Genomic DNA, 57,671 nt, shown 5'->3' on the forward strand with positions numbered 1-57,671 from the left:
CCCGCAATGCGAAACGTTCGCCCGGCGCCAACGAGCGCGTCGAATCGCCTTCCCAGCGCATCGCCACCTGCGCAGGCCCCGCTACAGGCGCGGCGGCGTCGACCTGCAGGCCGATGCATTCCTGCACCTTGGGCAGGGCGCTGGCGATGGCCATCACCATCTGCCCGGCGGCGGGCAGGCGCACGATCGCGGTGTATTCGCCCACACCGGTCTGGCGCAGACCGCGACGCGCCAGCAGTGCGGCCATCGGCGTATGTCCGTAGGTGCGCACGCCCGCATCCGGCGCGTTCATGCCTTCCATGTAGTGATACAGGGTGCGCTCGGCAGGAGTAGCGATGAAGGCGCCGTTACCCTCGTAGCTTTCGGCCATGCTGGAGGCGCGCGGCAACTCCGCACTGGCCGAGGGCGCGGCGGCACCGGCGGGGACGAATTTCAAAAACGGCGCGGCGGTGTCCAGGCTGGCCAGCGACAACAATGCGATCTGCTCGCTGTCCAGCGCGCGCACGTAGGCGTATTGCGCGGAGAAGGCGATGTCGTATGGCCGCCCGGAAATGGTGATGGCATGCCGCAGCGCGCCGCTGCCTGCATCGTGGGCGAGCAGGCGATGCTGCGCGGGGTTGGCCAGCAGCACGTGGCGGGCATCCGGGCTGAGCCGGGCCGGGCCGCTACCCCGCTCCACCACGCGCGTGTCCACCGCTTCGCCATCGCGGCTATAGCGCCAGATGCGCCCGGCGCGGGCGCTCACCACCCATAGCAAGCCATTGCCGGGGGCGAACAGCACCGCGGATGGTTCGTCGTCCAAAGACAGCCGGCGCACGATCGCCAGGCTCTCGGTGTCGACGATCGCCAGCGCGCGTCCTTCGCGACTGCTGACATAGGCCAGGCGGCCATCATCGGAGAACGCGATTTCGTGATGCCCGGCCGGCAGTGGCAACTGCGCCACGATGCGTGCCTCCACGGTGTCGAATACATCCACCCCGCTATCGCCGGCCTCGCCGACACGGCCGATCCACAACAGGCGTTCGCCAGGCTGCAACGCCAACCGGGTCGGGCGGCCCTGCAACGCGACATGCGCCAGCGTTTTCAGGCCTTGGACATCGAGCACGGCAAGTTTGCGCGCCTCCGGCAAGGCCACGTACAGCCGCGCATCGTCGCTGGTCTTGACCCAATCGAAGCCGCGCCCGTCCAACCGCATTGCGGCCAGCAGGCTGGTACGTCCGCTGAAACTGACCGCCGGGTCCAGCACCGAGACACTGGGTTCGGCGTCCAGACTGAGCAGGTAGTAGCCGGTCAGATCGAGCAAGGGGCGCTGCAGCAGATTGGCGCTGAGAAAACCGGCGATGCGCTGGTGGCAGACCGGCACCGCGCCGGACAGCGGATCGGTGGCCCGATCCAGCCAGGCACCCGGCGCCCAGTTGTTCAATGGCTGCCCATCGGCCAACCGCCTGGCATCGATACGCAGCCGCAGTTGCTGCCCGGCGACCGGCTGCCCCGGTGCGCCCGGCTCCAGCGCTTCCAGGCGCAGACGCAAGCCCACGCCTTCCGCTTCCAGCGCCCGATCCAAATAGACCGGCGGCGGCGGTTTGGGCGGCGGCGCGGCCAACGCCAGCGCGCACAGCAGCAGCCCGGCGAGTGCACTGCCTGTTCGCAGACTCCGGCGCGGGCGCGGCGGTGCCATCAGCGGCAATCGCGGCGTAACGGTGCGGCCGGATACGTCGCTGCCGCCGCCTGCACCCGCACGATCGCCCACAGCCCGTTGGTGATGCCGAAGCCGCCGTGGTCGCGCCACAGGTAATCGCCGGTGACGCCGGCTTGCCCACCGGCCTTGGGCAGCACGATGTCGAAGTGCGACAGCGGGGTGACGCTCTCCTGCCCGCCCATCGCCATCTGGATCGGGTTGTCGCCGATGCACTGCGATGGCACGCCCCAGTCGGCCGGCTTGCCGCCTTGCGGGAACCCCGCTGCGGTGACGCGCTCGGCCAGGTATGGGTCGCGCGGCCAGCTGTGACCATGCAGTTCCACCACCGAGGCGCGGCCCACACCGGTCGGCATCACACTGCGCAAGCGGGTTTCTTCACCTGCGTAGGCCAGCAGCACGGGCACGAACGGTTCGCCGACGTTGGCTTGCGCCGTCGTGGCAGTGCCACCGTTGCCGCAGCACTGATTATCGAATGCCTGCCAGGCCTCTGAGATACCGCCCAGTCCATCGCCGCCGAACGGCGCATCCGGTGCGATGCCGAAGCGGAACCACATCGGTTCGCTGCCGTAGTTGATCGCCATATGCCCGGAGTCGTGTGCATCCTCCGGTGCGGTGCGCAGTGGATCTTCGTTGGCGTCCACGCGTTCTGCAGCGATGTTCTGTACCGCTTTGCCATCGGCGTAGCGCAGGTTCAACCCTTTCTGATGGACCAGGGCCAGATCGCGGAAGCTGCGATTCTGGGTGGCCCCCGCCACATCGACGATGCGGTAGCTGACATCGGCGGTGGCACGGCTGCGGGTCTGCGGAAAGCTGGCCGATGCCGGGTCCTGGCGATTGCGCATGCGGTCGTCGCTGTACTCGCGCCAGCGCGCGCCCTTGGGCTCGATCACCAGCGCGCCCACTGCCGCCTTCTGGCCCTGCTTGATCCGGTCCGGCGGGGTCAGGTTGCTGCCGCCGAACTCCACGCCGACATAGCGGCAGGCCTTGGCCGACAACGCGACCAGCTCGGTGCTGTCCAGGGTCAGATCCGGGTAGCGCAGCTCGCGCCAGGCGTAGGCGCGCCTGGCGCCGGAAGGATCGTTGGCGGCGCTGTCCACGCCTTCGACTTCGTAGCGGAAACTGGCGGTGATGCGCGCGGTCAAGACGTCGGCTTCTTCGCGGGTTTTTTCCTGCAGCAAACGCTCCAACACCACCTGGCGCAGCGCAGGATCGGCGACGCATTTGCCACGCGTGTCGGCCAGGCGTTCGCGATACAGGTAGGCGTCGCCGTCGAGCAGTGCGGCTTCGTCGAGCTGCGCATCGGCGCCTTCCTTGGGGTCGCGCAACGCCGGTGGCGCGGCATAGGCGCGCAGTGCCTCGCCGGCCAGCGGTTTGCCGTCCGGCACGCTCTCCAGGCAGGCCTGCACGGGCGCCTGGCGCAGCAGATCGCTGGCAAGGGCACGCGAGCGCTCGTTGGCACTGCCCTCCAGTGCGTACCCGGGTTCGAGCGCGCTGAGCACCACGTCCTCGAATGCGGCGGCGGTCATCAGCTCGGTCAACGGGCGCAGGTTCGGCTCGCGTGCGAACTGGCTGAGCAGGTCCAGAAACGGCGCCTTGTCGCCTGCGTAGATCGGGCATAGCCCGGCCGAGGGCAGCGTGTCGATCACCCCGGCATACCACTGATAGACCTTGCTCCAGTTCGGCGAAATGGTGCTGATCTTGTTGGTGCCGACATTGTTGCCGTCGTAGGACTGCACGTCGTAATGCACCAGTTGCGGATGCAGACCGACACGGTTGGAGGCGTGCACAAGGTTGTTGTTGAACGACTGCATGCTCGAGCTACCGCTGCCGGCCGAGCGCCGCACCGTGCCGGACATCGAGGTATAGCCCTCCAGATCCGGCATGCCGGCACGCGCGCGCGGCAGGCGGTTGTGCAGCACCACCTGCAGGCACTCGCCGGCGGATGCGCGCAACACCAATGGCTCGACGGGGCGATCCGGCCGCAGCATGCCCTTGGCATCGAGATCCTCGTTGCGCACGAACAGGATGGCGGAGGGATCGTGCAGTGGGCCGCTGCCGTAGTGCTGGGTGGTGATGACCCCCTTCTCGTCGGTGGTTTGCAAGGTGATCTCGGTGGCGCGCGGGTTGTAGACCAGCGTGCCGCCGCGCGGGTTGAGCCGGCTGCCGGCCAGGCCTGCCGGAATCGTCACGCCCAATGCGTTGCCGAGCGCGGTATTGGCCAGCACTGCGGCCACGTGATACCGCCGCACCGGCGCATTGACCGGGCAATCGTTGAACAGCCCGCGCCCCTGTTGCGGGGCCAGCAAGGCCGGGCGCAATTGGCTGGGCAAGGCGACCAGCCGGTCGCTACGCACATCGCGGCGGTTGTGGCTGCGCAACACGCCCCACACCCCGCTCCACAGGCCGTCCTGGCTGCTGTCGATGGTGTACATGCGGTCGTTGAGATGGGTGGCGCTTTCGTAATCGGTGATCCGCGCCGAGAAGGTGAACTGCTCGGACAATCCGGCGTTCTGGCTGTTGCGCCAGCCCGAGTGCGGCGCCTGGCCGAAACCGGAGCCGCCCTGCATCCACGCCATGCCGTTGATGGACGCGTTGTGTTCGTGCTCGTGCGCGCCGGCCTGGATCTTCACCCGCACCAGATCGCCGGAATAGGCACGCAGGATCGGCGTATACGGATCGCCGGCCAGGCGACGCGCGTTGATGTCGGCGGGATAGTGCGGGCTGCTGCCGGCCAGCGACGGATCTTCACCACCGATGCCGTTGAGCACGCTGATCGCGCGATCGGTGCGGGTCTGCAGCGCGAACGCCAGATCGCCACGGTAGCTGTCGGCCTGCGCGCCGGACTTGCCATCGGCTGCGGTGGCGCTAGGGTTGTAGACGCGTAAGCCGAGCGGCTCGTTGCGATAATTCACCACCATCATGCCCACGTCGTCGGCCGAGATCGCCTCCGGACACGGCCGCGGCGGTGCGGTGCCGGGCACATACACCGCGCCCGGCAAGCCCGTTTCGCCACCGGGGCAGCGCGGCTCGTAGGCGACGATATCCGGCAACACGGGCGAAGCGGGTTTGCGCACCGATGGATGAATCGCCTGGCGGAAACTGTTGGCCGTGGGCAGCGCCGAGGCATCGATGGTGGATGGCACGCCCTTGCTGGTAACGCCGTAGAAATAGCCCTTTTGATAGGCGTGCTGGAAATCGCCGAATTGCAGGAAGAACTCGCGGTGCGCGTCGTCGCGGCCATCGCCATCGCTGTCCAGCGGCTTGCCGCCCTTGTCGGTGATCACCGCCTGCCAGGAGGTCGGGCCACCGTCCATGCGCGTGGCCGCGTCGTACAACACCTTGCCGGTTTCGTTGTGCCGCCATAGCGCACCGGGCGGCTCGGTGAGCATGGTGGCGTAGAGCCCGAGCTGTTGATGCGTGGAGGGGCCAAGATGGTCGTGGGTGAAGGTGATGCCCAGGCCGCGATGCACGCCCTGCGCATTGACCAGCGGGTCGGAGAACCAGCGTTGCAACGTGGTACGTGCACCCAGCCAGTCGCAGGCGCCGGGGAATCCATAGCTGTGTTCGAATTTTTCGAAATCGCCACCGAGCGCGCGCCAACGCGCTTCGCAATCGGCATATTGATGCCCGGTCAATGTGCCGAAATACGGATGCGAACTCGGCACCAGGGGCGCCTGCGTGCCGTCGTAGGGGTTGACCACGTCCGGCCGCCCCGCCGCGCGTTGCGCCTCGTTCCAGGCGTTGACCGCGTGGATGCGCTCGCGCACCGCACCGGGCGAAAACGTGCCGTCTTCGTAGTTCCAGCCATTGGCGCTGCCATCGGCCGAGGTCAGGTCCCACTTGGGCAGGTGGATATGCTGGCCGATGACATCGGTTGGCGTGGTGATCTGGTAATCGTCGGCATAGAAATCCTTCGGCACCAGATTGGTGTGCGCGTACATCGCGCAATCGAAGGTGTTCATGCGCAGCACCAGCGGCTCGGGCGGGCGGGTCTTGTCGAGCAGCGACGACACGTCTTCCCACAGGGTGAGGATGCGCTGCTGCGGATAGTGATAACCGACCTTGTTGAACACCACGTCCAGTTGCAGATTGGCGCCGCGATACACGCGTGGGCTGTCGGCGCCGAATTCGATACCGCCAGGCAATGCGGCCGTGGCAGTGATCCAGGCACCGTTGCTGCCACCGAAAAAACGCCCATCGCCGCCGCGCTTTAGCAAGCTGCCCTGATCGTCGATGCAGGGTTCGTTGTACGGCGCGCCCGGCACCGATGGCGCACCGTTGGTGATGAAACGCGAGGCGCTGACTGTGCCCGCCATATCCACCGCGTGGGTAGGATGCTCGCGCACCGCATGGAACTTCATCGCGACCTGTTCCAGATCGGTGCCAGCCTCGGGGTAATACACCGGCTTGGCCAGCTTGATGTGCTTTTCTGCGGTCATGCGATCGAGCTTGGCGTCGGTCACGCCGCCGGCCGAATAGCCGGCCAGCGCATGCCGTGGAATGCCGCCGTCGTGGCCTGCCACCACACCGGGAATGCTGGACATATCCAGCGGCGGGGTGGTCGGGCGCGAGCCCATCGTGGTTTCCGCACCGGCCACCCAGAACGGATAGCCCGGATTGCGATCGCGCTGCTGCACGCGCGCCACCGAGCCGTATTGCACGCCATCGACGATGCGCGGTTCCACCTGCACCGCCGCCGGCATCACCGCCATGCCCTTGCCCGGTAACGGCACGACTGCGGGAATCGGCGTGCCGGCGACAATCTCGCCATCGGGCAAGGCGCGCGACTGGCTGGCCGGGCGCCCGTTCTGCAAGCCGAACGGCGTTTCATGGAAGCCCGAACGGGTCTGGCTGACCTGCAGCCGCGTGCCCGCTTCGAACACATCGTGATTACGCCACATGTACCACATGCCTTGCGCGAAATGCGGGTAGAAATGGCAGTGGAAAATCGCATCGCCCACGGTCTTGTTGCGATTGCCCGAGCCGCCGTACGCGATCTCGTAGGTATAGCCCGACCCCGGCCCCAAGCCCTGGGCATCGATGTAGTTGGCGTTGTCGTCGTTGGGATTGAACAACCACTGATGGTTGTGCAGGTGGAAGATGTGCTGTTCCTTGCCGGCATGCAGGTTGCGGAACTTGACGAAGTCGCCGATGTAGCTGTGGTGCACGTTGGCCGGATCGTGCGGGTAGTACGCCTGGGTGGCGCGTTGCTCCTTGGGCTGCACGCAGTATTTGGCGCGCTGCGCCGCATAGCGCCGGTCGGTGAGATATTCCGGCTGGCACTGGCTGATCACCAGGTTGGCCGGGTTATCGACCAGCGTGGCGGCATCGCCAACCGCAAACGAAGAGAGAAAGAATTCTTCGTAGGCGCAATCCAGGCAATCCTGCATCGGGCCCGACTTGAGCCGGTTGGCGATGATTTCCGCACCAACGCCGCCGGAGCCGTAATTGATCATGAAGCCATCGCGCACGCCATGCAGCGTGTGCGAGAGCTCGGGGTGTTCGAAGAAATACGGAAATGCCTGGGTGGCAGCATTTTCGTCATGAAAGACCGAGACGAATTCGCGGAACGGCTCCAGCCGATTCGGTAGCGCGGGATTGCGCTTGCCCTGCCCTTCCAGCGGATAGGTCCGCGCAGGAAAACTGCCGTCTTTTTCCGGTCCCACCACAATCGCATTGACCTCACCGTGCACCAGGCGTTGCCCTTGCAGCATGTTGAGGATCGGCAGGCCCGCCTTGCCTTCGCGACACCACACCCCGGCGCTGGCGCAATCGTTGGGGTAGGTCGCTTCGTAGTTGAGGATCGGCTGCCCGGAGGGCGTGGCACCCACCGTGGCCAGGCGCAGTTCTTCTTCGGTCAATTGCGCGCGGTAGAAACGCGCATTGAGCGGCTGCACGGTGACCGCAGCAAACAAGCCGACGCCACTGTTGCCGGCACTGCCTTCGCCGCCGAACACTGCTCCATCGTTGCCGACCAGATAGGCGCCTTCGTGCGGCGCATGAAAGCAGTAGTCGCGGGTCTGTCCGGGCCTGGCCAGGCTGTCTGCATTTGCACCGGTGTTGGAACTGTCGCTGTCGATCGAGCCGACCAGTTCCAACCCTTGTGGATGGAAGCCGACGACGCGGCTGTCGACTTGGTCGTCGATGCGATAGAGCGTTTTGCTCGGGTCGGTGCCCACTGCATCCTTGACCGCATGTTCCATTGGATGGTCCACGCCCGGCAGCGGATCCGGGAAGGAATTGAACGGATTCCCCGGACCCGTTTCTGGCGGGACTGGCGTTACTTCGAGCAGATTGGTCAAGCGCACATGCAGATAGCCACCGGCGGCCACTCGCACTACCAACGGACGCGGACGCAGGTCAGGACGCAGCGCGATATCGCGGCTTCGATTGTTGGCAACTACGCGTGCAAACAAGGCCTGGCCCTGCGTGGAATAGTCGAGCACCTGGCTGTTGCTGCGGTGAATCAGATCGTGGCGCAACGCGTACATCGCCCAATTGACGTTCTGCGCGCCCAGGCGGTTGAACACCATCGGGTGGTCGATGGCCACGACATCGGCGAACACGGCCGATTGCGGGCAACTGAACGCGGCGCGCTGGGTCAGCTGCCCGCGTATGCGCTGCAGCGCGCTGTCTGACACGCGCAGGCCTTGATCAAGGCGCGGATCCACACGCTCAAGTGGCCGCGCCGGCTGCGCCATTGCCATTGCGGCAAGCACACACAGAGCCACGCAAAACAGACAGCGAGACATCGAGGAACGAACATCCATCACGTTCTTCTCCCACGCAAGACTGCACGAGTTGTCGCGGAGCAAGTCGCTCCGTCAGAGTGATGCACACAGGCAACAACAGCCGCACGAACGTACAGGCATGCACGTCGTCCGGCCGCGCCAGACGACGGATTGGTCTAATGCAGAAAGCGTGGTGAGAGGCATCCGACTGCCTCGAAGTGAACATCCACTGTCGTGCCGATATAGCACAGCCAATCTGAGGTGCAAACAAGTTTCGGAGCAACGGTCAGCACACTGCAACAGGCCCAAGCGTGTTGCAGCGCACTGTTTGCGATTTTGCACAAACCCGCAGAGATCACTGATAAGCGTCTCGGCTAGTCGGGTTCGTTACGTCGCATCGCCACGCATCGGCGATGCAATCGACGCTCAGGCCAGACGGCGCGAGTCCGCGTAGGGCGGCGTATCCGGGTAATCGTCTTCGCGCAGTCGCGCTTGCAGATCGCGCCACCATTGCGGCTCGAACAGTTCCGGATGCGTGTGCTTGACCGCTTCCAGCTGCGACGCCGGCAAGCCCATAAACAGCGCAAAACGCTCGGGAAACACATCGCGCGGGCCGACATGAAACCAGGGCTCGGCGGACATTTGTTCTTCGTAACTGGTGGGCATGGGCCAATCGCGGAACGTGCATTCGGTGATCAGGCACAGCTCGTCGTAGTCGTAGAACACCGCACGCTGATGCCGGGTGATGCCGAAGTTTTTCAGCAGCATGTCGCCGGGAAAGATGTTGTTGCGCGCCATGTCCTTGATCGCCTGCCCGTAGTCCAGCGCTGCGGCATGCGCGGCCTCGGGCAGTTGTTCGCGCAGGTACAGATTGAGCGGGCGCAGCCGGCGCTGCACGTAGCACAGCGCGATCAACACATCGGCGCCATCTTCGCTCAGGCTCATCGCGCAGCTGGTCTGCAGTTCTTCCAGCAACGCCGGTGAAAAACGCGCCTTGGGAAAGCGCAGAAAGCGGTACGGCTGCGCGTCGAGCAGGCGGCCGATGCGGTCGAGCTGGAACACTAGTTCGTATTTGCCTTCCACCTGCGCGCGACTCATGGTTTTTGGATACGCAAAGCGGTCGCGGATCAGCTTGAACACCAGCGGATAACTGGGCAGCGTAAACACCACCATGACCATGCCGGGCGTGCCATCGGCATGCACCAACTGCTCGGCAGGATGCGCCTGAAAATGGCTGAAAAACGTGCGATAGCGTTCGGTCTTGCCCTGCTTGGCACGCCCCAGCATCGTGTACAACTCATCGATGGGCTTGTGCGTCAGCAGGCTGCGCAGAAACACCACCGCATCACCGACGGTGGCTAGATCGGCCTGGAAATAACTGCGCGAGTTACTGAACAATTGCGCGACATCACTGCGCCGGGTCAGCACCGCTTCGGCACGCAGGCCGGCGCCATCGTTGACCAGTGCGATCACGCAGGGAGAAAAGCGATGTTCGCCGAACACGCGCCCGATCAGATAGGCGCGACGTTCGCGGTAGAACACGGTCTCCAGCAGTTCCACACTGCGCACAGGATGCTCGCCCCAATGCGCAAGATCGTCCTGCAGCCGCACTGCAATTGCCGCCGCGCAACGGGTGCGGTGCAGGTACGGTACATCGAAGGCATAATCGCCCAGCACGCGCACCAGCATGTCGGTCAGCCGGCCGGGCGAGACCGCGTAGGTATGCCGCGCAACCGGCAGCGTGATCGCATCGGTCGGCTCGATATCCAGCGCGATGAATTCGATCTCCGCATCCACACCATGGGTGCCGAAGTAACGCCGGGTCAGGGTGTTGTAAAAGGTCTTGTACAGCTCCTGATCGATCAACCCGGTCAGCAGCGCGGCGTAATGCTCGCGTGCGCGCATCCACAGCGCGCGATCGTGCGCCTGCCCCAGCAACACCGCACGCAGCCGCAGCATGCATTCGCTGATGTATTGATCGTAGAGCGCAATACGCGCCACCGCATCCTCGCGCGCGCCGTTCCAGTCACGTGTCTCGAAGCGCTGCTTAGCGCGTGCGGTAATCTGCGCAAAGCGCGCGTGGTAATCCTCGAAGGCTTCATACACGGCGCGGCCGATCGCCAGCGCGCGACGCTCGGACTGCGGCGGTAACGGAACAGGGCTCATGGTGGCAGTGTACTCAGCACTTGCGACGGCGCGCAGCCAGTGCGGGCGATCGAGCACGTAATAAGCGGGCAAACACCTGCATCACGCGTCAACCTGCCGCAGCACGCGGTGCACGCGCCGGCCCTGCTGATCCTGGCAAGGCAGCGCACGTTGCCAATAACTCTCGCCAGCCAAGGCCACACCGGGCAACACCCAGCCGCGGGCAATCCACTGCAAAGCGGCGGCAAGGCCGGATGCATGACGGTTGCGCTGTCTCCATTGCGCTGAAACGACAAGGCCCGCCTCTGAACGAGGCGGGCCCTGGATGTCGCACTTGCGAGCGCACCGAGACGCGGTGCGCTGGATCAGGCCTTCAGCGTCGCCAAGACGTCGTTGAAGGTCTTGCTCGGGCGCATCGCTTCGCTGACCTTGGCCAGATCGGGGTGGTAGTAGCCGCCGATATCCACCGGCTTGCCCTGCGCGCCGTTGAGCTCGGCCACGATGGTGGCTTCGTTCTCGGTCAAGGCCTTGGCAAGCGGCGCGAACTTGGCTTGCAGCGCGGTGTCTTCGGTCTGTGCGGCCAGGGCCTGCGCCCAGTACATCGCCAGATAGAAGTGGCTGCCGCGGTTGTCCAGTTCACCGACCTTGCGTGCCGGCGACTTGTTGTTGTCCAGGAACTGGCCGTTGGCCACGTCCAGCGCCTTGGCCAGCACCGTGGCCGACGGGTTGTCGTAGCGGTTGCCCAGATGCTCCAGCGAGGCGGCCAGGGCCAGGAACTCGCCCAGCGAATCCCAGCGCAGGCTGTTCTGTTCGACGAACTGCTGCACATGCTTGGGCGCCGAGCCACCGGCGCCGGTTTCGAACAGGCCGCCACCGGCCATCAACGGCACGATCGAGAGCATCTTGGCGCTGGTGCCCAGCTCCAGGATCGGGAACAGGTCGGTGAGGTAATCGCGCAGCACGTTGCCGGTGACCGAGATGGTGTCCTGGCCCTTGCGGATGCGCTCCAGCGAGAAGGTGGTCGCTTCCACCGGCGGCAGGATGCGGATATCCAGCCCGCTGGTGTCGTGATCCTTCAGATAGGTTTCGACCTTGGCGATCACCTGCGCGTCGTGCGCGCGCGCCTTGTCCAGCCAGAACACTGCCGGGGTATCGCTCAGACGTGCGCGCTCGACCGCCAGCTTCACCCAGTCCTGGATCGGTGCGTCCTTGACCTGGCACATGCGCCACAAATCGCCGGCTTCCACCGCGTGTTCGAACACGGTGGTGCCGGTGTCGTCGGTGACCTTGACGGTGCCGGCGGTGGGAAGCTGGAAGGTCTTGTCATGCGAGCCGTATTCCTCGGCTTTCTGCGCCATCAGGCCGACGTTGGGCACCGAGCCCATGGTGGACGGATCGAACGCGCCGTGCGCTTTGCAATTGTCGATCACCGCCTGGTAGACATGGGCGTAGCAGCGATCCGGGATCACCGCCTTGGTGTCCTGCAGCTTGCCTTCGGCGTTCCACATCTGACCCGAATCGCGAATCATCGCCGGCATCGATGCATCGACGATCACATCACTGGGCACATGCAGGTTGGTGATGCCCTTGTCGGAATTGACCATCGCCAGGGCCGGACGCTGCGCGTATTCGGCCTGGATATCGGCCTTGATCTGCGCCTGCTGCGCTTCCGGCAGCGTGGCGATGCGTGCGTACAGATCGCCGATGCCGTTGTTGGGATCGAAGCCGACCGATGCAAGCGCATCGGCATGCTTGCTCAGCGTGTCCTTGTAAAACTCGCCGACCACCACACCGAACAGCACCGGGTCGGAGACCTTCATCATGGTGGCTTTCAGATGCACCGAGAACAGCACATCCTTCGCCTTGGCATCGGCGATCTGGGCATCGATGAAGCTGGCCAGTGCGCGCTTGCTCAACACGGCGGCATCGACGATTTCGCCAGTCTTGACCGCCACTTTTTCCTTCAGCACGCTGCTGCTGCCATCATTGCCGACGAATTCGATCTTCAGCGTGCCCGCCGCTGCCAGCGTGGTGGACTGCTCACTGCCGAAGAAGTCGCCATCGTCCATGTGCGAGACATGCGACCTGGAGTCGCTGCTCCACTTGCCCATGCGGTGCGGATGCTTGCGTGCGTAATTCTTCACCGACAGCGGTGCGCGGCGATCGGAGTTGCCTTCGCGCAGCACCGGGTTGACCGCGCTGCCCTTGACCTTGTCGTAGCGCGCCTTGATGTCTTTTTCGGCGTCGTCCTTGGGCGTGTCCGGATACGCCGGCAGCGCATAACCCTGGCCCTGCAGTTCGGCGATCGCGGCCTTGAGCTGCGGCACCGAGGCGCTGATGTTGGGCAGCTTGATGATGTTGGCTTCCGGCGTGGTGGCCAGCGCGCCCAGCTCACCGAGGTCGTCGGCGATCTTCTGCGCGTCGGTCAGGTGCTCGGGGAACAGCGACAGAATGCGGCCGGCCAGCGAGATATCGCGGGTTTCGACCACGATGCCGGCGGTATCGGTGTAGGCAGCGATGATCGGCAGCAGCGACTGCGTGGCCAGATACGGTGCTTCGTCGGTGAGCGTGTAGAGGATCTTCGGTGTCTTCGACATGAGGTGCGATGGCTCTTGTGGTCGGGAGGAGCGCCGGTGTCCATGGCAATGGCGTTGGCGTGCGCGACGGGGGTCGCTGGTGGCACGCCGATCGGCCAGCGCGTGGAACGCGGCGATGGATCAGCACGGCATTGTCGCGTCTGAGCCGCGCCCGGGTAAAGCGACCACAGGCGGATGCTCCATCCCGTGACCCGGCCAATCGACATGGATGCAGCTGTAACGAATGTGTCGCGTCACAACGTGGCGCAGCAAAAAGGGCGCGATCGTGTGATCGCGCCCTGATGGCTTACCGCTAAATGGCTTGCTGGAAGAACAGCGACGAAGTGCTCGCCCTGTTGGCGAAATGTTGGCGGGCCAGCGTGTTACCGCCCTGCTCCGCCAACATGCGCGTCTACATGCAGCATGCTTCCTAGCGCTTGTCTTATTTGACCGTAATGGTCTGCGGATTACCCGCCGGCTTGCCATCCACCATCACCTGCGCGGTGTAGGTGCCAGCCGGCCAGCCATCGGGCTTGCTGAAGCTGAGGTTGGTGGTTTCTGCGCCGGTGGTGGTCAAGGTGGCGTTCTGCTCACCAGCGACCTGGCCGTCCTGGTAGGTGAGCTTGGCCGAAACCGCCACGTTGCTCGCGCTGCCATCGGTTTTCACCGAGACGATGATGGTGTCTTTGCTGCCGATATTGGCCGACGGGGTCACCGTCTTGTCTGCGGCAGCAGTGGTGCCGACCGCGACGCTGGACACCGTCACTGCCGCACCGGTTGCGGCGGCACTGTCGGTACTGGCAGCACCGGTAGCAGTGCTCTGACCAGCCTGATCGCTCGCAGGCGGCGTGCCCGCCGGGCCGGGCATTGCTTCAGTGGCGGCACCGGAGGTGGGATCCTTCGACACACTGGCATCTTCTTCTTTCTTACAACCTGATAGTGCGAGCACGCCGACAAGCGCAATGGCGAGCGTGCTTGAAACGGATTTGGTGCGCATGGATGAATCTCCGGCTAAACGAATGGGGTTTCTTGAGGAAAGCATTGAGTGGAACAGATCACCAAGCCAGCGACTGGCTAAATCAGGCGTTTATGCCTTTGGTGGTAAGTGCAACACCTGTCCCGGAAAAATCTTGTCCGGATCCTTGAGCGTCTCGCGATTGGCCTCGAAAATGCGCGGCCACAGATTGCCGTCGCCATAATGGCGTTTGGCAATACTGGAAAGGCTGTCGCCTGCCTGCACGGTCACCGTTTCTTCGACGATCTGCGCCGTGCTTTGCACGCTGCTGCGGACGTTGGAAAAATCCGGCGCTGGCGTGACATCGGCGGTACTGTCGACCGAGGAGGTTACGTTGGAAAAATCTGCTTTCTTGTCGACACTCATTGCTGCCATCCTTCGTGCATCACGATGACTGCAGCGTGCGCGGAGCGCCGTTAAGTGTGGATCGCGCTGCCGTGAAGCTGGCGCGATCCTCCAACACGGCCGGCTACTGGCGCAGATCGCGGAAAATCGACAGCGGTGTCGGTACGCTGGGCGAACTGCGCAATGGGTTGATGTCCAGTCCGCCACGACGGGTATAACGTGCCTCCACCACCAACCACTCGGGCGCGCAGCGGATCAGCACGTCATGGAAGATGCGCTCCACGCATTGCTCATGAAACTCGGCGTGGTCGCGGAAACTCACCAGATAGCGCAACAGACCTTCGCGGTCGATCGGCGCGCCGCGATAGCGCAGCGTGACGCTGGCCCAATCCGGTTGACCGGTAACCGGGCAATTGGATTTGAGCAAGGCCGAGGTCAGCACTTCTTCCACGATTGGTTGTGCGTGCGCTGAGAGATACGCGGCATTGGGCGGGCCGTAGTCGTCGATGCTGACATCCAGCGCATCGATCGATTCGCCCTCGCCCACCGCATCGATCGGCGGCAGACCGAATTCCACCGCCACATCGGCACCGGCGCGCGTAGATAGGTCGGAGGCGATGCGCGTGCGCACCGCTTCGGCACTGTTGAAGCGGGTGGCGTTGAGCGAATTGAGATACAGCTTGAGCGACTTGGATTCGATCAACGACGGCGAATCGCTGGGCACATGCAAGGTTGCAGTGGCCACGCAGGGTTTGCCCTGTGCATCAAGCCAGCCGAGTTCGTAGGCATGCCAGCGATCACGGCCGATAAAGGGCAGCGCACCGGTCAGGCCGATCGCCTCGCGCCCGGCCGCGCGCGGAATCGGAAACAACAGCGACGGATCGTAGCCGCTGGGGTAAGCGACCTCACGACCGAGGGAGGAATCTTCTGGGGTATTCATATCGCCATTTTAGGGCGAGCGGGCTGGCCGTGAGGTGTATGGCGGCCACGGACTAGCGCGATTGGCGGACAGGAACATCGGAGCGCGCATGGCAGGCCCAGATCCACCACTCCGCTGGCGGGATGAGGGAATCGTGCAGTTGCACACGAATCCCTAATCCCCAATCACAAATCCCGGTTTCAGCCAGCCTCGCCCTGATGCAGATAATCCAGCGACACCTGCAACAGCGCGCGCAAACCCACATCCAGCGAGGATTCGTCGAGCAGGAACTGCGGAGAATGGTTGCTGGGCGCGGTCGCCGGGTCGATTCCCTTGGCGGTGGAGCCGACGAAGAAGAACATCGACGGTACCTGCTGCGCGTAGAACGAGAAGTCTTCCGCGCCCATCTGCAGCGGCGGCTCGTAGACGTTGTCGGCGCCCACCACAGCCTGCAGGCTGGGCAGCATTTTGGCAGTCAGGGCCGGGTCGTTGATCGTGGCCGGGTTGCCGGGCTGGTCCGGCACCTGTGCCTCGACGGTGGCACCGTGGGCGGCGGCTGTGTGCTCGGCCACGGTCTTGAGGTCGGCGAAGATCTGCTGGCGCATGGCTTCGTCGAAGGTGCGGATGGTGCCGACCATTTCCACGTCGTCAGGGATGATGTTGTAGCGGATGCCGCCCTTGATCGCGCCGAAGCTCAGCACCGCCGGCTGCTTGGACAGGTTGGCGCGGCGGCTGATCACGGTCTGCGCGGCGCCGATCATGTCGGCGCTGGCCACGATCGGGTCGATGCCGTTCCATGGCGCCGAGCCATGCGTCTGGCGGCCGATCATCTTGATCGCGAACCGATCCGAGGCGGCCATCACCGGGCCGCTACGCACCGCGATCTTGCCGGCCTGCACACTGGAGAACACATGCAGGCCGAACACCGCCTGCGGCTTGAAGTCGGCAAACAGGCCTTCCTTGAGCATCAGCGAGGCGCCGCCCTCTTCGTTGCCGGGTGCGCCCTCTTCGGAGGGCTGGAAGATCAGCATCACTTCGCCGGGCAACTGGTCGCGCATGCCGACCAGCGCTTCGGCCACGCCGAGCAGGATCGCGGTGTGCGCGTCGTGGCCGCAGGCGTGCATCACCCCGACCTGCTCGCCGCGGTACTCGGCAGTGGCTTTGGAAGCGAACGGCAGCCCGGTCTGCTCTTTCACCGGTAGGGCGTCCATATCCGCACGCAAGGCGATCTTGGGACCTGGCTTGCCGCCCTTGATGATGGCCACCACGCCGTGATGGGCGATGCCGGTGCGCGGCTTGAGGCCGAGCTTGCGCAGCTGCGCAGCCACCGTGGCGGCGGTGCGCTCCTCGCGGTTGGACAGTTCGGGGTGCTGATGGAAGTCGCGACGCCACTGCACCAGCTTGGTCTGCAACGGCGCGGCGGCGGCCTGCACTTCGGGCCGGGGCGCGGCCTGGGCGGCGGCGAGCGTGGGCAGGGCGAGCAATAGCGCGCTGGTCAGCAGGCGGGAGTGGCGCATCGAGAATCCTCTAAAGATGGTTGCTTAATGTAGTGCACCCGCGCAGCTGGCGGGCTGCGGTGGTGCCCGATTCAGCCCGCCGGTCAACCGTGGCGACCGTGGTGCGTTGCCGCTGTACTGCATCTGTGAACGTCGTGGCCGTTTCGCTTGGCGAGCCGTTACTTCAGTAACGCTCAATTGCTTGGGCGCAACGATATGCTTCGCACAGCTGCCCCACGGTCGCATCAGCGCCCGGCCCGCCCTCAGGAGTTGTCGCATGTCGCGTTTTTGGAAGATCACACTGCTGGTCGTAGCGGTGCTTGTCGTGGTGTTCGTTGCAATGCGCATGTTCGGCGGGGGCAATCACGGCAAGCGCGCAGGCGCGCCGGACGGCAGCGGCACCGAAGACCACGGCCCGGTGCCGGTCACGGTGGTGGCCGCCACCACCCAGGACGTGCCGGTCTATGCCAGCGCGTTGGGCACGGTCACCGCGCTCAACACGGTCACGGTCAGCCCGCAGGTCGGCGGCCAGCTGATGAGCCTGAATTTCCAGGAGGGCCAGGAAGTGAAGAAGGGCCAGCTGCTGGCGCAGATCGATCCACGCAGCCTGCAGGCCAGCTATGACCAGTCGCTGGCGGCCAAGCGCCAGAACCAGGCGCTGCTGGCCACCGCACGGGTCAACTACCAGCGCTCCAACGATCCGGCCTACAAGCAGTACGTCTCGCGCACCGATCTGGATACCCAGCGCAACCAGGTGGCGCAGTACGAGGCGGCGGTGTCGGCCAACGATGCGCAGATGCGCGCGGCCCAGGTGCAATTGCAGTTCACCCGCATCCTGGCGCCGATCGACGGCATTGCCGGCATCCGCGGTGTGGACGTGGGCAATATCGTCAGCAGCACCTCCACCATCGTCACCCTGACCCAGATCCGCCCGATCTACGTGTCCTTCAACCTGCCCGAGCGCGAGCTGCAGGCGGTGCGCAGCGGTCAGGCGGCCGCCGCGCTGGGCGTGGCGGCGCTGGATCGCGGCGATGCGCACATCATCAGCGGCGACGGCAAGCTGGACGTCATCGACAACCGCATCGCCGCCGACAGCGGCACCTTCGGCGCACGCGCGATCTTCGACAACGCCGACAACGCGTTGTGGCCGGGCCAGTTCGTCAACGTGCGCCTGCAGTTGCGCACCATCTCCGGCGGCACCGTGGTGCCGACCCAGGCGGTGCAGCGCGGCCCGGACGGCGATTACGTGTATGTAGTGGGCAGCGACAACACCGCGCAGATGCGCACCGTGGTGCAGGGCGTGGAGGTGGACGACAGCCACGTGCAGATCACCAAGGGGCTCAAGCAGGGCGAGCGGGTGGTGACCGAAGGCCAGTTCCGCTTGAAGCCGGGCAGCAAGGTCAGCGCGCTCAAGCCGGGCGAAACCCCACCCGAGCCGACCGAGGCCGAGCTCAAGGCCGTGCAGGACAAGCAGGAACGCGGCGGCGCCGGCGGCCGACGCGGCGGCGGCGGCCCGCGCTAACTCGCGACCACCGGCGACGGGAGTTCCGTCGCCGGTGCGCGTCGGCGCATTGCGCGCCGGCACCGATTGACGTCTTCAGCAAGGATTCCCCCCGTGGGCTTTTCGACCATCTTCATCCGCCGTCCCATCGCCACCTCGTTGTTGATGGCGGGCATCCTGCTGCTGGGCATCCTGGGCTACCGGCAACTGCCGGTCTCCGCACTGCCGGAAATCGATGCCCCCAGCCTGGTCGTCTCCACCCAGTACCCCGGCGCCAACGCGACCACCATGGCCTCGCTGGTCACCACACCGCTGGAGCGCCAGCTCGGGCAGATCTCCGGGCTGCAGATGATGACCTCCGATTCGTCGGCAGGCCTGTCCACGATCATTTTGCAGTTCTCGATGGACCGCGACATCGACATCGCCGCGCAGGACGTGCAGGCGGCGATCCGCCAGGCCACCCTGCCCTCGTCGCTGCCGTACCAGCCGGTCTACAACCGGGTCAATCCGGCCGACGCGGCCATCCTCACGCTCAAGCTCACCTCCGACTCGCTGCCGCTGCGCGAGGTCAACCGCTACGCCGACGCGATCCTGGCCCAGCGCCTGTCGCAGGTGCCGGGCGTGGGCCTGGTCTCGATCGCCGGCAACGTGCGGCCAGCGGTGCGCATCCAGGTCAACCCGGCGCAGCTGTCGAACATGGGCCTGACCATGGAGTCGCTGCGCAGTGCGCTGACCCAGACCAATGTCAGCGCGCCCAAGGGCTCGCTCAACGGCAAGACCCAGTCCTACAGCATCGGCACCAACGACCAACTCACCGATGCGGCGCAGTACCGCGAAACCATCATCAGCTACAGCAATGGCCGCCCGGTGCGGCTGGCCGATGTGGCCAACGTGGTCGACGGGGTGGAAAACGATCAGCTCGCCGCCTGGGCCGATGGCAAGCCGGCGGTGCTGCTGGAAATCCGCCGCCAGCCCGGTGCCAACATCGTGCAGACGGTGGAGCAGATCCGCAGCATCCTGCCGCAGCTGCAGTCGGTATTGCCGGCCGATGTGCACCTGGAAGTGTTCGCCGACCGCACCGAAACCATCCGCGCCTCCGTGCATGAAGTGAAGTTCACCCTGGTGCTGACCATCTTCCTGGTGGTGGCGGTGATCTTCGTGTTCCTGCGCCGGCTGTGGGCCACCATCATTCCCTCGGTGGCGGTGCCGCTGTCGCTGGCCGGCACCTTCGGGGTGATGGCGTTTGCGGGCATGTCGCTGGACAACCTGTCGCTGATGGCGCTGGTGGTGGCGACCGGTTTCGTGGTCGACGATGCGATCGTGATGATCGAAAACATCGTGCGCTACATCGAACAAGGCAAAAGCGGGCCGGAAGCGGCCGAAATCGGCGCCAAGCAGATCGGCTTCACCGTGTTGTCGCTGACCGTGTCGCTGGTGGCGGTGTTCCTGCCGCTGCTGCTGATGCCGGGCGTCACCGGGCGCCTGTTCCATGAGTTTGCGTGGGTGCTGTCGATTGCGGTGACGATCTCGATGCTGGTCTCGCTGACGCTGACGCCGATGATGTGCGCCTACCTGCTCAAGCCAGATGCCTTGCCCGAGGGCGAAGATGCGCACGAGCGTGCCGCCGCCGCCGGCAAGACCAACTTGTGGACGCGCACGGTGGGCACCTACGAGCGCAGCCTGGACTGGGTCCTGGCGCATCAGCCGCTGACTTTGGCGGTGGCGATCGGCGCGGTGGCGCTGACCGTGGTGCTGTACATCGCGATCCCCAAGGGCCTGCTGCCGGAGCAGGACACCGGCCTGATCACCGGCGTGGTGCAGGCCGATCAGAACGTGGCCTTCCCGCAGATGCAGCAGCGCACCCAGGCGGTGGCCGCGGCGCTGCAGAAAGACCCGGCAGTGACCGGTGTGGCGGCTTTCATCGGCGCCGGCTCGATGAATCCCACCATCAACCAGGGCCAGCTCTCGATCGTGCTGAAGACGCGCGGCGACCGCGACAGCCTGGACGAGGTGCTGCCGCGCCTGCAGAAAGCGGTGTCCGGCATTCCGGGCGTGGCGCTGTTCCTCAAGCCGGTGCAGGACGTCACCCTCGACACCCGCGTGGCCGCAACCGAATACCAGTACTCGATGTCGGATGTGGACAGCGCCGAGCTGGCCACCTGGGCCGCACGCATGACCGAGGCGATGCGCAAGCTGCCCGAGCTGGCCGACGTGGACAACAACCTGGCCAACCAGGGGCGCGCGCTGGAACTGACCATCGACCGCGACAAGGCCAGCATGCTCGGCGTGCCGATGCAGACCATCGACGACACGCTGTACGACGCCTTCGGCCAGCGCCAGATCTCCACCATCTTCACCGAGCTCAATCAGTACCGCGTGGTGCTGGAAGTGGCGCCGGAATTCCGCAGCAGCACCGCGTTGATGAATCAGCTAGCGGTGGCCAGCAACGGCAGCGGCGCGTTGACCGGCACCAATGCGACCAGCTTCGGCCAGGTGAGTTCGTCCAACTCGTCCACCGCCACCGGTGTGGGCGCGCAGAACACCGGCATCGTGGTCGGCGCCGGCAGCATCATTCCGCTGGCTGCACTGGCCGAGGCCAAGGTCACCAACACGCCGTTGGTGGTGAGCCACCAGCAACAGCTGCCGGCGGTCACGGTCTCGTTCAATCTGGCGCCGGGCCACTCGCTGTCGCAGGCGGTGGAAGCGATCGAACAGGCGCGCGAAGACCTCAAGATCCCGACCCAGGTACATGCCGAGTTCGTCGGCAAGGCGGCCGAATTCACCGGCAGCCAGACCGATATCGTGTGGCTGCTGCTGGCCTCGATCGTGGTGATCTACATCGTGCTGGGCGTGCTCTACGAGAGCTACATCCACCCGCTGACGATCATCTCCACGCTGCCGCCGGCCGGTGTTGGCGCGCTGCTGGCGTTGATGATGTGCGGGCTGAGCCTGTCGGTGGACGGCATCGTCGGCATCGTGCTGCTGATCGGCATCGTCAAGAAGAACGCGATCATGATGATCGACTTCGCCATCGACGCGCGCCGCGAAGGCGCCAATGCGCATGAAGCGATCCGGCGCGCCTGCCTGCTGCGTTTCCGCCCGATCATGATGACCACCGCTGCCGCGATGCTGGGCGCATTGCCGTTGGCCCTGGGCACCGGCATCGGCTCGGAGCTGCGGCGTCCGCTGGGCATCGCCATCGTCGGCGGCCTGCTGTTGTCGCAATTGGTGACGCTGTACACCACGCCGGTGATCTATCTCTACATGGAACGCGCCGGCGAGCGCGTGCGCGATTGGCGTGCACGGCGTGCCGCACGCCGCGACGGCGCGAACCCGGCCTCCACCTCGGAGCGCCCGGCATGACGAGCGGTGGAGCGATTGCTGATCGGGTTACCGGCCTGCGGCGGCGCATGCCCGCACGCGCATTCGGGCGTGGCTTTGGCCCTGCTTGCCGAATCCCGAATCCCGAATCCCGAATCCCGGCGCCACAGGCATGAACATCTCCGCCCCCTTCATCAAGCGCCCGATCGGCACCTCGTTGCTGGCGATCGGTTTGTTCGTGATCGGATTGATGTGCTACCTGCGGCTGGGCGTGGCGGCATTGCCGAACATCCAGATTCCGGTGATCTTCGTGCACGCCACGCAGTCCGGCGCCGATGCCAGCACCATGGCGTCCACCGTCACTGCGCCGCTGGAACGGCATCTGGGCCAGCTGCCCGGCATCGACCGCATGCGCTCCTCCAGTTCGGAGAGCAGCAGCCTGGTGGTCCTGGTATTTCAGAGCAATCGCAACATCGATTCGGCAGCGCAGGACGTGCAGACGGCGATCAACTCGTCGCAATCGGATCTGCCTTCCGGGCTTGGCACGCCGATCTATTCGAAAGCCAATCCGAACGACGACCCGGTCATCGCCATCGCGTTGACCTCCGACACCCAATCGGCCGATGAGCTCTACAACGTTGCCGACTCGCTGCTGGCGCAACGGCTGCGCCAGATCACCGGCATCAGTTCGGTGGATATTGCCGGCGCCTCCACACCGGCGGTACGCGTGGATGTGGATCTGCGCGCGCTCAACGCGCTGGGCCTGACCCCGGACGATCTGCGCAACGCCGTGCGCGCGGCCAACGTCACCTCGCCGACCGGATTCCTGTCCGACGGCAACACCACCATGGCGATCGTCGCCAACGATTCGGTCGCCAAGGCCGCCGATTTCGCGCAGCTGGCGATCTCCACCCAGTCCAACGGGCGCATCGTGCGGCTGGGCGATGTGGCCACCGTCTACGACGGCCAGCAGGATGCCTATCAGGCGGCCTGGTTCGACGGCAAACCGGCGGTGGTGATGTATGCCTTCACCCGCGCCGGCGCCAACATCGTCGAAACCGTGGACCAGGTGAAGGCGCAGATTCCCGGGCTGCGCGCCTACCTGCAGCCCGGCACCAAACTCACGCCTTATTTCGACCGCACACCCACCATTCGCGCCTCGCTGCACGAGGTGCAGGCCACGCTGATGATCAGCCTGGTGATGGTGATCCTGACCATGGCGCTGTTCCTGCGCCGCCTGGCACCGACCTTGATTGCCGCAGTCACCGTGCCGCTGTCGTTGGCCGGCTCGGCGCTGGTGATGTACATGCTGGGCTTCACCTTGAACAACCTCAGCCTGCTGGCGCTGGTGATCGCGATTGGCTTTGTGGTCGACGATGCGATCGTGGTGATCGAAAACATCATGCGCCATCTCGACGAAGGCATGCCGCGCCTGGATGCCGCACTGGCCGGTGCGCGCGAGATCGGTTTCACCATCGTCTCGATCACGGCATCGCTGGTGGCGGTGTTCATTCCGATGCTGTTTGCCAGCGGCATGGTCGGCGCGTTCTTCCGCGAATTTACCGTGACCCTGGTGGCGGCGATCGTGGTGTCGATGCTGGTGTCGCTGACCTTGACACCGGCCTTGTGCAGCCGCTTTCTGTCGGCGCATACCGAGCCGGAAAAGCCCGGCCGTTTCGGTGCCTGGCTGGACCGCATGCACGAGCGCATGCTGGCGATGTACACGGTGGTGCTGGATTTCTCGTTACGCCACGCGCTGCTGCTGTCGCTGACGCCCTTGCTGTTGATTGCTGCCACCATTTTTCTCGGCAGCGCAGTCAAAAAGGGCTCGTTCCCCGCGCAGGACACCGGTCTGATCTGGGGCCGCGCCAATTCCAGCGCCACGGTCTCGTTCGCCGACATGGTCAGCCGCCAGCGCCGCATCACCGACATGCTGATGGCCGACCCGGCGGTGAAGACCGTCGGCGCGCGGCTGGGCTCCGGCCGCCAGGGCTCCAGCGCCTCGTTCAATATCGAACTGAAAAAACGCAATGAAGGCCGTCGCGATACCACCGCGCAGGTGGTCGCACGGCTCAGCGCCAAAGCCGACCGTTACCCGGATCTGGATCTGCGCCTGCGCGCGATCCAGGACTTGCCCAGCGACGGTGGTGGGGGCACCAGCCAGGGCGCGCAATACCGCGTGTCACTGCAGGGCAACGACCTGGCGCAGCTGCAGGAATGGTTGCCCAAGCTGCAGGCCGCGTTGAAGAAGAATCCGCGCCTGCGCGATGTCGGCACCGACGTGGACACCTCGGGCTTGCGCCAGAACATCGTGATCGACCGCGCCAAGGCCGCGCGTCTGGGCATCTCGGTCGGTGCGATCGATGGCGCGCTGTATGGCGCGTTCGGCCAGCGCTCCATTTCCACCATCTATTCGGATCTCAACCAGTACAGCGTGGTGGTCAATGCGCTTCCTTCGCAGACCGCTACGCCCAAGGCGTTGGATCAGGTGTTCGTGCCCAACCGTGCCGGCCTGATGGTGCCGATTACGTCGGTCGCCACGCAGGTGCCGGGCCTGGCGCCGCCGCAGATCATCCACGAAAACCAGTACACCACGATGGATCTGAGCTACAACCTCGCACCGGGCGTGAGCACCGGCGAGGCGGATCTGATCATCAAGTCCACCGTGGACGGGCTGCGCATGCCCGACGGCATTCGCCTCAGCGGCGACGACAGTTTCAACGTGCAGCTCAGCCCCAATTCGATGGGCGTGCTGCTGCTGGCTGCGGTGCTCACGGTCTACATCGTGCTGGGCATGCTGTACGAGAGCCTGATCCATCCGGTGACCATCCTGTCCACGTTGCCGGCCGCCGGCGTGGGCGCGCTACTGGCACTGTTCCTCACCAACACCGAGTTGTCGGTGATCTCGATGATCGCGCTGGTGCTGCTGATCGGCATCGTCAAAAAGAACGCGATCATGATGATCGACTTCGCGTTGGTGGCGCAGCGCGTGCACGGCATGGATGCGCGCGCGGCCGCACGCGAGGCCTCGATCGTGCGCTTCCGGCCGATCATGATGACCACCATGGTGGCGATCCTGGCCGCAGTGCCGCTGGCGGTGGGCCTGGGCGAAGGCTCGGAACTGCGCCGCCCGCTCGGTATCGCGATGATCGGTGGGCTGATCTTCTCGCAGAGCCTGACCCTGCTCAGCACCCCGGCGCTGTACGTGATCTTCTCCTGCCTGAGCGAACGCTGGAAGGCGCGTCGCGCACGTGCGCGCGCACGCCGTGCAGAACGCGCGGCAGCACGGCGCCCGGCAGCCTCGGCGCACTGAGGCTGGGCTGACAAAAACCGAAGAGAAGTGATTGAACGGTGTGGATGCGTTGCGGTTGTGGAGCGGCTGATCTGCGGCTTGGCTGCAAGGCCCTTGCCCGCCCACCATCGCAGGACACGCTGCAAGTACGGCCTTGTAAGCTCTTACGCGGCATCCATGCCGCGTAAGGTCCCGCGACGGTGAGCGGGCAAGGACCAGTCGAGAGTGTCGGTGTGCAGGGTTTTAAACAAAGCTACCTATCCACTCTCTGGTGCGGTGTCCTCGCCGATTGCGGGACCGTGTGGCGGCATGGATGCCGCCACCGAGCCTCCAGGGATGGATTCACGGCGTGTCCCGCGAGCGGTGAGGGCATCGCGGCCTCGACCCGCTAGGCTTCGGAACATTCAAGCAATGCTGAAGCTCAAGATCCCGGTCGCCTTGAGAGGTAATCGAACGGTGTGGAGATGCCGTCGGGTGCAGAGCGGCTGATTTGCGGGTTGGCTGCAGGGCCCTTGCCCGCCTACCATCGCGGGACACGCCGCAAGTACGTCCGTGTAGGCGCTTACGCGGCATCCATGCCGCGTAAGGTCCCGCGACGGTAGGCGGGCAAGGGCCAGTGGAGATGGTCGGTGTGCGTGGTTGCGCGCAGTGCACGCCGTGCGGGAGTTCGATTAGGTGCAGTCTGATCAGCTTAGTTCTATCCGATCGATGTCACTTCCATCCAACACCAACTCATTCGTCAAACCAGGGGCGTGTGGCCAATACGCTGCCACTATCGAGACAGCGTTGAGAACTTTATCAGTCGCCCTTCGTAGTGCGTGCAGTTGGGCGATATCGCATGCAGCACCTGGAACTGCGGGATACCGCTACCGCACACACCCACCTGATACTGTCGCCTGGTTGCTGCCTTACACCACCAACGCCTGCAGCGACTCCCGCTCCAGCTGTGCGTACAGCGCAAATTCGTCGTGCACCTGCGCGCCCAATGCCTGCTCGAAACTGCGCTTGCTCGAATGTGCGGCGTAGGCGCGTTGTTCGGCGCCGCCGAGATTCGACCGGAAGATACCCGCCGCACTCACCGGCAAAAAATCTTCATAGATGATCGGATCGGCGCTGACCAGGCCAAGCGCGATCGCAGTTTCTGCTGGCATCGCGGCCACCTGTGCGGGATCGGCGCGGCCTGCCTCGGTGAACGCATAACGGAAATAGCCCAGGCCTTCCTGACGCAGCAGCGCTTCGTCATCGGGAAACGCCACAAACGCGGTCTGCAGGCGCGTGGCGTAATCGGCGCCGGTGCTGCCGGCGCCATCGCTGTCGCGTGCCTGCGCCAGCAACGCGTCGTACAGCGCGCGACCCTTGGGCGTGAGCGCAAGCCCGCGCTGCTCGATCTCGCCAAAGCGCGCGGTGTGCGTGCCATGTTCGGCCAGCCCGCTGTCGCCGACAAAGCGCACCGGCTCTTCCAGGGCCTTGAAGCTGGTCTGCCGCAGCAGGATCGGAATGCGCCGCTGCGGCGGGCCTTCGATCACCGCCTTGGCATCGATGCCGGCGCGCTGCATCTGCGCCTGCGCCGCATCGATATCCAGCGTACGCGGGGTGAGATGGTTGATGTGCGGGCCGTGGAAGCTCACCACGTCGGCAATCAACTTGTGCGCCTCGCTCAGCGCGCGGTAGGTCGGCAGCGACACCGTGGCATCGCCATGCCAGCGGAAGGTTTCCAGCGCTTGCGCCACGAATTCCTGCGCCTGCGCCGCCTCCAACCCGCCGTGACGCTCGTGCTGTTCGATCAAGTCCAGCGCGCCGGCGGTGAAGATCTGCCGCTGCTGCAGGATCTGCTCGGCCTGCGCACGCAGCGCGGCATCTTCGATCAACTCCAGCCGCAGCAACGAGGTGAACACGCGGAACGGATTGGCCGACAGCGCCGCATCGTCGATCGGGCGGAACGCGGTGGAATGCACCGGCACCCCGGCCACCGACAGGTCGTAATAGCCCACCGGATGCATGCCCATCACCGCAAACAGCCGGCGCAAGGTGGCCAGTTCCTGCGCCGTGCCGACCCGGATCGCACCGTGTCGTTCCAGATCCAGCCGCGCGCGCTCGTCGTTGCGCTGCAGGCGCGCGGCCAGCGCGGGATCGGCGCTCAGGGTGTCGGCGTTGACCTGCGCCACCAGCATCATCAGCTCGCCGTACAACGGCACCTCGGCGCGATACATGTCCGACATCGCCTGGGCGAACAGGCTGCGGATCTGATCGGGAGAGACAAACACGGTATCGCGCATGGGCTGGTCTTGGCTGAGCCGGCCAACGCCAGCGTTACCGCATTCTCGCCGACCGTGCCCTGCGGCGACCAGCTGCATGGCAGCATGCGGGCGAGCGCGTTGGCGTGCAGACAGTCGCGCGACATGGAGACTGCGGACGCCTTGCCGCGCCAGAGCCGATGATGCCTTTAGGATCAGAGGCGGTGGTCGTTAGCGATGCGGCGCCGGCGCTGCGTGGTGCCGGCTCGGCTGGCCGGCTAAGGCAAGCCGCGCGACGCACGCTCCATGCCGCTAAACCCCGTGCCGCTCAAGGCCAACCCATTCGGGAAGCCCGGAGGGAATCACACGGTCTAAAGCCCGGCCTGCGCCGCGGCCTCGTCCGCTTCGCTGGCCTGGCGCGCGGCTTCCAGCCGTTGCGTATGGTCGCCAAGTTGTCGACGCAGCAGCGTATCCAGCGTGATCGGCCGCTCCCAGCGGTCGTAGCTGGCGACGATGGCATGCCGCAGCGCACGCATGTGCGCGCTGTCCGGGCTGGCCGACAGCCGTGTGACCACGCCTTGCCAGCCATCGTGATGGTCGCGGCTGTACGCACGCACCGCGTCGCGACAGGACAACTGCAGCGTCTGCGCCCAGAAACAGGCGAAATAGATATCGCCCGCATGCCAGCCATGCACCTGCAGCAACGCCTGCACGTAACCGCGGGGGGTGCCGGTGTAGCGCGCCACTTCGGCGATAAAGCTGTCCGGATAGCGCTGCGCGTAGCTGCCCATATCGGCCAGATGCTGGTCCACCCACGCATCGCCAGTGCCGGGGATCACCGCCGGCGCCACCGGCTCTGCCGCAGCGCCAGCCGCTGGCGTTGCGGCAGGCGAGGTCTGCGCTGCCGCCAATATCGGCAACAGCAACGCCATCAGCAATGGCAGAGATCGCAACAGGGCGGTGGGCAGTAAACGCATGTGCCGATGATGCCGCATGCCCGCGCCGGTGTCAGGCCGATCGCAGCGCTGCGCCATGTCACACGTGGCCAACAGTCGTCAGGCAGGTGGCGCGCCCAGACTTCAGCGTAGGCGCGTGGTACAGGTCGCACCGCGCGTCGGCAACGCACCTGCGCCGGTTGGCGCAGCAGGAGTGATCTGCGCTCAGTGCAGCTCGTAAAAACCGATGTGATGCACTTCGCGGCAACCGGTCAGGTCGCAAGACCCAACATAGCCCGGACCGATGTAACGCTGCCGCGCATCGCGGTTGTGCGGGCTGCTGTAAGGGTCCGGGCCGTACAGCCCGTTGCCGTAATAAATCTGCCCGTAGGGACGGTTACGCGATGCACCCAGCCGCAGTCTGGCGCCATATCCCGGATACCCGCTGCCATCGCCGACGTATCCACCGTAGCGATCGTCCGAATACCGGTCGGCCGCGAATGCAGCATTGCCATCGCGCCCATTCGGCCGGGTCTGCAAGGTCGCGATACTCTGACCGTGGGCATCCACATAGCCTTGCTCACGGTCGAAGCGCACCGTGCGGAAATACACCAACTCCCCACCCTCCCGACGCGTGCGCAGGCGAACATAGTCGCCGCCATCGTCGTAGTACGGCTGGCCGTCGCGAAAGATCACTTCGCTGGGGTTGATGACTTCTTCTTCGAGCTCGGCAGCAGCCAGCGGCAGCGTGCCCACCAGCAGACCCAACAACACGGCCAGGCTGGTGCGATAGGTAAACGACAACATGTGCATTGGTGATCCCCAAGGTCGGCCATGCCTGCGCCCGGCCGGAAACGTCCTGTTGCTAGGGCACCTCAGCGTGCCCGCCTGTTGCATCCGCAGTGGTTTTGTTCGCCGCTTTTAGCTTAGCGCGTGCTGCCGGGCCAATGCATCCAGCGCCTGCACCGCCGCCGGCCAGCCGGCCGCATCGGGCACTTCGTGCATCCGTGGCTCGTCGGCAGCCACGCCGTGCTCCTGCTCGTGCGCCCAGGTCACCGCGTACGGGGTGTAGATGCCCCAGCCGCCTATGGCAAGCACGGGTTCCACGTCCGAGCGCAGTGAGTTGCCGATCATTACAAACTGCTGCGCCGGCAGGTCGAACTCGGCCAGCACGCGCGCATAAGTCTTGGGGTCCTTTTCGGACACCACCTCGACGCGCGGAAACAGATCGGCCAGACCGGATTGCTCGATCTTCTGCTCCTGATGGAACAGATCGCCCTTGGTGATCAGCACCACCGCATAGTCGGCCGCAATCGCGCTGACCGCCTCGCGTACGCCGGCAATCACCTCCACCGGGTGCTGTAGCGTGGCGCGGCCGATCTCGACGATGCGCTGGATGTCGCGCGCGGCAATGCGCGCCTGCGTCAGCTCGATCGCGGTTTCGATCATCGACAACGTCATGCCCTTGGCGCCGTAACCGAACACCTTGAGATTGCGCCGCTCCACCGCCAGCAGATGCTGCTGCATGCGGCTGTCGCCCAGGTCCAGATAATCGGCCAGAATCGCTTCGAAATCCGCTTCGGCGCTGCGGTAATAGTCCTCGCTCTTCCAGAGGGTATCGTCGCCATCGAAGCCGACCAGTTGGATCGCCTGGCCGTCGCGCTGTGCAAAAGAGGTCATCGCACAAGTCTAGCAGCGCACTGGAGCGTTGCCATGCTCAGTCGCCTGCGGCATCGCCCGGGCCGGGCTGGTAGCTGGCGAACTCGTCGCGCGACAAACGCCCATCGCCATTGCTGTCGAAGCCGGCGAAGTTCTCGCGCAGGACCGGGTCCGCACCGGCTTCGGTCATCGTCAGCGACCCATCGGCATCGCTGTCCAGGCTGCGAAAGCTGCGTGGCACCAGAGCGCCTGCTTGCGGTGCGAGCGACGCCTCCGCGCCGCCTTTGGCAGTGGATGACCTGGGCACATCGGCAGGCAGCAATGGCGTGCTGGCAGGCGTTGGTGGATCGATTGGCAAGGGCGACATCGCCGGTGCAGCGGTATTGGATGCCGTCGGCGACGGCAATGGCGCCACGATGGGCAGCTCCGGTGGCGCGGCGAGCCCTAGCAATGGACTCGACAAGCCGACCAACAAGACGATGCGCAACTGAAACATGAAAGAAGACCGGGCAGAAGGCCACACTACCGTAGCGAGGCAGACGTAAAGAAAACGGGAGCGACCCTGGCAGATCGCTCCCGCATGTCCATCCTGTTACTTGCTCATACCGGGCATCCAGATAGCGATGTCACGGATCAAACGACAACTGCTGATCAAACACCTGCTACTGCGAAATCTGCCTCCTGATACTTGGAAAATGTCAGCAAACAAACTCACTTACGTTGCAACCTACTGTCTTAATTGCCTTGCGACCCACTCGCTGCGCCACCCTGCTGCTTGACGACAAACGCCTTGTACTCGTCCGGTGTCAATTGCCCGTCCTTGTCGGAATCGGCGTCGTTGAAGATCTGCGCAAGCCCGGCGTTGACCTGAGCCTCCTGTGTACTGATGGCGCCGCTGCTGTCGGTGTCGACACTCGCCCAGGTCTGACCACCGCCGGAGGACTGCGCAGGTTGTGCCGCAGTGGTGGCAGAACTTCCCGACTGGGCCGACGTCGCGGCGGCATCCTGTTGCGTACTCTGCGCCATGGCCGGTAGCGCCAAAGCGGCAGCAAGGGCGGCGGTGGCAGCGAGCAGCGAGATGCGGTTGCGATTCTTCATTTGGGTGGTCTCCTTGGCTTGGGAATGCACGGTATCGCCGCGCATGGCATCACCCTACCTGGCGCGAATGAATGCAAAACCCACCCTAAATTTGCGCAAAACATCCTTTTAACCACAGCGCGGATATTTGCGACTAGCCATCTGTTAGGTCTCGATGAGCCAAACAGAAGTGGCTCATTCAATGCATGAAAATATGCGAACTCCCGCACATTTTTTCGGGCGATGTCAGGCGTTCGGCGGCGCGTCGTCCCAGCTTCCGGAACTGAACAGTTTCCAACCGAGTACCACGCCGGCAATCGCGCCGAACACTTCCAGCACCACACGCGATCCCAGCTCGTTGGGATCGTGGATCCTGGCCAACGCGATACGCGCATACAACGGCGACTCCAGCCGCACGATGCTGGTGTAGACGAGATTCCAGATGTCGTAACCGGCGCCGATCGCAACCGCGAGCAGGCAGGCGATCCCCAGCGTGTGCCCATGGGTGAACTGCAGGCGCCGCCCGCTGTACTCCACTGCCGCAAACACCAGCACTCCCAGCACCAACGCGATCAAACCAGCCTCCAGCGAACCGAGCAGGCCGAAGTGCAGAGACAAATTCATCGTGACGATCCGGGCAGCAGGCGCATCAGTCTAGCGGCTGCGGGCGACCGATCACTGCCAGACCCGCAGGAACGACCGGTCACGCGAATGGGGATTGGCTGGGCAAACCGATTGCTCGATCGTGCGACAAGCCACGCTCATGCATCGTCCTGCCCGCGCGCGCTCACCTGCGCCTCGCCCTCTTCGTCCCACTGCACGCTCACCGAGATCGGCTTGCAGCAGACCTGGCAATCTTCGATGTAATGCTGATCGCCGCCGGTCAGGTCCAGCGTCAGCGTGATCCACTCCCCGCAATACGGGCAGGCGATATCGACAAAACGTTCCGGGTCGGACATGACAGTTCCTTGAAGTGGCAATTCACGCTACGCGGCAATCAGGCCACGCGCAGCGCGCGGATGGCGGGCAGCACGCGCAGTGTACGAGCGGCGTTGACCGCTGCCGAGCGCCCACGACCACCGGCGACAGCGCAGCGGCTTCGTGCCCGATCAGTTGACCGGAACGTCGTACGCAGTGTCGGGCGTGGGCTCGGGACGCAGAGTGAAGTGCCACCACTCCATCGGATAGTTGGCAAAGCCCTCCGCCGCCATCGCACGCAGCAAGCGCTGACGGTTCGCCCGCTGCGCGGCGCCGATATCGGGTGCATCGGTATGCGCACGCGCATCGAAGAAATCGAAATCGGTGCCCATATCGACCACAAGACACTGGCCTGATCGGCAATCCAGCAAGCCCAGATCCAGCGTCGCACCGCGGCTATGGCCGGAGGTCTCGGCGATGTAATCGCCCAGCAGCGCGCGCTTGTCCACGCGCGGGTAGTACTGCGCCTTGCTCGCCTGCTCCTGCAGATCCGCTGCCCAGGCCACGAACGCCTGCACCGCCCGCACCGGTCGATAGCAATCGAACACCTGCAGCCGATATCCCTGCGCCTTGAGCGTACGCGCCACCCGCGCCAACGCCTCCGCCGCCGGACGCAGCAGATAGCAGGTCGGCGCCGCATACCCCGGCACCACACGCCCGGTGAAGTTGTTGCTGCCCGCATAGCGCATGTCCACCGCGATCTCCGGCGCAAGGCTGCGCAAATCGATCAGGCCGGCTTGTGCGGGTGTCTGCGCTGGCGAAACGCGCACCTCGGCTGCGTTTACGGCAAACGGTAGCGCGACCATCATCAGCAACGTTCTCCAGATCGCCTGCGGCCAGTCACGGCGCTGAGTTTGTAACAGTTTGGTTTTCTGCATGGTCTTACTCCTGTGCAAGCCGCAAACGACGCGCGCCATTCGCCGATCTTTACCCAATTGCCGAAGAGGTGGCTTGGCCACTTCGAGCAGGATCCGCTTACGGCCCATCGCCCTCAAGCGGCTCGGCAGCGCCAGGCAGGCTTGGTGGCCGCAGTGGTCCGGTCAACGCATACAGAATGCGCAGATCCTCAGCATCCAATGTGCGTGCATCGTTGCCGCGATAATGATGGTGAAAGGCGCGCAGCGTCGCGGCGGGATCCTCGACGCTGTAGCCGAGCAGGGCGAGCGCTTGCCACGGGTCGAAACCGGCCGGCGCAGCCGGTGCATCGGCTACGGGCCAGCGGCCGAATCCGGCGTCGGCCAGGCGTTTCCAGGGAAACAGGGGGCCGGGGTCGTTCTTGCGCGTCGGCGCGACGTCTTCATGGCCGACGATCTGCGTGCGCGGGATGCGCAAGCGCGTGCACAGGTCGTCCAGCAAGACCAGCAGACTGTCGATCTGCGCGGACGCGAACGGCTCACTGCCGTCGTTGTCCAGCTCGATGCCGATCGAAGCGGAATTGATGTCGGTAATGGTGCCCCAGCGCCCGGCACCGCCGTGCCAGGCGCGCTGGTCGTCGCTGACCAACTGATAACGCTGCCCATCGTCGCCGATCAGATAATGCGCACTGACCCGGCCACCGCTGTTACGCCCGCGCAGCGTACTCAGACTTTGCTGCACCGAGTGCTGGTCGGTGAAGTGCAGCACGATCAGGATCGGCCGGCGCGTGTCGTAATTGGGCGACGGCACCCACTGGGCCAGCGGATTGCGCTGCGGCGCATGCGCGCAAGCACCCAACGACAGCACGACCAGGCAACACGCGGCGCGTAGCCAGAGCGATGGCGACAGGGTGGTAGTTGGCGACATCGGACTCTCCGGGTGACTGGCGAAACGACAAGGGTATGCGCCGTGCCTGCGCCTGGATGGACACCGCACGCGGTGCACCCATTATCTGCCGAGCGTCGTGAAGTTGCAGCGGCCGCGAGCAGCCCTACAAGCGCGGTAGGCACCGCGGCATGCGCCACGCGTACACTGCAATCCATTGCGCTCGTCGCAGGTGCAGAATGCGCTTGCAGCATTGGTCTCTCGCACAGAACCTCGTCAGTCGGTATATCCATCAAGAGCCTTCTTCATGCCATTGTCGCGCCGCCTGTTGACGTTGTTGCTGCTGGTCACCGGCCTGCCCTGCAGTGCAGCTCCGGCAATGCATGCCGTTCCTGTGCAGCAAACGACGCCATTTGCGGTCAGCGATGCGCAGCTGACAGCCGATTACTGGATCCAACGCAGTCGCACCGCACCAACGCTGCGCATGACTTCCGCAGAGATCGCCAGCTTCAATGCGCGCCTGCTGCGTGACGATGTCTCCATGCACGATCTGTCACAGCTGCCCGAAGCTCTCCCTGCTGCCGATGTACGCGCACGCATCGAGAAGCTGTCGGCCACGCCAACGCGTGCGTTGTACGGCGCGGACGGAATGCCCATCGACGCAACACGCTTGGCCGCGTTGCGCCACGCACTGGCATTGGATGCACTCCCCGCCCAGGTAACGCCACGCTTCGCGCTGGTGGTGCGGCGCACCGCGCTACGCACCTTCCCAACTACGCAACGTGTGTTCACCACCACTGACGACCACGATATCGACCGCTTCCAGGAGTCGGCGCTCTACCCCGGCACGCCGGTGGCGGTGTTGCATACCAGTGCCGATGGCGCATGGCAATTCGTGCTGGCCGCCAACTACGCCGCATGGATTGCCAGTGATCGTCTCGCCATCGGTACACGCGCCGAAGTGCTGGACTACGCACAACGCAGCCCACGCGTGATGGTCACCGGCGCACGCGTGCAAAGCGCTTACACACCCGAATTACCTGCGATCTCAGCACTGACGCTGGACATGGGCACCAGCGTGCCGCTGCTCACTGACTGGCCACAGCAACAGCCGGTCAACGGGCAGTTGCCGCTCGCTGCCTATGTCGTGCAACTGCCACTGCGCAACGAAGAAGGCCGCTTGCAGCTGGTGCCGGCACTGATCCCGCGCGGTGCCGACATGCGCATTGGTCCGTTGCCGGCCACCCATACAGTGTTACTGCGTCAGGCATTCAAATTCCTCGGCGAGCGCTATGGCTGGGGCAACGATTACGACGCGCGCGATTGCAGCGGCTTCGTGTTGGACGTCTATCGCAGCCTCGGCATCGCCTTGCCGCGCAATACCGGCGATCAGGCGCGTAGTCCGGCGTTACGTAACGTAACTTTCGATATTCGCGCGCCATTGCCGCAACGCCTGCAACAACTCGCACAACTGCAGGTCGGCGACCTGCTCTATATTCCGGGCCACGTGATGCTGGTGATCGGGCATGAACATGGTGCGCCGTGGGTCATCCACGATGTGGCCGGCGCCAACTATCGCGCGGCCGATGGCAGCGTGCAGCGCGCGCGCTTGAACGGCGTATCGGTCACGCCGCTGCTGCCACTGCTCGCCAGCGACGGCACGCCGTTTGTCGATCACATCACCCGCATCCAACGCATCGCACCGATTGGTTCCCCATGAAGATCACCGGCTTCCGCCTCGGCATGCTGCGCGTGCCGTTGAAAACTCCGTTCAAGACCGCGGTACGCACTGTGCAGGCGATCGAGGATGTGGTGGTGCTGTTGCAGACCGACAGCGGCCATATCGGCTATGGCGCAGCGCCGGCCACCGCACCGATCACCGGCGATACGCATGGCTCCATCGTCGCCGCGATCCAACAGTGCATCGCCCCGAAGCTGATCGGCCAGGACGTGGCCGATCTCAACCGGCTATGTGCGCTGGTGCAACACGCGCTGGAACATAACAGCAACGCCAAGGCTGCAGTGGAAATCGCGCTCTACGATCTGTGGGCGCAGGCATTGGGTACCCCGCTATATCAGGCGCTCGGTGGCGGCACGCCGCGCATCACCACCGATATCACCATCAGCGTCGATGCCATCGACACGATGGTGGCCGATGCGCTATCCGCGCTCGCACGCGGGTATGGGTCGCTGAAGATCAAGGTCGGCAAAGACAGCGATTCGGATGTCGAACGCATCAAGGCGATCCATGCAGCGGTCGCTGGGCGCGCATCGCTGCGCCTGGATGCCAACCAGGGTTGGACGCCCAAACAGGCGGTGCGCACCATGCGCACGCTGGAAGACGCCGGCATCGTGATGGAACTGTTGGAGCAGCCAGTCAAGGCGGCCGACATCGACGGACTGGCCTTTGTCACGGCGCGGATCGACACGCCGGTGATGGCCGACGAAAGCGTGTTCTCGCCGACCCAGGCGATCGAGCTCATCCAGCGCCGCGCCGCCGACATCGTCAACATCAAACTGATGAAGACCGGCGGACTCTCCAACGCAATCCGCATCGCCGATATCGCGGCGTTATATGGGGTGCCGTGCATGATCGGTTGCATGATCGAATCCAGCATCAGCGTGGCGGCGGCGGTACATCTGGCCGTGGCCAAGGCCGACAGCATCACCCTGGCGGATCTGGATGCGCCCGCACTCGGGCAGTTCGATCCCACCGAGGGCGGAGTGCACTTCGACGAAGCGCAACTCCATATCGACGACTCGCCGGGTCTGGGCATCCGACGCATTCGCGGACTGGAGCTGTTGTCGGATTAAAGCGCCGTTGGATATTTCTGGTCGAGGGCGCGGTGCCCTCACCGCTCCCGGACACGCCGTGAATCCATCCATGGAGGTTCGGTGGCGGCATCCATGCCGCCACACGGTCCCGCAAGCGGTGAGGACACCGCACCAGAGAGTTAGTCGGTTGCTTTGCTGAAAACCATGCATACCCACACTCTTGACTGGTCCTTGCCCGCCCACCGTCGCGGGACCTTACGCGGCATGGATGCCGCGTAAGAGCCTACACGGACGTACTTGCGGCGTGTCCCGCGACGGTGGGCGGGCAAGGGCCCTGCAGCCAAGCCACAGATCAGCCGCTCTGCAGCCGATTCCTTCATAGAACCCAAGGCTCCCATAACAACCGAGATGTCACAGCCTGAACAAAAGTGGCTGACAAAACGTCGCAAGCCATGGGCTACCGGGTAGCGACGGCCCACCTAGAACCAGCATGTACGAGTGGCAGATGCCCACCGAGCGACGGCAGAGCCTCTTGATAGTGGCGAAGTAATCTTGTCAGCCGCTCCAAGCCCCGCCAAGCACGCATACGAACATCACGCGCGCATGCGCCACACAGCTGCATTGCTAGGTAAAGTAGCGATAAGGTGTTTGCAAGTGATGCAGTGCCGAGGCACCGCACTGTCGCCGCCAGCGACCCATCGACTCAACGCAGCTCACCCCTGCCAGACCCATTCCTCCGGAGCCTGCATGCGCCTTGCCACCGTGTTTCGATCCATCGCGTTGTTGGCGCTGACAAGCTGCAGCAGCCTTGCCGGCGCTGCCGGTCCAATCGATGCGCTGAATCGAGCGCGCGCATTGATCGTGGTGACCACACCGGACTGGGACAGCACACAGGCGCGCCTGCAGACATTCACCCGAGTGGATGGCCACTGGCAACCGGCCGCACCCGGGTTTGCGGTGGCGCTGGGCCGACATGGCAGCGCCTGGGGCGATGGCCTGCATCCTGCACAGACGCAAGGCCCGCAGAAACGCGAGGGCGACGGCCGCAGCCCGGCCGGTGTCTTCGCTATCGGCCCTGCCTTCGGTTATGCCCCGAGTATCGACAGCACGATGCCGTACCAGGCGATGACCGCCACCAACTACTGCATGGATGTACCGAGTTCGCCGCTGTACAACCGCATCGTCGATGCCGCCCAGGTCGGTGAGGCCGCAGTGGCCGGCTCGACCGAACCGATGCGGCTGGATCTGCAACATCCCGGCGATGCACGTTACAGCGAGGGCTTTGTGATCGCGCACAACCCCAACGCGATCCCCGGTCATGGCAGCTGCATCTTCGCCCATCTGTGGCGCACGCCAGGCCAGTTCACCGCCGGTTGCACTGCCATGGCGCCGGCCGATATGCAACGCCTGCTGGCCTGGTTGAAGCCCGACGACAAACCGCTGTTCGTGCTGTTGCCGCGTGCCGAATACGCACGCTTGCAAGCACAGTGGCAGCTGCCCAAGTTGAAGGACGCCGCACGATGAACACACCGGTTCCTGCTCCCGATTCCACTGGCCTGGTGCGCGTCGTCAGCCGTTGGCAGATCGTCGGATTGTCGATCAACGACGTGATCGGCAGCGGCATCTATCTGCTGCCGGCAGCCACTGCCGCATTGTTGGGGCCAATGAGCCTGTGGGCGGTGATGCTGGCCGGCTTGGCGGTGGCCTTGCTGGTGTTGTGCTATGCGCAGGCGGCGAGTTATTTCGATACGCCAGGCGGTAGTTATCTGTACACGCGCGAGGCGTTCGGCCCCTTCGTCGGCTTTCAGATCGGCTGGATGATCTGGCTCACCCGCATCAGTTCGGCAGCCGCATTGAGCAACGGCCTGGCCGACGCGGTCGCGCGGTTCTGGCCGACCGTCGCCACCGAGCAGTGGGCACGTCTGCTGGTGGTGGTCGGCTCATTGGGATTGCTCACCGCCATCAATGTGATCGGAGTGAAATCGGCCGCGCGCACTGGCATCGCCCTGGTGATCGGCAAGCTGGTGCCGCTGCTGTTGTTCGTGGCAATCGGCCTGTTCTATGTAGATTGGTCGTGGGCCTTCGCCGGCAACACACCGGATCTGCGCGACCTGGGCAATCTTGGCGAAGCCGCCTTGTTGTTGCTGTTCGCCTATGCAGGATTCGAAAACATTCCGGCGGCCGCTGGCGAATACCGCAACCCACGCCGCGATGTGCCGTTCGCCTTGATCACCATGATTATCGTGGTGACACTGATCTATGCAGCAGTACAAGTCGTCGCACAAGGCACGCTGCCCAATCTTGCCGCCTCGCCTACACCGTTGGCCGATGCCGCAAGCCGCTTCGGTGGCGAAGCGCTGGCGCTGATCCTTACCGTTGGCGCCACCATTTCCATCCTCGGCACCACCAGCAACACGGTAATGCTCGGGCCACGCTTTTTGTTCGCGCTCGCACAAGATGGGTATGGCCCGGCATTTCTGGCGCGCGTGCATCCGCGCTTCCACACCCCTGCAGCGGCAGTGATCACCCAAGGCGTGTTGTCGCTTGGATTGGCGTTGTCCGGGTCGTTCACGCAGCTGGCGCTGTTGTCGATGGTCACGCGGCTGTTTGCGTATATCGGCACGGCTGCAGCGGTCATCGTGCTGGCGCGTCGTTACCGGCAACGTACCGACACCTTGCGTCTACCGGGTGGGCCAGCCATTCCCATCGCCGCACTGCTGTTGTCGCTTGGCCTGCTGGCCAGTGCCAGCTGGCAGAATCTGGCCGCCGCCGGCATCGCCTTGCTGGTGGGCTGGGCGTTTTATCTGTTCCCACGCAAGCAGGTCTAAGAGTTTCGCAACACACTCGCGCAGGGCTCACGCACACCTAACCCCACGCGCCCAACGCTGCAGCTCTCACCTGCATGGGAGTTTGCGATGAAACTGCGCCGTGTCTACAGCACACCCGATATCGCTAGTGCGCAACGCGTCATGCAGGCCGCACGCAGCGCAGGCATCGACAACGATGCACTGTCGCTGATTGCCCGTTCGGATATCGAGCTGGAAGACGTGCCCGACGAGCGCAAGAATGCCAAGACCGATTTTCTTCCCGCTGCCGCGCGTGGCGCCGCGACGGGCGGTGCCGCAGGCCTGGTCGCCGGTCTGGTTGCCATCGCAGTGCCTCCCATCGGCCTCACCATTGCCGGGGCCGGCGTCATGGCGCTGGCAGGCGCGCTGGTCGGCACCTGGTCGTCTGCACTGATCGGGGCCACCGTACCCGATCCGATCCGTCGCCAGTTCGAAGAGGAAATTCAGGCCGGGCGCGTCCTGGTGATCATCGATGCCGACGAGCCATCGCTGCTGCATGCCGAAACCAGCCTGGTGGCTGCGGGTGCAACACCATTGCCCTACGAGGCCGCATCGGCGGCGACTTGAATACGGTCGGAGACGGGCGACAGCCCGCCAATTGCAAAGGCCTTGGTTTCAGCATCGCAAGCGGGACCGGTTTTACCGCACTCATCGCGAACCGACGCCTTGATGCCCTCCTCACCTGCCCTGGCAACGGATTTAACACCTGCCCACCTACGGTAGATGGCACATTCACCATGGAGACGAGCATGAACGTGCCGTATCAGATTCCAGGCCGTGCGCCGGACGAAGACCGCAGCCAGAACGTATCCAACTATTGGCGCGAGCGCTTCACCGAAGAGCCGTATTACACCGAAGGTGACCGTTACGAAGATTACGAGGGTGCCTATCTGGCAGGACATGAAGCACGTATCCGTGAAAACGCGCGTGCCTATGACCAGGTAGAAGCCGAATTGCACCGCGAATGGGAAGCCAATCGCGGCACCGAAGGTTTGAGCTGGAGCAAGGCCCGTCACGCAGTCAAGCGTGCCTGGGAAAACGCGACAGACTTTGTCACCGGCGACAGCAAGTCAAAGCCCTGAAAACAACAACGCCACCGTCTAGGTGGCGTTGTTGTATCAGCGTGTGGGTCAGGCATCAGTCCAGTGGCGGCGGTGCCGCGCGCGAAATAGGCAACCTGTTGTCGACATCCATCGCATCGCGCGTGTTCTTCTGCACCGCAACCGCACCGAACAGACTCAATGCATACGCCATCGCGTAAAAGCCTTTCTCACTGAGCAACAAGGTCGCGTTGATCAAGCCAATCGCCAATAGCAGCAGTGCGATGATCAGCGAGAACCAGCAGATCGCGTAATACAGTCCCGTCACCGGAATACCGTCCGCGCGGTCACGCACACTCTTCTGCAACGACACCGATGCGAACAAGCCAAACAGCAGCAACGTAAAGTAGTAGCCTTTCTCGTTGAGCATCATCTGCGCATTCCACAACCCGATCAGGTAGGCAGCGCTGCCCAGCAGCAATGCGGCCCAGGATGCGGCGATAAAAGCAGGTGAGGTTTTTTGCGTGGCAGCCATGGAAACTCCTTTTCATGGTGGAGCAGGAAGGTGGGACGCACACGTCTCACAGAGAAAGTGATCTACAACAAGGCGGCCTCGAAGGCGTCGTGTAAGGTACTTGAAAACCCGACGCGGGACACGTTGCGGGAGGGCTGCAGCGTCACCGCGCCCTATCCCCTGGAGGACCACATGTCTGTCCGACGTCTGCTTGCCCTGGCCTGCTCGGCCACGCTGTTCACCACCGGCGCCGCATTTGCCGCGCCCGCCGCCGCACCTGCAGCGGCCATTCCCAAGGCGCAGTGGCCATTCCAGGCCACCACCGTTGCCGATTTCGACGAACCCTGGGCGATGACCTTCCTGCCTGACGGCAGTTTGCTGGTCAGCGAAAAACGTGGCTCGCTGATGCGGCTGGACCCCAAGACCAAGCGCAAAAGCGCCATCACCGGCATACCGACCGTGGCCTACGGTGGCCAGGGCGGCTTTGGCGATGTGCTCGCGCACCCGCGCTTTGCCCGCAATGGCCTGGTCTATGTGAGTTACGCCGAACCTGGCGAAGGCGATACACGCGGCGGCGCCGTGGCGCGGGCCAAACTGACCCTGGATGCCACCGGCGGCGGCACGCTGTCGGACTTCAAGGTGATCTGGCGTCAGGACCCCAAGGTCACCGGCAATGGGCACTTCGGGCATCGGCTGGCATTCGATCAGGCCGGCAAACTGTGGATCAGCTCCAGCGAACGGCAGAAATTCACCCCCGCGCAGGACATGAAGGCCAATCTGGGCAAGCTGATCCGCCTCAACGACGACGGCAGCGTGCCAGCCGATAACCCGTTCGTTGCGCAAGGCGGCGTGGCCGCACAGGTGTGGTCGCTGGGCCATCGCAACATCCTGGGCATCGCATTCGACAGCAAGGGCCGCTTGTGGGAACACGAGATGGGCCCAATGGGCGGCGATGAGCTGAATCTGATCCAGCGCGGCGCCAACTATGGTTACCCGATCGTCTCCAATGGCGACAACTACGACGGCACCCCGATTCCCGATCACAACACCCGCCCGGAATTCGCCGCGCCCAAGATCAGCTGGACACCGGTGATCTCGCCGGCCGGCTTTGTGATCTATAGCGGCAAGCAGTTCCCGACATGGCGCGGCAACGGCTTCATCGGCGGGTTGTCGTCGATGGCATTGGTGCAGGTCTCGCTCGGCGATCAGCCGCGCGAAGTGGCCCGCTACGACATGGGCGCACGTATCCGCGAGGTGGAACAAGGGCCGGATGGCGCGCTGTGGTTGCTGGAAGACGAAGCCAGTGGCAGCACCGGGCGTTTGCTCAAGCTGACACCCAAGAGCAAAGCCGCAGTCGAGAACGATGCGTAAGTTGGTGCATCGCCTGGATCGCTGCGCCACTGCGTGCTGCGTCAAGTAGCAGCACTGAGTGATGACTCGCACCATCGCCATGCGCTCGTTGAGCGCTGGCGATGGTGACGATCAAACGAATTGCTTGGGTGGCGATTTGCGCTGCATTGCGTCGGCTTGGCCAAACGCAACGCTCTTGCTGACAACCGCAGCAGCGCAAACTGGTGATGACCAGCCATTAGACATACGGTCAACCGAAAGCGGCGGCTCCAAACGCACCGGCTTCCTCGGAGGGCACGCTTTCAGGCTTCCAGCAACTCGAACGTCACCGCCTCGCCACTCTTGGCCGAGGCGCACACCCATACATCGAACACGCCCGGCTCGGCGCCAAACATATTCTTGTGGTTGGTAAAGGCCAGTGCGTCGCGCGCCAGGGTGAACACCACGTCCGTACTTTCGCCGGGCTGCAACAACACCTTGCGGAACCCCTTGAGTTCGCGCACTGGACGCACCCGGCTGGCCACGCGATCGTGCACATACAGCTGCACCACTTCTTCGCCGGCCACGCGGCCGGTATTGGTGACGCGCGTGGTGATGGTCAGGGTCTGGTCCCAGCCGAGCTGCGCGCTGCTCAGCTGCGGCTGTGCATACGCAAAGGTGGTGTAGCTCAAGCCGTGGCCGAACGGATACAACGGCTCGTTGGGCATCTCGCGCCAGCGTGCCTTGTATTCGGACAAGGTCGGCAATTCCGGGCGGCCGGTGCGCAGATGGTTGTAGAAATACGGCTGCTGCCCGGTCACCTGCGGGAAGCTGATCGGCAGACGCGCAGACGGGTTGTAGTCGCCGAACAACACATCGGCCACGCCGGTGCCGGTCTGCGTGCCCAGATACCAGGTCACTGCAATCGCATCGGCATCGCGTACCGCACCGCTCAATGCCAGCGCGCGCCCATTGCGCAACAACACCACCATCGGTGTGCCAGTGGCGGCAATGGCTTCGGCCAGCGCCTGCTGCGCCGGCGGCAACACGATCTCGGTGCGCGACTGCGCCTCGCCACTGAACCGCTGCGGCTCGCCCAGCGCCAGCACCACCACATCGGCGGCCTGCGCCGCATCGATGGCGGCGGAAATCCCGCCCGGCAGCGCCTCTTCCAGGCCGCAGCCCGGCACCACGCTCAGATGCTCGCCACCAACCACCGCACGCACGCCCTGCTCCAGGGTCACGTAGCGATCCTTGTCGCCGAACAGCGTCCAGCAGCCCTCGATGTTCTCGCGGTCCTGCACGAACGGCCCGATCAGCGCGATGTGCTGTCCGCTTTTCTTCAACGGCAACACTGCGCCTTCGTTCTTCAGCAACACGATCGAACGCCGCGCCGCATCGCGCGACAACGCATCGTGCGCCGGCAGATGCGCGGTATCGGCTTCGCGTGCCGGATCCAGCGAGCGATACGGATTGTCGAACAAGCCGATCGCTTCTTTGAGCTGCAGCATGCGACGCACGCTGGCATCCAGCGTGGCCATCGGCACCTCGCCGCTTTCCACCAACGACGGCAGATGCGCGGCATAGAAGCCGCTCTGCATGCTCAGATCCAGACCGGCCAGGAAGGCTTTTTTGGTCGCATCGCGCTCATCGGTGGCGTAACCGTGCGCGATCAATTCCATGTCGGCGGTGTAGTCGGAAATCACCACGCCAGGGAACTGCCATTCGCCACGCAGGATCTCGGTCAGCAACTCATGGTTGGCGCTGGCCGGTACGCCGTTGATGTCGTTGAACGAGGACATCACGGTCAATGCGCCGGCATCGAAGGCAGCCTTGAACGGCGGCAGATGCACATCGCGCAAGGTCTGCGGTGCGATGTCCACGGTGTTGTATTCCATGCCCGCCGCCACTGCGCCATAGGCGGCAAAGTGCTTGGGCGTGGCCAACAGCGAATCGGCGGCTTTGAGATCGCTGCCCTGGAAACCGCGCACGCGGGCGGCGGCAAACGCCGCGCCCAGCAACACGTCTTCGCCGGCGCCTTCTGCGCCACGGCCCCAGCGCTGATCGCGCGCAATGTCCACCGCCGGTGCGTAGGTCCAGTGCAGGCCAGCGGCGGTCGCTTCGATCGCGGTGGCGCGCGCGGTGCGCTCGGCCAGTTCCGGCTCGAAGCTGGCCGCCTCGCCCAACGGAATCGGGAACACCGTGCGCATGCCGTGGATCACATCGGCGGCCAGGATCACCGGGATGCCCAGACGGCTTTCTTCCACCGCCACTTTCTGGATCTGTACGCCCAGCGCGGCGCCAACACCATTGAACAGCGAGCCGACCCGGCCCTGCCGGACCTGCTGCAGCACCTCGTCGGCGTTGAGCACATTGGCTTCGGGATTCACGTCCGGCGCGAACGGCCGCACCATGTCGGCGAACACACCCAACTGTCCGACCTTCTCTTCGACGGTCATCTGGGCAATCAGGGTTTCGATGCGATCAGCAGCCATGAGATCCTTGAGAAAACGTTTACATGGCCGTCAATTCTAGCCTGACGCGACCGCGAGGATGCAACTCTTCTGCCTGTTCAGGCTGATGTTCAGCCCCGTTGGCAGACGTTGGACGGCAAAATGACGACCTGCCTTGCAGTCGCTCCAGCGCCACCGCAACCGTTCAATACCTGCCATCGGTGGGCGCCCAGAACCTCTAGACGGCCCAGCCGACGACAAGACCGAGCGCTACTGTAAGGCCAGGGAGCGGATACACCCTATAGAGAAGGTGGCACGTCAGCAGAAACGCGCGTGCGCTCGATGATCACCCCCACCGCCTGCGCCCCGCGCACCGCACCCGGCTTGCTCAGCTTCAGCCGCAGCCAGTGCACCCCAAACTCGTCCAGCACGATCGCCGCACAGCGTTCGGCCAGCGTTTCCACCAGCCCGAACTCAGAGGCCTGCACGAACTCGATCAGCCGCTTGCTCACCGCCTTGTAGTTCAGCGTGTCGGCAATGTCGTCGCTGGCCGCCGGAATGCGGTTGTCGAACCCCATCTCCAGATCGAACCGCAGCGTCTGGCGGATGCGCCGCTCCCAGTCGTAGATGCCGATCAGCGCATCGATTTCCAGGCCTTCGATAAAAACTTTGTCCATGGGAGCCGTGATTGGGGATTGGGGATTGGGGATTGGGGATTGGGGATTGGGGATTGGGGATTGGGGATTGGCAAGAGCGGAACACATCAAGCGAAGGAACGGGCTTTTACGAATCCCCAATCCCAACTCCCGAATCCCGCGCCGCCACGAGTGGCGGCAGCCCAGCCATATCCCAGCGCGGCGTCACATGCACCGCCGCATCGGCGCGCTCGCCGGCCTCCAGCCGCAGCGCACCGGCGAAGGCGATCATCGCGCCGTTATCGGTGCACAGGGCCGGGCGTGGGAAGCACACGCGGCCGCCGCGCCGCTGCGCCGCCTCCTGCAGCCGCGCGCGCAGGCGCTTGTTGGCGCCCACGCCACCGGCCACCACCAGCGTGTTGCAATCGGCCGCGTCCAGCGCGCGCAGGCACTTGATCGCCAGCGTCTCCACCACCGCATCCTCGAACCCGCGTGCGATGTCCGCGCGCGTGGTGTCGGACTGGTCGCTGCCGCGCCAGGCCAGCAGCACCTGGGTCTTGAGCCCGCTGAAACTGAAATCCAGGCCGGGCCGGTCGGTCATCGGTCGCGAGAATTTATAGCGTCCCGATGTGCCGGTTTCGGCCAGGGCAGCGAGCTGCGGGCCGCCCGGATACGGCAGGCCCATCATCTTGGCGGTCTTGTCGAAGGCCTCGCCGGCTGCATCGTCCAGCGTTTCGCCGAGCACTTCGTAACACCCCAGCGCCTTGACCGACACCAGTTGGGTGTGGCCGCCAGAGACCAGCAGCGCCACGAACGGCGGCTGCGGCGGGTCGTCTTCCATCAACGGCGCCAGCAGATGACCTTCCATGTGATGCACACCGATCGCCGGCACGTCCAGCGCCCAGGCCAGCGAGCGCGCCACACCGGCACCTACAAGGAGTGCGCCCACCAGGCCCGGGCCTGCGGTATAGGCCACGCCATCGAGTTCGTCGATGCGCAACCCGGCCTCGCCCAGGGTCTGGCGGATCAGCGGCAGCAACTTGCGCACGTGGTCGCGGCTGGCCAGTTCCGGCACCACCCCGCCGTATTCGGCATGCAGCGCAATCTGGCTGTAGACCGCATGCGCGCGTAGTGCCGGCACGCCGGACAGCGCGGTGTCGTAGACCGCCACGCCGGTCTCATCACAGGATGATTCGATCCCAAGAACTTTCACGGCAACTCGGTAGACAGGCACATGCGGCCTATTTTCGCAGCTTTTGCGCTGCGCAGATCGGCCAGGGGCGATATGCTGCGCCGCCGTGTGATCGCTGCCGGATCGGGCCCAAACCCATGCGTTCATAGGCCTGCAGAAGCAAATCTTGCAGGGGGCTTGCAGGTCGTTGGCAAGTCGTTATAATGCGCGGCTCGCCGGGGCAACCCGGAAATTCCGTCACGCGAGTCCGCTCGCACCCGCCCGGGGCTCCCGGACGGAAATCCCATTATCTGGAGAACCCATGCCCAGCGTTAAAGTCCGCGAGAACGAGCCCTTCGAATTTGCGCTCCGCCGTTTCAAGCGCACCTGCGAAAAGGCCGGCGTGCTGGCCGAAACCCGCAAGCGCGAGTTCTATGAAAAGCCGACCCAGGAGCGCAAGCGCAAGGCTGCCGCTGCTGTGAAGCGCCAGTTGCGTCGTTCCTCGCGCGACGTCACCAAGCGCCAGCGCTTGTACTGATCGAACGCGTCGAACGCGGTTCCCTGCCGGTGGGCATGCGCTGAAGGCGCGGCTCATCGGGATCGAACCCAAGAGCCGGCACGCGCAAGCGTCGCCGGCTTTTTGTATTGGTCTTTTTCAACACGCAACCTCAGGAGTCACCGCATGCCCCTCAAGCAGCAGCTCACCGATGACATGAAAGCCGCCATGAAATCCGGCGACAAGCACAGCCTGGGCGTGATCCGGCTGATCAATGCCGCGATCAAGCAGAAGGAAGTGGACGAGCGCATCGAGATGGACGATGCGGCCGTGATCGCCGTGCTCGACAAGATGGTCAAGCAACGCAAGGACTCGGTCACCCAGTTCGAAGCCGCCGCGCGCGAAGACCTGGCGCAGATCGAGCGCGAGGAGATCGTGGTGATCGAGCGCTATTTGCCGGCCAAGATGGGCGAAGCCGAGATCGTCGCCGCCATCCAGGCTGCGATTACAGAAACCGGTGCCAGCAGCCCCGCCGACATCGGCAAGCTGATGGGCGCGCTCAAGCCCAAGCTGGCCGGTCAGGCCGACATGGGCCTGGTCTCGGCCCTGGTCAAGAAGAGTCTGGCAGGCTGAAGTCTGCCTTGCGCATTGCCCTGTGCTTGATTGCCAGGGCAATACAGATCTCCGCGCAAGCAGGGATCTCGGTGCCGCATCGTGCGCACCACATCGCGCGACATCCAGCGCCCGCTTTCACCAGACCTTCGATTCGGCCCTGTTAGAACAGGTCCGCCAATGCAGGCGCGGGCGAAGCATTCCGCATACCGGTTTCGTCCTCTAACCCCTGCACGCATCACGGTATGCCCAAGGATTTCCCCCGCCGGTGACGAAGCTCTCAACCGAACACCTGCAGAAGCATCTGGGCCGCCTGCAACGCAGCCTGCCGATGGCACTGCTCAATCGCTTTCTCGAGATCGACGTGATGACGCAGGCCGCGTCGCTGTCGTTCTACGCCTTGCTGTCGCTGGCACCGCTGCTGGTGTTGCTGCTGTGGCTGACTGCATCGCTGTATCCGCCTGCGCAGGAAGCCTTGGTGCAGCAGATTGCGCAACTGGCCGGCGGTAGCGCAGCGGAAGTCGCCGACACGGTGATCCGCAATGCCACCGATCAACCCGGCGTGGGCTCGCTGGCCGGCCTGTGGAGCACGCTGTTGCTGTTCATCGGCGCCACCGCGGTGTTTGCGCAGTTGCAGAACGCATTAAACCTGATCTTTCGCACCGACAAGGAGCGTCTGGAAGGCGTCGTGGCATGGCTGAAGAAGCGCGTGTTCTCGTTCGGCGTGATCCTGGCGCTGGGCTTCTTGTTGATCGTGTCGATGATCGCGACCACCGCGCTGCAGGTAGTGTTCGCACGCCTGCCGTCGGTGCTGCCGGCGATCGGGTATGTCACCACCCTGGCGCTGTATTCGCTCGCCTTCGCCTTTCTGTATCGCTATCTGCCCGACCGTACCGTCAACTGGCGGCAGGCCTTTGTCGGCGGCGTCATCACCGCGTTGTTGTTTGCACTGGGGCGCTACGGCATCGGCCTGTACATCGCCAAGGCGGCACCCGGCAGCGCGTATGGCTCGATGGGCACCTTGGTGATCCTGCTGGTGTGGATGTACTACGCCTCGGTGGTGTTCTTCGTCGGCGCCTTGCTGACCGCCGTGATCGACGAGCGCGTGCGCTCGCACCGCAAGCTGCGCGAGGCCGGGGTGGATACGGACAACCTGCCGCCGGCGGTCGACGAACCGAGCGTCACGCCGCAGCCGGAAACGCCAGCACGCAGTTGATTGCGCCCGGCGCGGCTTGTGCCGTGTGTGTGGCAAGGCTGCACACAGTCGCGCACTGAGGGCATTCGCTCTCTAAGGGCCTTCGTTCGCTGAAGCCGGCGAGCGCCAGCGGCTGGGATATCCTAGCGGGATGGCCCGCATCCCCGACGCATTCATCGACGAACTGCTCGCACGCACCGACATCGTCGAGGTGGTGGGCGGTCGCGTGCCGCTCAAGCGTCAGGGCAAGGAATATTCGGCGCGCTGCCCGTTCCATGACGAGCGCTCGGCCTCGTTCACGGTCTCGCCGACCAAGCAGTTCTATCACTGCTTCGGCTGCGGCGCGCACGGCACCGCAATTAGTTTTCTGATGAATTACGACCGCCTCGAATTTCTCGATGCGGTCGACGAGCTGGCCAAGCGCGCCGGCATGGAGATCCCACGCGAGACCCAGCAGCGCACGCCGCAGCAGCAGGACGACAGCCGCGAGTTGTATTCGGCACTGGAAGCGGCAACGCAGTTCTTCCAGCGTCAGCTCGAGGGCAGCGAGCGCGCCCGCGACTATCTGGACGGACGCGGCGTGGATGCCGACAACCGCGCGCGCTTCCAGATCGGCTACGCGCCCGATGGCTACAGCGCATTGAAGGACACCCTGGGCACCGATGCGCGCCGCATGAGCGTGCTCGAACGCGCAGGCCTGTTTTCCAAGAACGATCGCGGCCACGTCTACGACAAGTTCCGTGACCGGGTGATGTTCCCGATCTTCGACCGCCGCGGCCGCGTGATCGCCTTCGGCGGACGCATCATGGGCGCGCCGGCCGATGGCCGCGACCCCGGCCCGAAGTACCTCAATTCGCCGGAAACCGCGCTGTTCCACAAAGGCCGCGAGTTGTACGGCCTGTGGCAGGTGCGCCAGGCCAATCAGAAGATCGAGCGGCTGATCGTGGTGGAGGGCTACATGGACGTGGTCTCGCTGTTCCAGTTCGGCGTCACCCAGGCGGTGGCCACGCTTGGCACGGCAACCACACCCGAACATGCCGAACTGCTGTTTCGCAACGCACCGGATGTGTATTTCTGTTTCGACGGCGACAACGCCGGCCGCAAGGCCGGGTGGCGCGCGCTCGAATCGGTGCTGCCGCGCATGAAGGACGGCCGCCAGGCGTTTTTTCTGTTTCTGCCCGATGGCGAAGACCCGGACACCATCGTGCGCAAGGAAGGCGCGCAGGCCTTCGATCAGCGCCTGAAACAGGCCACGCCGCTGTCGCAGTTCTTCTTCGACGAGATGTCGCGCGAGATCAACCTGCACACGCTCGACGGCAAGGCCCGGCTGGCCGAACGCGCCAAGCCGATGCTGGCGCAGATTCCCGAAGGCGCGTTCGGCGATCTGATGAGGCAGGAACTGTCGCGCCTGACCGGTGTGGGCGCCAGCACCTCCACGCAAACGTCCATGCCACAAGGGCGGCCGCCCGCACGCATGGGCGCGCCCGCACAAAAACGCAGCCTGGTGCGCGCCTCGATTGCGATCCTGCTGCAACAGCCGTCGCTGGCGATGAGCCTGGAAGGCGATCACGACTTTTCCGGCCTGCGCCTGCCCGGCATCGACCTGTTGATGGAGCTGCTGGCGCTGGTGCGGCAACGCCCGGAAATCAGCACCGGCGCCCTGCTGGAACACTTCGCCGAACGCGAAGAACAGGCCGCGCTGCAGAAACTTGCCGCACAGGTCTTGCCCGGCGACGAACACAGTTGGGCGATGGAGTTGCACGACGTCGTAGCGCAACTGGACAAGCAATTGCTGCGTCAGCGCCTGGACGAACTACAGGACAAGCAGCGCGCGCAAGGGCTGGACGACACCGACAAATACGAGCTGCGCGAGCTGTTCAAGGCGCTCGCTGCGTTGTAGGGCGGGTTGCCGCGATGGGATTAGGTCACGCTGTCGTGTGCGGTGCCAAGCGAGCACGCGTCGTAGAATGACGCGCACCACGCGCCTTGGCGCGCACTCTCCGGGACCTCGATGAAGAAGCTGCTGGCGCGGTTGCGCATTGATCCATTCACCCTCGCGCTGCTGTGCACGGTCACGCTCGCCTCGTTTCTGCCGGTCTACGGCACGGCTGCCGCGATCATGGACGATGTCACCGATGTGGCGATCGCCGCGTTGTTCTTCCTGCACGGCGCGCGGTTGTCGCGTGAGGCAGTCAAGGCCGGCGCGCTGCATTGGCGCCTGCATCTGGTGATCCTGACCTGCACCTTCGTGCTGTTTCCACTGCTCGGGGTGTTGTCCAAACCGCTCGCGCATCTGGCGCTGACACCGGAGCTGTATGTCGGCCTGTTGTTTTTGTGCGCGCTGCCATCCACGGTGCAATCGTCGATCGCCTTCACCTCGATGGCGCGCGGCAACGTGCCGGCCGCCGTCTGTGCAGCCTCGCTTTCCAGCCTGTTGGGCGTGTTTCTGACGCCATTGTTGATGGGTCTGTTGGTCGGCAGCCAAGGCGCGATGGCGCACCCGGCCGAGGCGATCGGCAAGATCATGCTACAGCTGCTGGTGCCGTTCCTGGCCGGGCATTTCCTGCGTCCGTGGATCGGCGGCTGGGTCGAACGGCATCGCGCCGTGCTGCGTTACACCGACCAGGGCACCATCCTGCTGGTGGTCTACACCGCCTTCAGCGCGTCGGTGAACGAAGGGCTGTGGCAGAAGACGCCGTTGCCGGCCCTGCTCGCCGTACTCGGTGCGGCCGCGCTGTTACTGGCCGTTGCGATGCTCTCGATCACCTTCATCGCGCGCCGCCTGCGCTTCAACCGCGCCGACGAGATCGCGATCGTCTTTTGCGGCTCCAAGAAGAGCCTGGCCACCGGCGTGCCGATGGCCAAGGTGATGTTCGCCGGCGGCGGCCTGGGTGCGATCGTGTTGCCGATCATGCTGTACCACCAGCTGCAGCTGATCGTCTGCGCGTTCGTTGCCGCACGTTATGCACGTACCGCACCGAACGAGCCGCAAGCCGGTGCCGGTGGTCACTGAGCGAGACGATCACTGCACTGCGGTGGTCTGATCGCTTACGCGCAGGCGCGACTCGCGCTGCGTGGCCTACAGATGCCTGCCTGCTGTCGGCGGGTTGCATCTGCCTCCCACGCCAAGCCACGACGCTCCACGTGATGGCACTTCGCATTGCAGCTCGGAGCGGGTTCTAAGCAGATGGACAAGCGTCATGAGCTGTCGCATGGTTGGCAAGGCACAGCTCGCTAGAGTGCTTGATCGTCCCCCTGCCGCCCCCAATCGGTGATTGCCATGACGCTGTCGTTCCGACGCCCTTCCCCGTCCTTGATCGTGCTGCTGGCGGTACTCGCCACCCTGACTGCCTGCGACAAGCCCGCGACGCCATCGGCACCCGCGCAGACCAAGGCAACGACCACGCCTGCCCCAGCGTCCAGCATCGCCTGGCGCGAGGGCGATGTGGAAGACGCGTTTGTCGAGGCCAAGGAAAGCGGAAAGCCGATCCTGCTGTACTGGGGTGCGGCCTGGTGCCCGCCGTGCAATCGTCTGAAGGCCACCTTGTTCAAGGACCCGGCCTTCATTGCCCGCACCCAGCAATTCGTGGCGGTGCACCTGGATGGCGATTCCGAAGGCGCGCAGGCCTGGGGCGAGCGCTTCGGCATCAAGGGCTACCCGACCATCATCGTGCTGCGCCCGGATCGCAGCGAGATCACCCGCCTGGCCGGCGACGCCGACAACGCGCGCCTGGCCGATGTGCTGCGCGTGGCAGCCAAGAGCACCAGCACCGCCAAGCAACTGCTCGACACCGCATTGCAGACCCCGCAGCGACTCAGCGCGGACGACTGGGCCGTGCTCGGCAATTACGCCTGGGGCACCGACGATCGGCTCGTCAAACCCGATGAGGCGGTCGATGTGCTCACGCGCCTGTCCAAATCGGCCCCGCAGCCGGCCCTGCAACGCAGCTTCGCGCTGGCAGCGATTGCGGCGGCCAAGGAGCCTCCCGCCCCGACTCCGGCTGCTCGCACCCTGCTGGAATCGGTACTGGCCGATCCGGCAGAAGTACGCGCCAATCTCGGCACGCTGACCTACGTTCCCGCGCGTCTGGTCGCCGCTGCCAGCAGCGATGCCGGCGAGCGCGCCACCTTGTCCAACGCGCTGAATCTGGCATTGGACAAGGTCTATGCCGACACCGCGCTGCCGATCGCCGACCGGCTGGGCACTGCCTACGCACAGATCCAGCTGGCACGCCTGGCGCAAGGCCAGCCCACCGAAACCGAAGCGAAAGGCCCGCAACCACCACTCCCCAAAACCGTGGTCGACACCGTGCAGCAACGCGTGCAATGGGCCACCGACACCGCCAAGACCGACGAAGAGCGCCAATCCACCATCAGCACGGCCGCGGCGCTACTGAGCGAAGTAGGCGATGGCAGCGGCGCCGAGCAGCTGCTGCTGGCCGAATTGGCACGCAGCAAGACGCCGTACTACTACATGCCCGAACTGGCCGATCTGGCCGAACAACGCGGCGATAAAAAGACCGCGCTGTCCTGGCTCAAGAAGGCCTACGAGGGTGCACAAGGACCCGCCACCCGCGTGCAGTGGGGCGTGATGTATGTGGATGGCCTGATCCGGCTCAGCCCCGACGACACCGCCGGCATCGAAGCAGCTGCAACGCAGGTGATCGGCGAGCTGGCCGGGCAACCCGATGGCTATCGCCAACGCACCCGGCAGCGCTTCGCAACGCTGGGCGCTGCACTCAAGACTTGGGGCAAACAGCATCACCAGCAAGGCAATGCGGTGCTGACACGACTTCAGCAGAAGATGCAGACCAGCTGCGGCAGCAAGAACACCAGCGAGTGCGCCAACTGGCTGAGCTGAGCCTGCGCAACCGTGCAGGCAGTTGCGCGGCGACTTGGCGCGGCTGACAGAGCGTAGTGCGCGGTTGGCGGTTGGCCAATGAATGTTGAACGTGCTCGGGACCTGCGTGTACGACTGGTACATGCCGCGTCCGAGCACTGGCCGCAGCCATCGGCGGCCGCCCAGCAGCTTTGTCATCCGCTCCTGGCGTCAGCTGCCTGTCGCTGCCGCTAGCGGACCCACGGCAGCACCAAGTGATCCACCATCAGGAACGCGAACAGCGCCATCAGATACACGATGGAATACCCGAACATCTTCATCGAGAACAGTTCATCCGGCGGGTCGAGCATGCGCCAGGCGTACCAGAGAAACACCACGTTGAGCACCAGCGCGCCGCCCAGATAGAACACCCCGCTCATGCCCACCGCCACGGGAAGCAGGGTCACGATCGCCAGCAGCACCGTGTACACCAGGATCTGCCTGCGCGTATGCGGCACGCCGTGGGTCACCGGCAACATCGGGATCGCCGCCTTGGCGTAATCGGCGCGACGGAAGATCGCCAACGCCCAGAAATGCGGCGGCGTCCAGATGAAGATGATCAGCACCAGCAGCGAGGCATTGATCCAGTCGGCGGTGGTCGGTAAACCGGTCACTGCAGCCCAGCCCAGCATCGGCGGCGTGGCGCCGGCCAGCCCGCCGATCACGATGTTCTGCGAGGTCGCACGCTTCAGGTACACGGTGTAGATCACTGCATAACCGATCAACGAAGCGAAGGTCAGCACCGCCGTGATGACATTCACCCAGACCACCAGAATGGTCATGGAAATCACGATCAGCACGCTGGCGAACAGCAGCACCTGCCAAGGCCGCACCTTGCCCACCACCAGCGGGCGCCAAGAGGTGCGCGCCATCTGTGCATCGATCTTGGCATCGAGCAATTGATTGATCGCCGCCGCCGCCGATGCCGCCAGCCAGATGCCCAGAAAGCCCAACGCACCGGTGCGCACCTGCAGCCACGTCGGCACATCAGGGATGGCCAGGAACATGCCCACCAACGCGGTGAACACGATCAGTGCCACCACCTTGGGTTTGGTCAGATCCCAGTAATCGCGTGCGCTGACAGCCATGTTCACTCCGGCGCGCGCAGCCGCGCCAGCAGCGAGACCAGCACGAACAACAATGCCACCGCCCCGCCGTTGTGCAGTACCGACACTTCCAGCGGCAACGCCAGCTTGACGTTGAGCATGCCCAGCGTCACCTGCACCGCCACCAGCACCGCCAGCGCACCGGCCCACACGCGCATGCCCGGCGAGCGCGACAGGCGCCAGGCCAGCCACCACAGATACAGCGCTGTCGCAATCGCCCACAACCGGTGCGCCATCTGGATCGCGATACGCGCCGCGCCATCGAGCACACCGCCTTCGTAATCCACCCCGATCCCGCGCCACAGTGTGAAGCCCTCGCGGAAGTCGTGTGGCGGCCACCATTGGCTCACGCAACGCGGGAAATTGTCGGCCGACCAGCTACCGCCGCCGCAGGCCAGCGCCGCGTAGTTGGCACTGACCCAACCGCCCAGCGCGATCTGCAGGCCCAGCACCGCCACGCCCAGGCGCAGCAGCCATTTCAGCCGCGAGGCGTCGGCCAGCGTGATCGGCAGATGCGTCGCGCGCCAGGCCATCCACACCAGCAGCGAGAACATCAGCATGCCGCCGAGCAGATGGCCCATCACCACAATCGGCTTGAGCAGCAGCGTCACCGTCCACATGCCCAGCAGCGCCTGGAAGATCACCACCGCCAGCGTCAGCACCGCCGCGCGCGCCAGATCGATATTGCTCCAGCGCAGCGCGGCCAGCAGCAGGATGGCTTCGCCCGCGATCGCCACCCCGGACGCCAGCGTGTGCCAGCCGGACATGTACAGCGGGATCGACAACGCCACCAGCACCGCCGCAGTCACCACCTGGGCAATGCCCATGCGTCTGCGGCGCACCGCCAGCAACGACAGCACCAGCACTTCCACCCCGAGCGCGCCGGCCAGGAAGCGGTGCACCTGCTCACGCCAGGCCTTGTGCGACTCCAACGGACGGATCTTGCTGGCCACATGCGTGTTGGCTTCGTCGCTGGTCTGCGGCCAGGTGACGCGGCCGTAGCAGGTCGGCCAGTCCGGGCAGCTCATGCCGGCATCGGACAGGCGCACGAACGACCCGAACAAAATCGTGCTCGCAGTGAACAACGCCGCCAGCCAGGCCATGCGGTGGAAGTGGCGGAACAACGCCGGTGGCGCAAACAGATTCATCGAAACGGGCTCACATCAGTTTCAGCAGCTTGACCAGATCGGCGCGCAGGCCGGCCGGGTCGAACCCTGGGGCATACCGCAGGATCACGAAGCCGTTGGGGTCGATCACATACACCGGCACGCCGGCGGCATCGTTGGCACTCGGTAACGCCTTCCGCAGCCGCGCGTCGTCGCGCAGCACACGCAGGGCCGGCATCGGCGGCAGACCGGCCGGCGGGGTACCAACCCACAACACCTCCACCTTGTCGGCACGATGCCCGAGCAACTGCCATACCTTGTCCAGTTCGGCTGCCAGCGTCACGCACTGCTGCGTGCAACTGGCGGGCGGTGCGAGCGCGATGCGCCATACGCGTTCGGCAGGCGTCCATGCATACGGCTGCCCGTCTGCGCGCAGCGGCACCAACGCGCGCAGGTCGGCGGGCGGCTTGAGCAGTTCGCCGTGATTGCGCATCGATGCCGGCTGCCATCCGGAGAAGCGCAGCACGCCGGCCAGCAACATCGAGCCGAAGAACAGCACCGCCAGGGCAATCAGCATCCTGCGGCCGCGTTTGACCGAATGCAGCGTGGCCGATGTGGATGAGGTCATGCCGGCGATTTTCTCATGCCGCAGGCGTCAGTGCCCGCGTCGACGGCGGCGACGCGCACGCCAAGTCAACAACGTCGCGGTGACCAATACCGCTGCGGCCAGACCGAACCATTGCACCGCATAACCCAAGTGCCGCGCGGGTGGCAGCGTGTTCGGCAGCATCTCCAGATCGCGTGCGTAACCAACCGGTAGGGCGGGATCCAGCCGCAAGACCTGCGACGAAATGTCGCGCCTGCCAAACGCACTGCGCAGGGCCGGCGCATCCAGGCGTGTGGCCAGCCAGGTCTGCGGCGTACCGGCGGGGGCCAATGCCGGCCCCAACGCAAGTCCGGCCGATGGCGGCGCACTCAGCAACCCCTGCAGTGCCCGGGTCCCTTGCAGTGGCGTTATCGTCGGTAACTGCCGATTGGCCGGCAACGGCAGCCAGCCCAGATCGATCAGTAGTGTGCCTGCGCTGCCTTGTGGCGCGGCAAGTTGATAAACGCGCACACCCGCGCGCCCGGCATGCAGTTGGTTGTCCAGCAACACCTGCTGCGGCAGAAAACGCACGTCTCCGCTCACCCATGCCAGCGCGTGCGGCGTGGCTAACGCTTGCACCAAGGTCAACGGCATCTCGCGCACCTGCGCAGCGCGTTCCAATAACGCTTGCTTGCTGTGCATGCGCTGCAGCTGCCAGTACCCAAGTGCCGCAAAACCAGCGCTGACCAGCAACGCCAGACACCAGCCCAGCACCGCCGTGTGCTTGCGCATCATGACAAGCGACGCAAAAAGGCGTGCAATGCCGTTACCACGCCGACGACCACCGGGGCTGTTGTGAACGATTCGCTCAAGACGCTGCTGATTGTCGCCTTCCTGATCGTGATCCTATGGAACCTGGGCGCAGGTCTCTATTACCTGCTCACCGATCGCGGCGAGACCAAGCGCACCGTCAACGCACTCACCTGGCGCATCGGTCTGTCGGTCGCGCTGATCGCGGTGGTGATTCTCGGTATCTACACCGGCTGGATCAAGCCGCATGGGCTCGGCCGCTGACGCGGCCGATGGGATTGGTGATTGGGGATTCGTAATAGCAAAAGCGGATCGCTCTTGCGAATCCCCAATCCCGATTCCCGAATCCCCGCCCTCAAAGCACATACACGAACAGGAATAGCGCCAGCCACACCACGTCGACAAAGTGCCAGTACCACGCGGCCGCTTCAAAGGCGAAATGGTTGTCGCGGGTG

44 protein-coding genes (2 of these 44 only partly in view) are annotated in these 57,671 nt (G+C 64.6%); 17 read left to right on the forward strand and 27 right to left on the reverse strand.

Translation table 11 applies throughout. The annotated features are described in order from the left end of the window. From AC1PLU_RS20405 to AC1PLU_RS20440, 8 genes are all read right to left on the reverse strand, one after another. Positions 1 to 1,678, reverse strand: partial view of a cytochrome D1 domain-containing protein gene (locus tag AC1PLU_RS20405; protein ID WP_481107100.1) — the 5' portion only. The gene continues 257 nt to the left of window position 1, outside the view; 1,678 of the gene's 1,935 nt are visible here — the first part of the coding sequence; the start codon lies at positions 1,676 to 1,678; the stop codon falls past the left edge of the window. Next, positions 1,678 to 8,340, reverse strand: coding sequence for a hypothetical protein (locus AC1PLU_RS20410; RefSeq protein WP_481107101.1), 6,663 nt, complete (start codon positions 8,338 to 8,340; stop codon positions 1,678 to 1,680). Before AC1PLU_RS20410 ends, AC1PLU_RS20405 begins: the two co-directional genes overlap by 1 nt. 516 nt (positions 8,341 to 8,856) lie before the next feature. Further along, complete coding sequence (aceK, locus tag AC1PLU_RS20415; RefSeq protein ID WP_481107102.1) at positions 8,857 to 10,596, reverse strand: bifunctional isocitrate dehydrogenase kinase/phosphatase; 1,740 nt, start codon at positions 10,594 to 10,596, stop codon at positions 8,857 to 8,859. A gap of 344 nt (positions 10,597 to 10,940) precedes the next feature. Continuing rightward, entirely contained in the window at positions 10,941 to 13,172 is a 2,232-nt protein-coding gene (locus tag AC1PLU_RS20420) for an NADP-dependent isocitrate dehydrogenase (RefSeq protein WP_481107103.1), read from the reverse strand. Positions 13,173 to 13,593: 421 nt separating this feature from the next. After that, the gene (locus tag AC1PLU_RS20425; protein ID WP_168959667.1) at positions 13,594 to 14,148 is read right to left on the reverse strand and encodes a hypothetical protein; all 555 of its coding nucleotides are present in this window, start codon (positions 14,146 to 14,148) and stop codon (positions 13,594 to 13,596) included. 90 nt (positions 14,149 to 14,238) lie between these two features. After that, on the reverse strand, positions 14,239 to 14,532 hold the full coding sequence (locus AC1PLU_RS20430) for a LysM peptidoglycan-binding domain-containing protein (RefSeq protein WP_104549983.1): 294 nt from the start codon (positions 14,530 to 14,532) through the stop codon (positions 14,239 to 14,241). Positions 14,533 to 14,635: 103 nt separating this feature from the next. Continuing rightward, positions 14,636 to 15,451, reverse strand: coding sequence for an NADPH-dependent 7-cyano-7-deazaguanine reductase QueF (gene queF, locus AC1PLU_RS20435; protein ID WP_023905002.1), 816 nt, complete (start codon positions 15,449 to 15,451; stop codon positions 14,636 to 14,638). Positions 15,452 to 15,630: 179 nt separating this feature from the next. Beyond that, entirely contained in the window at positions 15,631 to 16,947 is a 1,317-nt protein-coding gene (locus tag AC1PLU_RS20440; protein ID WP_481107104.1) for a M20 family metallopeptidase, read from the reverse strand. 256 nt (positions 16,948 to 17,203) lie between these two features. Here AC1PLU_RS20440 and AC1PLU_RS20445 point away from each other — a divergent pair, with 256 nt between their 5' ends. From AC1PLU_RS20445 to AC1PLU_RS20455, 3 genes are all read left to right on the forward strand, one after another. Next, a complete protein-coding gene (locus tag AC1PLU_RS20445; RefSeq protein WP_481107105.1) occupies positions 17,204 to 18,448 on the forward strand; it encodes an efflux RND transporter periplasmic adaptor subunit in 1,245 nt (414 codons plus the stop codon). Positions 18,449 to 18,541: 93 nt separating this feature from the next. Further along, on the forward strand, positions 18,542 to 21,790 hold the full coding sequence (locus AC1PLU_RS20450; protein WP_115039554.1) for an efflux RND transporter permease subunit: 3,249 nt from the start codon (positions 18,542 to 18,544) through the stop codon (positions 21,788 to 21,790). Between the two features lie 130 nt (positions 21,791 to 21,920). Then, on the forward strand, positions 21,921 to 25,061 hold the full coding sequence (locus tag AC1PLU_RS20455) for an efflux RND transporter permease subunit (RefSeq protein ID WP_481107106.1): 3,141 nt from the start codon (positions 21,921 to 21,923) through the stop codon (positions 25,059 to 25,061). Between the two features lie 887 nt (positions 25,062 to 25,948). On the opposite strand, the gene hglS is transcribed toward AC1PLU_RS20455, so the two are convergent. The 10 genes from hglS to AC1PLU_RS20505 form a co-directional block, all read right to left on the reverse strand. Beyond that, positions 25,949 to 27,316, reverse strand: a complete 1,368-nt coding sequence (gene hglS / locus AC1PLU_RS20460) for a 2-oxoadipate dioxygenase/decarboxylase HglS (RefSeq protein ID WP_481107107.1) — start codon at positions 27,314 to 27,316, stop codon at positions 25,949 to 25,951. Positions 27,317 to 27,645: 329 nt separating this feature from the next. Beyond that, a complete protein-coding gene (locus AC1PLU_RS20465; RefSeq protein ID WP_481095091.1) occupies positions 27,646 to 28,269 on the reverse strand; it encodes a hypothetical protein in 624 nt (207 codons plus the stop codon). Between the two features lie 165 nt (positions 28,270 to 28,434). Next, positions 28,435 to 29,022: a hypothetical protein gene (locus AC1PLU_RS20470; protein ID WP_481095090.1), complete on the reverse strand. Its 588-nt coding sequence runs from the start codon at positions 29,020 to 29,022 to the stop codon at positions 28,435 to 28,437. Between the two features lie 108 nt (positions 29,023 to 29,130). After that, a complete protein-coding gene (locus AC1PLU_RS20475; protein WP_481095089.1) occupies positions 29,131 to 29,889 on the reverse strand; it encodes an HAD family hydrolase in 759 nt (252 codons plus the stop codon). Positions 29,890 to 29,926: 37 nt separating this feature from the next. After that, positions 29,927 to 30,331, reverse strand: coding sequence for an EF-hand domain-containing protein (locus tag AC1PLU_RS20480; protein ID WP_481095139.1), 405 nt, complete (start codon positions 30,329 to 30,331; stop codon positions 29,927 to 29,929). 272 nt (positions 30,332 to 30,603) lie between these two features. Further along, entirely contained in the window at positions 30,604 to 30,966 is a 363-nt protein-coding gene (locus AC1PLU_RS20485; RefSeq protein ID WP_043889810.1) for an EF-hand domain-containing protein, read from the reverse strand. Between the two features lie 225 nt (positions 30,967 to 31,191). After that, a complete protein-coding gene (locus AC1PLU_RS20490; RefSeq protein WP_168959658.1) occupies positions 31,192 to 31,569 on the reverse strand; it encodes a hypothetical protein in 378 nt (125 codons plus the stop codon). A 137-nt stretch (positions 31,570 to 31,706) separates the two neighbouring features. After that, positions 31,707 to 31,904 (reverse strand): CPXCG motif-containing cysteine-rich protein, encoded by a 198-nt coding sequence (locus AC1PLU_RS20495; protein ID WP_006449379.1) that lies wholly within the window; start codon positions 31,902 to 31,904, stop codon positions 31,707 to 31,709. Positions 31,905 to 32,054: 150 nt separating this feature from the next. Beyond that, positions 32,055 to 32,801: a M15 family metallopeptidase gene (locus AC1PLU_RS20500; protein ID WP_481095088.1), complete on the reverse strand. Its 747-nt coding sequence runs from the start codon at positions 32,799 to 32,801 to the stop codon at positions 32,055 to 32,057. Positions 32,802 to 32,898: 97 nt separating this feature from the next. Beyond that, entirely contained in the window at positions 32,899 to 33,705 is an 807-nt protein-coding gene (locus AC1PLU_RS20505; protein WP_481095087.1) for an N-acetylmuramoyl-L-alanine amidase, read from the reverse strand. Positions 33,706 to 33,970: 265 nt separating this feature from the next. On the opposite strand from AC1PLU_RS20505, the gene AC1PLU_RS20510 reads away from it, so the two are divergent. From AC1PLU_RS20510 to AC1PLU_RS20535, 6 genes are all read left to right on the forward strand, one after another. Continuing rightward, a complete protein-coding gene (locus tag AC1PLU_RS20510) occupies positions 33,971 to 35,383 on the forward strand; it encodes a C40 family peptidase (RefSeq protein WP_183086915.1) in 1,413 nt (470 codons plus the stop codon). Further along, positions 35,380 to 36,477 (forward strand): dipeptide epimerase, encoded by a 1,098-nt coding sequence (locus AC1PLU_RS20515; protein WP_481095086.1) that lies wholly within the window; start codon positions 35,380 to 35,382, stop codon positions 36,475 to 36,477. Before AC1PLU_RS20510 ends, AC1PLU_RS20515 begins: the two co-directional genes overlap by 4 nt. Before the next feature lie 708 nt (positions 36,478 to 37,185). After that, on the forward strand, positions 37,186 to 37,962 hold the full coding sequence (locus AC1PLU_RS20520; RefSeq protein ID WP_481095085.1) for a L,D-transpeptidase family protein: 777 nt from the start codon (positions 37,186 to 37,188) through the stop codon (positions 37,960 to 37,962). Beyond that, a complete protein-coding gene (locus AC1PLU_RS20525; protein WP_481095084.1) occupies positions 37,959 to 39,266 on the forward strand; it encodes an APC family permease in 1,308 nt (435 codons plus the stop codon). The genes AC1PLU_RS20520 and AC1PLU_RS20525 overlap by 4 nt, the downstream gene beginning before the upstream one ends. 87 nt (positions 39,267 to 39,353) lie before the next feature. Continuing rightward, positions 39,354 to 39,851 carry a hypothetical protein gene (locus AC1PLU_RS20530; protein ID WP_023905428.1) on the forward strand — a complete coding sequence of 166 codons (498 nt, stop codon included), beginning with the start codon at positions 39,354 to 39,356 and terminating at the stop codon, positions 39,849 to 39,851. Positions 39,852 to 40,033: 182 nt separating this feature from the next. Beyond that, entirely contained in the window at positions 40,034 to 40,366 is a 333-nt protein-coding gene (locus AC1PLU_RS20535) for a hypothetical protein (protein WP_104551622.1), read from the forward strand. Positions 40,367 to 40,421: 55 nt separating this feature from the next. On the opposite strand, the gene yiaA is transcribed toward AC1PLU_RS20535, so the two are convergent. Next, positions 40,422 to 40,859 carry an inner membrane protein YiaA gene (gene yiaA / locus AC1PLU_RS20540; protein ID WP_481095083.1) on the reverse strand — a complete coding sequence of 146 codons (438 nt, stop codon included), beginning with the start codon at positions 40,857 to 40,859 and terminating at the stop codon, positions 40,422 to 40,424. Positions 40,860 to 41,030: 171 nt separating this feature from the next. Here yiaA and AC1PLU_RS20545 point away from each other — a divergent pair, with 171 nt between their 5' ends. Continuing rightward, the gene (locus tag AC1PLU_RS20545) at positions 41,031 to 42,209 is read left to right on the forward strand and encodes a PQQ-dependent sugar dehydrogenase (RefSeq protein ID WP_168959646.1); all 1,179 of its coding nucleotides are present in this window, start codon (positions 41,031 to 41,033) and stop codon (positions 42,207 to 42,209) included. Between the two features lie 281 nt (positions 42,210 to 42,490). Here AC1PLU_RS20545 and AC1PLU_RS20550 read toward each other — a convergent pair whose 3' ends face one another. From AC1PLU_RS20550 to tsaD, 3 genes are all read right to left on the reverse strand, one after another. Beyond that, positions 42,491 to 44,662 carry a glycoside hydrolase family 3 N-terminal domain-containing protein gene (locus AC1PLU_RS20550; RefSeq protein WP_481107108.1) on the reverse strand — a complete coding sequence of 724 codons (2,172 nt, stop codon included), beginning with the start codon at positions 44,660 to 44,662 and terminating at the stop codon, positions 42,491 to 42,493. A 257-nt stretch (positions 44,663 to 44,919) separates the two neighbouring features. Next, complete coding sequence (gene folB / locus AC1PLU_RS20555; protein WP_481095081.1) at positions 44,920 to 45,297, reverse strand: dihydroneopterin aldolase; 378 nt, start codon at positions 45,295 to 45,297, stop codon at positions 44,920 to 44,922. Positions 45,298 to 45,403: 106 nt separating this feature from the next. After that, positions 45,404 to 46,468 (reverse strand): tRNA (adenosine(37)-N6)-threonylcarbamoyltransferase complex transferase subunit TsaD, encoded by a 1,065-nt coding sequence (gene tsaD / locus AC1PLU_RS20560; RefSeq protein ID WP_481095080.1) that lies wholly within the window; start codon positions 46,466 to 46,468, stop codon positions 45,404 to 45,406. A 280-nt stretch (positions 46,469 to 46,748) separates the two neighbouring features. On the opposite strand from tsaD, the gene rpsU reads away from it, so the two are divergent. The 6 genes from rpsU (at position 46,749) to AC1PLU_RS20590 (ending at position 53,590) form a co-directional block, all read left to right on the forward strand. After that, the gene (gene rpsU / locus AC1PLU_RS20565) at positions 46,749 to 46,964 is read left to right on the forward strand and encodes a 30S ribosomal protein S21 (RefSeq protein ID WP_002808376.1); all 216 of its coding nucleotides are present in this window, start codon (positions 46,749 to 46,751) and stop codon (positions 46,962 to 46,964) included. Positions 46,965 to 47,108: 144 nt separating this feature from the next. Continuing rightward, the gene (locus AC1PLU_RS20570) at positions 47,109 to 47,555 is read left to right on the forward strand and encodes a GatB/YqeY domain-containing protein (protein ID WP_023905435.1); all 447 of its coding nucleotides are present in this window, start codon (positions 47,109 to 47,111) and stop codon (positions 47,553 to 47,555) included. 247 nt (positions 47,556 to 47,802) lie between these two features. After that, on the forward strand, positions 47,803 to 48,750 hold the full coding sequence (locus AC1PLU_RS20575) for a YihY/virulence factor BrkB family protein (RefSeq protein ID WP_074056523.1): 948 nt from the start codon (positions 47,803 to 47,805) through the stop codon (positions 48,748 to 48,750). A 130-nt stretch (positions 48,751 to 48,880) separates the two neighbouring features. Then, positions 48,881 to 50,629 (forward strand): DNA primase, encoded by a 1,749-nt coding sequence (gene dnaG, locus AC1PLU_RS20580; protein ID WP_481107109.1) that lies wholly within the window; start codon positions 48,881 to 48,883, stop codon positions 50,627 to 50,629. Positions 50,630 to 50,740: 111 nt separating this feature from the next. Next, entirely contained in the window at positions 50,741 to 51,742 is a 1,002-nt protein-coding gene (locus AC1PLU_RS20585) for a bile acid:sodium symporter family protein (RefSeq protein WP_115039526.1), read from the forward strand. A gap of 267 nt (positions 51,743 to 52,009) precedes the next feature. Then, on the forward strand, positions 52,010 to 53,590 hold the full coding sequence (locus AC1PLU_RS20590) for a thioredoxin family protein (RefSeq protein WP_481107110.1): 1,581 nt from the start codon (positions 52,010 to 52,012) through the stop codon (positions 53,588 to 53,590). 209 nt (positions 53,591 to 53,799) lie between these two features. On the opposite strand, the gene cyoE is transcribed toward AC1PLU_RS20590, so the two are convergent. From cyoE to AC1PLU_RS20610, 4 genes are read right to left on the reverse strand one after another with little or no spacing between them, the layout of a single operon-like run. Next, a complete protein-coding gene (gene cyoE, locus AC1PLU_RS20595; RefSeq protein WP_481095077.1) occupies positions 53,800 to 54,696 on the reverse strand; it encodes a heme o synthase in 897 nt (298 codons plus the stop codon). Positions 54,697 to 54,698: 2 nt separating this feature from the next. After that, a complete protein-coding gene (locus AC1PLU_RS20600) occupies positions 54,699 to 55,862 on the reverse strand; it encodes a COX15/CtaA family protein (RefSeq protein WP_023905443.1) in 1,164 nt (387 codons plus the stop codon). 10 nt (positions 55,863 to 55,872) lie between these two features. After that, a complete protein-coding gene (locus tag AC1PLU_RS20605) occupies positions 55,873 to 56,448 on the reverse strand; it encodes a hypothetical protein (protein WP_481095076.1) in 576 nt (191 codons plus the stop codon). Positions 56,449 to 56,475: 27 nt separating this feature from the next. Continuing rightward, positions 56,476 to 57,201, reverse strand: coding sequence for an SURF1 family protein (locus AC1PLU_RS20610; protein ID WP_481107111.1), 726 nt, complete (start codon positions 57,199 to 57,201; stop codon positions 56,476 to 56,478). Positions 57,202 to 57,261: 60 nt separating this feature from the next. Between AC1PLU_RS20610 and AC1PLU_RS20615 the strand changes: the two genes are divergently transcribed. After that, positions 57,262 to 57,480: a twin transmembrane helix small protein gene (locus tag AC1PLU_RS20615; RefSeq protein ID WP_006449736.1), complete on the forward strand. Its 219-nt coding sequence runs from the start codon at positions 57,262 to 57,264 to the stop codon at positions 57,478 to 57,480. A gap of 91 nt (positions 57,481 to 57,571) precedes the next feature. Here AC1PLU_RS20615 and AC1PLU_RS20620 read toward each other — a convergent pair whose 3' ends face one another. Beyond that, positions 57,572 to 57,671, reverse strand: the 3' end of a protein-coding gene (locus tag AC1PLU_RS20620; protein ID WP_233381233.1) for a cytochrome c oxidase subunit 3. Its footprint extends 776 nt past the window's final position; the window shows 100 of its 876 coding nt (coding positions 777–876); its start codon lies beyond the right edge, outside the window; the stop codon is at positions 57,572 to 57,574.

This window comes from Xanthomonas sp. NCPPB 2933 (assembly GCF_056725225.1).

What these genes read in the sequence shown, in the direction of transcription:
- aceK (WP_481107102.1), bottom strand. Translation starts at nt 10,596, where the DNA reads ATGAGCCCTGTTCCGTTACCGCCGCAGTCCGAGCGTCGCGCGCTGGCG.
- AC1PLU_RS20420 (WP_481107103.1), bottom strand. Translation starts at nt 13,172, where the DNA reads ATGTCGAAGACACCGAAGATCCTCTACACGCTCACCGACGAAGCACCG.
- AC1PLU_RS20425 (WP_168959667.1), bottom strand. Translation starts at nt 14,148, where the DNA reads ATGCGCACCAAATCCGTTTCAAGCACGCTCGCCATTGCGCTTGTCGGC.
- AC1PLU_RS20430 (WP_104549983.1), bottom strand. Translation starts at nt 14,532, where the DNA reads ATGAGTGTCGACAAGAAAGCAGATTTTTCCAACGTAACCTCCTCGGTC.
- queF (WP_023905002.1), bottom strand. Translation starts at nt 15,451, where the DNA reads ATGAATACCCCAGAAGATTCCTCCCTCGGTCGTGAGGTCGCTTACCCC.
- AC1PLU_RS20440 (WP_481107104.1), bottom strand. Translation starts at nt 16,947, where the DNA reads ATGCGCCACTCCCGCCTGCTGACCAGCGCGCTATTGCTCGCCCTGCCC.
- AC1PLU_RS20445 (WP_481107105.1), top strand. Translation starts at nt 17,204, where the DNA reads ATGTCGCGTTTTTGGAAGATCACACTGCTGGTCGTAGCGGTGCTTGTC.
- AC1PLU_RS20455 (WP_481107106.1), top strand. Translation starts at nt 21,921, where the DNA reads ATGAACATCTCCGCCCCCTTCATCAAGCGCCCGATCGGCACCTCGTTG.
- hglS (WP_481107107.1), bottom strand. Translation starts at nt 27,316, where the DNA reads ATGCGCGATACCGTGTTTGTCTCTCCCGATCAGATCCGCAGCCTGTTC.
- AC1PLU_RS20465 (WP_481095091.1), bottom strand. Translation starts at nt 28,269, where the DNA reads ATGCGGCATCATCGGCACATGCGTTTACTGCCCACCGCCCTGTTGCGA.
- AC1PLU_RS20470 (WP_481095090.1), bottom strand. Translation starts at nt 29,022, where the DNA reads ATGCACATGTTGTCGTTTACCTATCGCACCAGCCTGGCCGTGTTGTTG.
- AC1PLU_RS20475 (WP_481095089.1), bottom strand. Translation starts at nt 29,889, where the DNA reads ATGACCTCTTTTGCACAGCGCGACGGCCAGGCGATCCAACTGGTCGGC.
- AC1PLU_RS20485 (WP_043889810.1), bottom strand. Translation starts at nt 30,966, where the DNA reads ATGAAGAATCGCAACCGCATCTCGCTGCTCGCTGCCACCGCCGCCCTT.
- AC1PLU_RS20490 (WP_168959658.1), bottom strand. Translation starts at nt 31,569, where the DNA reads ATGAATTTGTCTCTGCACTTCGGCCTGCTCGGTTCGCTGGAGGCTGGT.
- AC1PLU_RS20495 (WP_006449379.1), bottom strand. Translation starts at nt 31,904, where the DNA reads ATGTCCGACCCGGAACGTTTTGTCGATATCGCCTGCCCGTATTGCGGG.
- AC1PLU_RS20500 (WP_481095088.1), bottom strand. Translation starts at nt 32,801, where the DNA reads ATGCAGAAAACCAAACTGTTACAAACTCAGCGCCGTGACTGGCCGCAG.
- AC1PLU_RS20505 (WP_481095087.1), bottom strand. Translation starts at nt 33,705, where the DNA reads ATGTCGCCAACTACCACCCTGTCGCCATCGCTCTGGCTACGCGCCGCG.
- AC1PLU_RS20510 (WP_183086915.1), top strand. Translation starts at nt 33,971, where the DNA reads ATGCCATTGTCGCGCCGCCTGTTGACGTTGTTGCTGCTGGTCACCGGC.
- AC1PLU_RS20515 (WP_481095086.1), top strand. Translation starts at nt 35,380, where the DNA reads ATGAAGATCACCGGCTTCCGCCTCGGCATGCTGCGCGTGCCGTTGAAA.
- AC1PLU_RS20520 (WP_481095085.1), top strand. Translation starts at nt 37,186, where the DNA reads ATGCGCCTTGCCACCGTGTTTCGATCCATCGCGTTGTTGGCGCTGACA.
- AC1PLU_RS20525 (WP_481095084.1), top strand. Translation starts at nt 37,959, where the DNA reads ATGAACACACCGGTTCCTGCTCCCGATTCCACTGGCCTGGTGCGCGTC.
- AC1PLU_RS20530 (WP_023905428.1), top strand. Translation starts at nt 39,354, where the DNA reads ATGAAACTGCGCCGTGTCTACAGCACACCCGATATCGCTAGTGCGCAA.
- AC1PLU_RS20535 (WP_104551622.1), top strand. Translation starts at nt 40,034, where the DNA reads ATGAACGTGCCGTATCAGATTCCAGGCCGTGCGCCGGACGAAGACCGC.
- yiaA (WP_481095083.1), bottom strand. Translation starts at nt 40,859, where the DNA reads ATGGCTGCCACGCAAAAAACCTCACCTGCTTTTATCGCCGCATCCTGG.
- AC1PLU_RS20545 (WP_168959646.1), top strand. Translation starts at nt 41,031, where the DNA reads ATGTCTGTCCGACGTCTGCTTGCCCTGGCCTGCTCGGCCACGCTGTTC.
- AC1PLU_RS20550 (WP_481107108.1), bottom strand. Translation starts at nt 44,662, where the DNA reads ATGGCTGCTGATCGCATCGAAACCCTGATTGCCCAGATGACCGTCGAA.
- folB (WP_481095081.1), bottom strand. Translation starts at nt 45,297, where the DNA reads ATGGACAAAGTTTTTATCGAAGGCCTGGAAATCGATGCGCTGATCGGC.
- rpsU (WP_002808376.1), top strand. Translation starts at nt 46,749, where the DNA reads ATGCCCAGCGTTAAAGTCCGCGAGAACGAGCCCTTCGAATTTGCGCTC.
- AC1PLU_RS20570 (WP_023905435.1), top strand. Translation starts at nt 47,109, where the DNA reads ATGCCCCTCAAGCAGCAGCTCACCGATGACATGAAAGCCGCCATGAAA.
- dnaG (WP_481107109.1), top strand. Translation starts at nt 48,881, where the DNA reads ATGGCCCGCATCCCCGACGCATTCATCGACGAACTGCTCGCACGCACC.
- AC1PLU_RS20585 (WP_115039526.1), top strand. Translation starts at nt 50,741, where the DNA reads ATGAAGAAGCTGCTGGCGCGGTTGCGCATTGATCCATTCACCCTCGCG.
- AC1PLU_RS20590 (WP_481107110.1), top strand. Translation starts at nt 52,010, where the DNA reads ATGACGCTGTCGTTCCGACGCCCTTCCCCGTCCTTGATCGTGCTGCTG.
- cyoE (WP_481095077.1), bottom strand. Translation starts at nt 54,696, where the DNA reads ATGGCTGTCAGCGCACGCGATTACTGGGATCTGACCAAACCCAAGGTG.
- AC1PLU_RS20600 (WP_023905443.1), bottom strand. Translation starts at nt 55,862, where the DNA reads ATGAATCTGTTTGCGCCACCGGCGTTGTTCCGCCACTTCCACCGCATG.
- AC1PLU_RS20605 (WP_481095076.1), bottom strand. Translation starts at nt 56,448, where the DNA reads ATGACCTCATCCACATCGGCCACGCTGCATTCGGTCAAACGCGGCCGC.
- AC1PLU_RS20610 (WP_481107111.1), bottom strand. Translation starts at nt 57,201, where the DNA reads ATGATGCGCAAGCACACGGCGGTGCTGGGCTGGTGTCTGGCGTTGCTG.